The following is a 47,718-nucleotide window of genomic DNA, read 5'->3' on the forward strand; positions in this document are numbered from 1 at the left end:
TTGTTAGACAAAGCGACCCGATTTAAGGATGATAAGTCTGATTTTATCATACCTATATAGTAGTTGTGCCTAATACCAGAAAAAAAAACCGAATGGGAAGAAAAAAAATACACGATAAAGTACCAACTCACGATAAAATGATGATTCCAACTTTGGAAGCTCTAAAATTATTAGGTGGTTCAGGTTCTATAGATGAAATCAATGAAAAGGTTTATGAAGTTACTGGTTATGACGAAGAAATCTTGGAAATACCACACGATGAAAGTGGCGTCCAAACTAAAGTTGAATACAGATTAGCTTGGGCAAGAACATATTTGAAAAAATATGGCTTAATTGAAAATTCTTCTCGAGGCGTTTGGGCATTAATAGACAATGAAATTGATACTACAAAACTTGATTCTGACACAATTTTAAAAAAAGTTAGAGAAGAGACGAAAAAACCAAAATTAGATAGTAAACAAACTAACAAGGAAATTGAGTCCGAAATTGAAGAAGAAGTTGAAAACGAAATTGATTGGAAAGAGAACTTAATTTCCATTATTCAAAAAATTGAACCTTCAGCTTTTGAAAGACTTTGCCAAAGAATTTTGAGAGAAAGCGGATTTGTACAAGTAGAAGTTACTGGTAAATCTGGAGATGGAGGAATTGATGGAAAAGGAATAGTTAGACTTAATGGATTTTTAAGTTTTCACGTATTCTTCCAATCAAAAAGGTACAAAGGTTCTGTTGGTTCTGGCGACATTAGGGATTTCAGAGGTGCAATGCAAGGAAGAGCTGACAAAGGTCTTTTTATCACAACAGGCAATTTTACAAGAGAAGCAATTAAAGAAGCAACAAGAGATGGCGCTCCTCCAATTGACTTAATAGACGGAGAATTATTATGTGATAAATTAAAGGAATTTAATCTTGGAGTTAAAACTGAACTAATTGAAGAGGTTTCTGTAAATGCAGAATGGTTTTCGAAAATCTAGAAAGGTACTAGGCACAACAGTTAGGGTTTCGTTGCGTGCCCCGCTCCCGCACGAATCCTTTCGTGTGGCTGCTTACACAAGTAAAATTAATCAGAACCCCCGCTCCCGCACGAATCCTTTCGTGTGGCTGCTTACACAAGTAAAATTAATCAGAACCCGAGAGCGCGGATTTACAAACCGTGCCCCCGCTCCTGCACGAATCCTTTCGTGTGGCTACTTACACAAGTAAAATTAATCAGAACCCGATAGCGCAGATTTACAAACCGTGCCAACAATCACAAACAAATCCAATAATTGCCGACATAATAAAATAATCAATAAGGAATGAATTAGTTTTTTGGAGGTATTGCATTTACTCTAAATCCCCGCTCCCGCACGAATCCTTTCGTGTGGCTGCTTACACAAGTAAAATTAGTCAGAACCCGATAGCGCGGATTTACAAACCGTGCCCCTATAGCGCGGATTTGCAATCCGTGCCCACATACGAGCGCAAACAACAATCTACATAAATACCAAAATTACGAAATATAAGTGCAAGATTTAAAACCAAACTAACAGCGGTCTCAAAATGCAATTTTCCTCATTTGGATTGCTTTGGCAATGAATTGTATTTCATTAGTTTCCAGTCATTTTCAATATGATTTACTGAAAATGACCGAAAATGGAGGCGAAATTTCGGCAGAATCTGTAACTTCAAATGACAATCGGGAACAAGCCATTGGTATCATTCAAATTGTTGTTTTTATTTTATCTGCTATTACTTTTATTCAATGGTTTAGGCTTGCCTATTTTAATCTTCATTTGAGAGTGAATCGATTATCGTATTCAGACGGTTGGGCTGCAGGTTGCTGGTTTATGCCAATTGTAAACCTATTCAGACCTTATCAGATAATGAAAAAATTGTTTTAGGAAACCCGATTATTTTTAAAAAGAAATGAGGCGCACAAAAGCTAGCACCTTTCCTTACCTTCGTTGAGTTTATGGTGGACATTTTGGATTATAGATTGGTTTGTTGGACGATTTGCTTTTAAATATGCTATGAAAGCGGATACAATTGAGGAATTGACTACGAGTACAATTGCTCAACTCATCTCCAATGCTACTGGAATAGTAGTAGCAATCGTGACGATAAATGTCATTCAAGAATACAGTAGCCTTGAACGATCAATGCATAAAGTAAAAATAACGGAATGAAATTTAGGTTTACAAAGTGGCGCATACATACTACATACCGAAAAAAAAATTTTTTTGTTGTAAGAATATTTATTTTTGTTAAATAATACTATGAACTTGAAAAATAAATTTTACACAGTACTTTTTATCGCATTAGTTGCTTTTACAGCGAACGCGCAGTACAAAATAAGAGAATATGTTCCTGCTGATAAAATTCTTTATGACCAAATTGAATCAATGGATAAAGTATTTTTTGATGCCTACAATAGCTGCGATTTAAAAAAACAAGAATCAATTTATTCCGATACCATTGAATTTTTTCACGACAAAGCCGGATTAATAAATTCAAAGTCTGAAATTATTATAGGAACTAAAAATAATATTTGCGGTAAAGTAACTCGATATATAATTCCTGGAAGTATTGAAGTTTATCCTATACACAACTACGGTGCTGTAGAAATCGGATTTCATAGATTCTATAATAATCAAGAACCTGATGCAGAATCAAAACCAAGTAAATTTATTATCATTTGGAAAAAAGAAAATGAAAACTGGACAATTACAAAAGTTGTAAGTCTCCATTAACAAGAAGCCCGCTCCGTAAAGCCTCCGACTTTGAAGATCAGCTTTAAGAAGTCTCTCGACTTCGTACCAAAATAATAGGCAACTGTAACAAAAGCTAAAAGCATAAAATAAAGAATAAATTAAAACATTTTAATCATGAAAACAATACTAAAAACGATTCTAGTATTAGTACTAGTTACCACTCTGGGATGTTCACAAAACTAAACTATCCCAATTGATAAATCCAATAAATTAATAGGACATTGGATCAATCCTGTTTATACAGGAACAGACATTCACCTTACGAGAGCCAATTCCCTGAAATCGGATGAGTATGGAATGTCATTTTTAGCAGAAAGTCAATGTATAGAAAGAAGTTCAGGCTGGTGTGGCACTCCACCATTAACTTTTTCTGATTTAAAAGGCAGTTGGACAAAAACAGAAGCTGTTTTAATTGTTACCATCAATAACGGAATTGGACTGCAAAATATAAAATGGAAAATAAAAACACTTGACGACAAAACTCTACTAATGGAAAGAATGTGAAAAATTCCTTTCTCGCGCTATTCGCTTTAGATGAAAAACCAAGTCCTCTACGACAGTATACTGGCAAAATTTCGTACTGCAAACAAACCACAGTAGTCGTTATTTTTCAGCACTTTCGTACAAATTATGAATTTTTAAAATAACAACTCCAAAAACTATTGCTAAAATAATAAGAACAATATTGATTATTCCTTCAGTATTGAAGGATAGTTTTATCAAAATAGTTGAAATTATAAACCCAGAATTTCTAATTACACTATTGAATTTATCGGAATGTAAAAAAGAAAATAATAGTAAAAGAACATCGACTAGAATTAGTATCGTGAAAAAATCATCAAAAAATACTTTGTTTATATCTTTAATATCAGTCACAATTTTAGTCACAGAAAAGAAACTCTCATACAACCAATGTCCAAGACTATAAACAGATAGTGCTAAAAAAACAGGAACTAAAAAAGTGGCTATTGCCTTTTTTAAGGAAATAAATTTTATGATTTCAGGCTTAATGATTTCAGTTTCAATTTGACTATTACTTTTGATATCCCTGTAAAAAACATAGATTAAATAAAACATCAATAGGATTGCAACCAAATCAATGGTGAATAAAATATCGCTTTTTATTGAAAACCAGTTTGTAGAAAATTCTAAATTGGATAAATCTTTAAAAATTCGCCGTATTACAATCAACGAAATTATTTCATATTGTTTGCCAATATAGATCGAGGTCGATTTTGGTAAATAATACAATAACAAATACACCTCATAAATTAGAATAAACGAAAATGGAGTATATATTGCAGCGATAGGATTGCTCAATAATTTAGAGTGATGACTGATTGTAATAATATTCAGGTTTACCAATCCTATCAATAGCAAGTGCAAAAGAAAACTTGCAATCGAGACATAGATTATGATTTTTTCGCTTTTTTCTTTAACTTTTTCAGACAAAAAATAATCGTACATAGAGTTTTTCATATTATTGGGAGATTATATTTTTTGTTTAAGTAAAATAAAATAACTTTAAACAGTTGTAAATTAAAATAAATATGTAAATTTACAAAAAATAGTTAATCATATTGATTAACAACTGTTAAGAAATTATTTAAATAAAAAAAAATTATGTTTACAAAATTCAAAAAATCAGAACTTTTTACATTAATTGTTGTAGTTTGTTTAATTTTCATTTCTGAATACATCTATTTAGTTGAAGGAGATTTTAAAAAAGCAATATTTATTGGGTTATGGCCTCCAACAATTGTTGGATTACTAATTTTCTTTAACTTAAAATTAAAAAAGTAAATGAAAAATTTAGATATATTAATATTTACGAGTATTGTAGTAATCTGCTTCTTCAGTTTCATCGTATCCACCTTCCGGGAATTTGAAAGCCTTGCCAAAAAAGATGATTATTTGTCTAAAAAAAGAGGTGTTATTTCCAGAATTCTTGCTTATTTAGAAAGCTTGGTGTCGGATTAAAAAAGGCCTTTACGTATTTTCTAAAAGTAACATAACAAAAATGTGTTGTTTTTGTTTTGGACTAAAGTGCGATACACTAAAAGTACAAAACTCATTGTCATTAATCAGTTCATCTTTGAGCAGTTGTAAAAAATCATTTGCAACGCTAAATCAAGAAAAGATGAGTCACGAAAAATTTAAAGTATGTATTGATGCTTGCAACGACTCTGCTGCTGAGTGCGAACATTGTGCAACTGCATGTTTAAACGAATCCGATGCTGCAATGCAAGCCAAGTGTATTGAACTGGATCTTTATTGTGTAGATATGTGTCGAATGGCTGCAGCTTTTATGGCAAGGTCAGACGAACACACGATTGATTTTGTGAATAAATTTTGCGCCTTATGTGCAGAGATTTGTACCACTTGTGCGGATGAATGTGGAAAACACATACACATAAAACATTGTATAAAATGTGCAGAATCTTGTCGCAAATGTTCCGCCGAATGTCATAATATAAGTACAGTAAACAACTTACAAACTAACAGCTTGGATTATTTCCGAAACAAAGTGAACTAATCCCTGTCCATAAAAACAACCTATACAAATTTAAGTCAATCCAAAAAACCTCCTTTAAATTGTTTTAAAAAAAGGTTTTTATTTGATGTTTAAACGGTATTAATTCCTCCCTCCTCTCTTAAAATTATCATAAATATTCTTTCTAATATAGATATATCGGAAAAAGTCGATATATTTGCACTATGGATTATATAGAAATATTTAAGGCATTATCAAACAAGTCTCGATTACAAATGCTGGAATGGTTAAAAGAACCTGAAATCAATTTTCCAGAACAAATCAACTCGGGTTTTGAGCATGGTGTTTGCGTAGGACAAATTCAAGCCAAAGCGGGACTCACCCAATCAACAGTTTCCGAATATTTATCCATTCTACAGCGGGCGGGTTTTATCGAATCTAAACGTGTCGGACAATGGACATATTACAAACGCAACGAAGAAGCATTTACAGCATTAAGCAAAATAATTGAATCAAATTTATAAAATACTATGAGTACAAATAGCTTATTTACGCCTTTCAACTTGAAGACGCTAAATTTAAAAAACAGAATTGTAATGGCACCAATGACGCGTTCTTTTTCTCCAAATGGAGTTCCTACTGATGAAGTAGCCGCTTATTATCAAAAACGTGCCGAAGGAGAAGTAGGTTTACTATTATCCGAAGGAACCGTTATCAATAGACCATCCTCTTCCAATGATGCTAATGTTCCCCACTTCTACGGCGATCAAGCCTTAATAGGATGGAAAAGAGTAATTGATGAAGTGCATACCGCTGGCGGCAAAATGGGACCACAAATATGGCATATGGGAATTATGGACAATCACCAATCCGGTTGGATTCCACCCGTACCTTTTGAAGGACCATCAGGATTAAATAGACCAGGCTTCAGCAATGGAACTACAATGACCACAAAAGATATTGAAAACACAATACTAGCTTTTGGACAAGCAGCCGCCGATGCCAAAAGATTAGGTTTTGATTGTATTGAAATTCATGGCGCCCACGATTATCTAATTGATCAATTTTTTTGGGAGGCCACCAATCTTCGTACTGATAGTTATGGTGGAAAAACCCTTGCTGATCGTACCCGTTTTGCTGTGGAAGTTATCAAAGAAATTAGAAAACAAGTGGGCGAAGATTTTGCAATTATTATCCGTCTTTCTCAGTTTAAACCCTCGGATTACAACTTCAAATTAGCAAAAACACCACAAGAAATGGAAGCTTGGCTGAGCCCGTTGGTTGATGCAGGTGTAGATATTTTACATTGTTCTCAACGCCGTTTTTGGGAACCTGAATTTGAAGAAAACGATCTCAACTTTGCAGGCTGGGCTAAAAAAATAACAGGAAAACCAACTATTACTGTAGGTTCTGTAGGACTTTCTAGTGATTTCTTCGGAGCATTTGCAGGCGAAAGTTCACAACCAACTTCTTTGGATGAACTGACAAGACGTTTAGACCGTGGCGATTTTGACTTAGTAGCGGTAGGACGCCCTCTTCTATCCGACCCAAATTGGGTTACTAAAATAAAATCAGGAAAAATGGATCAGCTTGTTGGCTTTAGTAAAGAAGCCTTAGGCGAATTGGTATTAGTATAGTTCCCTAACAATAACAAACAAAACCTCCTTTAAATCAGCTTTAAAGGAGGTTTTGTTTTATATAAAAGTTACTATTGACTTCCATTCGCTAGATCTTTTAGATTGTGCTCTTTTTTAATACTGTCGGAAGTTTAGCCCGTATCAAATAGTATTTTAAAACAGACACAATCATTTCAAAAACAGTAAATTATACAATTGTTTCTATAATTATACAACATGAGTCTTGATTTTATTCCCGAAATTGGCCTTCTGATAAAAGTTAACCCTAAAAGTATATAATTATGTTGAATAACGGTAACGGAGAAATGCATATGGGAGATTATTCTTTCATGGGAATACACCCATTTTGGTTTGTTTTAATACTTGTACTGTTTCTTTTTATGTTGGTATTGGTCTGCCGATTTAGAAAAATAAAATAAGTAATCCACACTTAAGTATCCTAAAAATGAAAAAAATAATAACAGTTGCACTCCTTCTTGTTACATACTCTTTTGCGCAAGCACAGGACGCAAAAAGTATAGATACGAAGAAAAATGAAAATACTCAAAAGGCGCCATCCACAACATACACCTGCCCAATGCACCCAGAAATTCACGCAGACAAGCCAGGAAACTGTCCCAAATGCGGGATGACTTTAGTCAAGGAAAAACCGAAAGCAGTGAAAAAATCTGCCGTGAAGAAGCAGAATGAAAAGACAACATCCATAAAGAAGACTTCTGATCAAAAGGCGGACACAGAAATTAAAAAAGCGGATAGCAATGTTGTGACTAATACTCATAATATGGGTAATATGAATATGCCAAAAGCAAATTTAGACTCAATGAAGACCATTGTAAACAAAACTCCACCAAGAACAGTTCGTTATGATTTGTATGTGCGAGACACCATCGTAAATTTCACAGGTAAACCTACAAGAGCAATTGCAGTAAACGGACAAATACCCATGCCAACATTGACCTTTACCGAAGGTGATACCGCTGAAATTTATGTCCACAATGAATTAAATGAAGATACTTCCCTACATTGGCACGGATTGTTTTTACCCAACAAAGAAGATGGTGTGCCCAATCTAACCCAAATGCCCATCAAACCCCATACTACTCATTTATACACCTTTCCAATTATTCAACACGGAACGCATTGGTACCACAGTCATACTGGATTACAAGAACAAATTGGAATGTACGGTTCCTTTATTATGAACAAAAGAGAAGAACTTGCCATACCCACCGTTCCCCTGATTTTGAGTGAATGGACCGATATGAATCCCAACAATGTACATCGAATGCTGCACAATGCTTCCGATTGGTTCGCCATTCAAAAAGGATCAATCCAGAGTTATGCAGAAGCTTTAAGAAGGGGACATTTTAAAACGAAGCTTACTAATGAATGGAAGCGAATGAACGCTATGGATGTGAGTGATATATATTACGATAAATTTTTGATCAACGGAAAAAACGAAAGCCAATTATCACAATTTAAAGCGGGTGATAAAGTTCGTTTACGAATTGCAAATGGTGGTGCATCAACCTATTTTTGGTTAACGTATGCAGGAGGGAAAATAACTGTTGTGGCAAGTGATGGCAACGATGTAGAACCCGTTGAAGTAGACCGATTAATCATTGCAGTAGCCGAAACCTATGATGTCATTATAACTATTCCAAACGATAAAATTGCTTACGAATTTTTAGTGACCTCGGAAGACCGTACAAAATCTGCTTCTTTATTTTTAGGGGATGGCATTAAGAAATTTGCCACTCCTTTAGCCAAGTTAAAGTATTTTGAAGGGATGAAAATGATGAACTCTATGATGAAGATGAATGGAGATTTGGAGGATAGTGGAATGAAAATGAGCCTCAATAAAATGGACATGAATTCGGTGATGTATCCGGAAATTACAGGAAGTGATACCATGAAACCGGATGATAAAATGGGAACTATGAAAATGAACGAAGCACATCACGATAGTGCTAAATCCTCCAATATTACTACCCTAAATTATGCTTTATTGAAATCGCCTTCCAAAACAAATCTTCCAAAGCAATCGCCAGTAAAAGAATTAAAGTTTGAACTTACCGGAAATATGAATCGTTATGTTTGGAGTCTGGACAACAAAGTCATTTCTGAAAGCGATAAAATCCTGATTAAAAAAGGAGAAATCGTACGCATGATCATTTACAATAATTCGATGATGCGACACCCAATGCACTTGCATGGCCACGATTTTAGGGTTATCAACGGGCAAGGCGATTATTCACCTTTGAAGAATACCATTGATATTATGCCGATGGAAACCGACACTTTAGAATTTGCAGCTACTGAAAGCGGAGATTGGTTTTTTCATTGTCATATTTTGTATCACATGATGTCGGGTATGGGAAGAATTTTCTCTTATGAAAATTCTCCTGCCAATCCTGAGATTCCCAACCCGAAATTGGCGCAGCGAAAATTATTTGCAGAAGATAGAAAATTTCATTTCATGGCAGAAAATGATTTTGCCACAAACGGAAATGATGGTGAGGCGATGTTAGGAAACACTCGATGGAGTATTGGCACCGAATGGCGATTGGGTTACAATAATCACCACGGGTATGAAATAGAAACACACGTTGGACGATATATTGGCAAAATGCAGTGGCTGATGCCGTTCGTTGGTTTTGATTGACGATCTAGAAAAAATAATTTAGGAGAAATCGAAAATAATTTATTTAACCAAACCAATTCTAAAGACAATCGGGCTGTATTTAGTGCAGGTCTCGAATATACTTTGCCAATGCTGATTATAGCGCAAGCAGAAGTATTTACAGATGGAAATTTCAGAGTCCAATTTGAAAGAAAAGACATTCCAATTTCAACAAGAGTAAGAATGAGGCTAATGTGGAATACAGACAAAGAATATGCGGCTGGTTTAAAATATATTGTCAAAAGAAATTTTGGTATAACGACTCATTATGATAGCGATATGGGTATTGGTTTTGGATTTAATTTGAATTATTAAATCCAGTTTAAAAGTTTTAAAAAACGAACTTGTTCTATTTTAATTATTTTTAATGGGAATTTTGCAAATTAAGGATGTAATAGTGTAACTATCAAAAACTCCTTTTCATTTAATTTTACGAAACACAAATTTATATGTAATTTAAAAAAAATAGTATGAAAAATGTTAATGTAAGTATCGAAGCTTGTTTGGCCTGCATGGTAGAATGTGAAAAATGTGCAACTGATTGTTTAACGATGGAGGGACACAAAGCCTGTATCAAACTTTGCCGTGATTGCGCTGATATCTGTGCACTTTGCGCTCGTTTGTGTGCCAGAGGCTCAAAATTTGCTGATGAACTTTGTTCTTTATGTGTAAAATGTTGCGAAGAATGCGCCCTTGAATGCAGTAAACACGAAATGGAATGTTGCAAAAAATGTGCAAATGTGTGCAAGAAATGTGCAGAAGCCTGTAAAATGTAAAAAACTAAAATTAAAAAAAATGAAACATAAAATCTTGGCTACTGTAATAGTGGCAGCGCTAATAGTTTCTTGCAACCAGAAAAATAAAGAGGCTACAATTACTAATCAGCATATGATGGATAACGATTCCACAATGATGCACAATGACTCTACAATGATGGAAAATGATGCAAAAATGATGCAAACGAATACTAAAACGTACTCTTGTCCGATGCATCCTGAAGTGCAAGGTAATCTGAACGATAAATGTTCTAAATGTGGAATGAAGTTGACCGTTGCCGTGCCTCATACTTTAGACGATAATAAATAACTTCCCAAAAATCCGGGAAAAATGAGTTGGGAAAATTTTAAATTACATATTGATTTTTCTATAAAGTAAGATGCTGGTCGTCATAATAGTGCAATAGATTTCCAAAACAAATTTATGAGCTAAAATTTGCTAATCTGTGTTTGTTATAAAATAATGCGTAATAAAATAAAAAATCCGACACATTTGTACAGTGTCGGATTTCTTAAAAAATTTCTTTTCTTTTCTTAATGACTCACATTCACCACTTCCTCAGGATTGTGTTTGTGTTTAAACAATATTGCAAAAGCAATCGCTATTACCAAAGCATAACCTGCAAAACTCAACCAGATACTATGCCAATCTCTTTCGCCATTGTGGGTAAAGAATTTATCTATTGCCCAACCTGAAGTAAAACTCCCTAAAATAGCTCCCACTCCATTGGTCATCATCATAAATAAACCTTGAGCAGAAGATCGGTTTTTAGAATCAGTATTCGTCTCTACAAATAGTGAACCTGAAATATTAAAGAAATCGAATGCCATTCCGTAAACAATACACGACATAATAATCATCCATAAACTATCTGTTGGATTACCAAAAGCAAACAAACCAAAACGTAATACCCAAGCAAACATAGATATTAACATCACTTGTTTGATGCCAAATCGTTTCAAGAAAAAAGGAATGGCCAGGATAAACAGCGTTTCAGAAATTTGAGAAATAGACATTATTATGGTCGAGTATTTTACCACAAATGAATCTGCATATTCAGGAATATTTTTAAATTCATCCAAAAAAACATCACCATAGGCGTTTGTAAGTTGCAAAGCTCCTCCCAAAAACATAGAAAAAATAAAGAATAATGCCATTTTATAATTCGCAAAAAGCTTAAAAGATTCTAAACCTAATGTTTCCATTAACGAAGCGTTTTCTTTTGTCAACCTTTGGGGCTTACATTTAGGCAATGTAAAAGCGTAAATACCCAAAATAAGTGCCGCAATTCCGGCAATATAAAACTGATAAGCTGTTGCTTTATTTCCTGTTAAATTGGTAATCCACATAGCTACAATAAAACCAATAGTACCCCAAACACGAATGGGCGGATAATCTTTGATAACGTCTCTATTATTCAATTTGAGTGCAGTAAATGAAATAGAATTACTCAAAGCAATTGTTGGCATATAAAAACACATTGCCAACAGCATCACATAAATAAAATTGGTTGGAGTTGCAATTTGCGGCAAACAAAACAAAACAGCAGCATATAAAATATGTAAAATTCCATAGAGCTTTTCAGCATTCATCCATCTGTCGGCAACGATTCCAGTTAAAGTTGGCATAAATAATGATGCAATTCCCATTGTTCCGAAAACTAGACCAAATTGCGTTCCGTCCCAACTTTTAGTTCCTAACCAAAAATTTGCAATGGTAATCAGCCAAGCTCCCCAAACAAAAAACTGAAGAAAGCTCATCAATGTTAGCCTATTCTTAATATTCATAATAATGTTGTTTAATTTAAAAAGACCTAATCTATTGGGTAAATCTAAGAATAATTTGAGAGATTCAAATTAAAAACGAGAATTCTTTTACATAAAAAAAACAGCCTTTGGGGACAAGCTGTTTTTTTAACTAATTAACAACAAAAACTAAATTATTATTTTTTTATAAATAGTAGGTTAAGTTTTAAAGTAGATTGTGGGGCAAAAAGTTTTAATTCTTAATAACCTTGTTATATTGTTTTAATTTCTTGGTGTAAATATACGTCGATTATCGTTTAAAATACAAATAAAACCGATTAAATACACAATATATTTTAATAACTATGTAATTAACTTACAAATATGAATAGTTGTACTGATTTCTAAAACATAGAAAGAAGGAATTTCAAATTTGAATCTTAAGGTGCCAATCGATCTGTTTGCCAAGAATAATCATCTTGCAGCTGATACCGAATTCTGTCGTGAAGTCGATTGGGTCTACCTTGCCAAAATTCAACCGCTATAGGACGAATTAAAAAGCCGCCCCAATAATAAGGTCTTGGGATTTCTTTGCCTTCAAAATCGGTTTCCAATTGTTTTAAAGAATCTTCCAAAACGCTACGGGAGGCAATAATCTCACTTTGATTCGAAACTATAGCTCCCAATTTACTTCCCGTTGGTCGGGAATCAAAATAACCGTCAGAAAGATTTTCAGAAATCTTCTCAGCTACTCCTTTAATGATGACCTGGCGTTCGAGTGATGACCAGAAAAAAGAAAGACACACATTAGGATTATTGGCAATAGCCCTACCCTTTTCAGAATTATAATTGGTATAAAAAATAAATCCTTCATAAGTAAATTGCTTCAAAAGAACCACCCTCGACTTCGGAAAACCATCTAGTCCAAGGGTAGAAACCGTCATCGCATTGACTTCATCGACACCTCCAAAATCCTCGACTTCGTGAAACCATCTGTTGAATAAATTGATTGGATCTTCGGGAATATTAGTTTCCAAAAGTTCGCTTTTTTCATATGATTTCCTATAATTACTTAAGTCTTCCATTGTTTAATTTCTTTAGTTGCAAAAATAAGCAAACTTATTCTCATAAAAGAGTTTACAGCAAATGTATTATTCTTGTAATTTGTCACATTTGAAGTGCCTAAATTATTTAGCTCACTCTTGCGTTGACACCCTAACAGAGTGACAAATGGAGTGCTAACACAATTGGTCTTTTATTTTATCAAAACTCAAATGATTTTCCATCATCGGCTAATAGGATGTTCGGAAAAATGGTTTCGGCTTGTTCTTTAAAAAGTTCAATATTTTCATATCGAGTAGAATAATGCCCTAAAACCAATTGTTTAACCTTGGCTTTCAAAGCTATGGTCGCTGCTTCTTTTGCCGTACTGTGCATCGTTTTTCCAGCCAATGCTTCCTCAGAATCTAGAAATGTTGATTCGTGGTACAAAACATCGACTTCCTTTATATAAGGAATAATACTTTCGTCATAAGCCGTGTCAGAACAAAAAGCATAACTCAAAGGTGGAACGGGATCAAAAGTCAATTTATGGTTTTCGATTATGCGACCATCATCCAATGTGATGTCTTTTCCATTTTTGATATTTTGGTAATAACATTTGTCTATTTCATAGTTTTGAACGGCATCCAAATTCAATTTTCTCTCTCTAATTTTCTCTTGAAACAAAAACCCATTGGTATAAACTCGATGATTCAAAGGAATAGTTTTTACAATTACCTTATCATCTTCAAAAATGACTTCACTTTCTTTGGATTCTAATTCGTGGAAAAACAAACCGTATTTAGTCCAAGAATTAGACAAACGCAATTGTAAATTGATAATTTCCTTGATTCCTTTGGGGCCATAAACATGCAAATCAGTGGTTCTATTGAGCAACGCAAAAGTAGAAATCAAACCAATCAAACCAAAAAAGTGGTCGCCGTGTAAATGCGAAATAAATACCTGATTGATTTTAGAAAACTTGATTTTATTTTTGCGCAATTGCACTTGAGTTCCTTCGCCACAATCGATTAGAAATAACCGATTTCGGATTTCTAAGACTTGTGAAGTGGGATTGGTAAAAGTGCGTGGTGTGGCTGCATAACAACCGAGTATGGTTAGATTCAATTTAGTTTGTTTAAAATTGTTTGATATGGTTTAAAAGTTTAAGAGTTTAAACCTTTAAACCATCTTAAACTCTTAAAACCTTAAAAGCCCAAATCTCTCTCGATTTCTTCCATTTCGATAATATCGTGTGCTTCTTGCAAAGAGCGAACCACAGCTAGTTTATCTGAAACGACATTAAAGTCAGGTTCCGAAGTCACTACAACAAATGATTTTTTGGCTTTTCTATGTGTTTTGGATAGTGGCAAAAAGCTTTCAATTGCTTCCACTGATAGCGTTTTATACATTCTAATATCAATAACAATGTTGCTTTTTTGGAACGTTTTATATTGGTCGCTTAATTTCAAACGAAATGAATCCAAATCACCTTGTGTATCTTTTAGGATAACAGTATGTCCTTTTTGTTCTACCTTCATGACGCTAAAATTTATAATATGGCTAATTTACAAAGAAAATTTGTGCTTTGAAAACGGATGGAGAAATAATAATTATTGAATTTTTGATGCCAATAAATAAATTACAGCCATTCTGATAGCTACTCCATTTTCAACTTGGTTCAAAATTACCGATTGTTTGGAATCGGCAACATCCGATGTGATTTCTACCCCACGATTGATTGGACCGGGGTGCATAATTACGATTTCTTTATTCAATGAATCCAGTAAGGTTTTATCCAATCCGTATTGTTGAGCATATTCCCGTGTTGATGGAAAAAAATTAACATCCATTCTTTCGTTTTGCACGCGAAGCATATTAGCTACATCACACCATTCTAAGGCTTTACGCAAATCCGGTTCAACCGTAACTCCAAGCGATTCAATATGTCTCGGAATAAGTGTTTTGGGTCCGCAAACCTTCACTTCGGCACCTTGCATTTGCAAAGCATATATGTTAGAAAGTGCTACTCTGGAATGCAAAACATCACCCACAATTACTACTTTTTTTCCACCTACATCACCCAGTTTTTCACGAATTGAATAACTGTCTAATAAAGCTTGTGTAGGATGTTCGTGTGCGCCATCGCCAGCATTTACAATACTTGCTTTCACATTTTGAGATAAAAAATGAGCTGCTCCAGGACTGGAATGTCGCATCACCACCATATCGACTTTCATCGAAAGAATATTATTTACGGTATCAATCAAGGTTTCTCCTTTTTTTACAGAAGATTGTGCTGCCGAAAAGCTAATCACGTCTGCTGATAAACGTTTTTGGGCTAGTTCAAAGGAAAGTTTGGTTCGAGTACTGTTTTCGAAAAATATGTTGGCAATTGTAATGTCGCGAAGTGATGGCACTTTCTTTATGGGACGATTGATAACTTCTTTAAAATGATCGGCAGTTTCAAAAATGAGGTCAATATCTTTCTTGTTGATATATTTTATTCCCAATAAATGATTTACACTTAACTCGCTCATTTTCTATTATTTATTAATTAAATAAACGGCATCTTCACCGTCTTGTTCTTTCCAACACACCTGAACTTTCTCATCGTTGATAGCATCCACCTGACGACCCCGATAATCGGGCTGAATAGGCAAATGACGGCTAAAACGACGGTCAATAAGTACTAATAATTCAATTTCTGATGGCCGTCCAAAGGATTGAATAGCCGTCAATGCCGACCGAATGCTTCGACCAGTATATAATACATCGTCTATGAAAACGACTTTTTTGTTTTCGACGATAAAATCGATTTGAGTTTTGTTGGCTTCCAAAGGTTTATTGGTTCTGCGGAAATCATCTCTAAAGAAAGTGATGTCCAAATAACCCAAAGCAATTTTCGGAATTTGATATTCATTTACCAACATATCTTTTAATCGCTCCGCTAAGAAAGTACCACGTGGCTGAATACCAACTAAAATAGTATCCGAAAAATCAAGATGCTTTTCGACTAACTGACAGGCCAAACGATGCAGAATGATATTGACTTCTTTTGAAGTGAGCAATACTTTTTGACTCATAATGAAGGTTGTGTTTGCAATACAAATATAGGAATTCTGAGTTATTAATTATAAATTATAAGTTGAGATTTTTATAATTTTAAAATTTTCACCATTTCGATTGCAATAAAAGCTTTTAATGAATTGATATTGAATACTCTACTATTCAATATCATTTCATAAAACATAATTATGTAAGTTTTTCTGTGAATTATATAACAAAACCTTTTTGCTTTTAGGATAGTTTTACAAAACCAATTAAAATGTAAAACCAAGAAATTATGAAAGACAAAATTACAAGATTAGTACTGCTTCTAATAATATTAATATCGGTAACAAGTTGCTCTATAGTGAAAGGAATATTTGAAGCTGGTGTGGGAGTTGGAATTTTTATTATAGTTCTTTTATTAGCCATAATAGCCTATGTAATAAGCAAAATTATGGGAAATAAATAAAAAAATCCCGCTACATCATAGCGGGAAATTATATATTCAATATTGTAATTCGAATGTTTAAGAATACATCTTCGTTCTCAATTCCTGAACACCTTCGTTATCCAAATATTCATCGAAAGTCATATACCTATCGATAGCTCCATTTGGAGTTAATTCGACAACTCTATTAGCAACTGTCTGAGAAAACTCGTGATCATGAGTGGTAAAAATCACTGAACCTTTAAAGTTTTTTAACGAATTATTGAAAGCCGTAATCGACTCTAAATCCAAGTGATTCGTAGGCTCATCAAGCATTAAAACATTGGCACGCTGCATCATCATTCGAGACAACATACAACGCACTTTTTCTCCTCCAGACAAAACACGACAGGTTTTTAAGGCCTCTTCACCTGAGAAAATCATTTTTCCTAAGAAACTACGAATGTTTACTTCGTCACGTTCTTCTTCCGTTTTTACCCATTGACGCAACCAATCTACCAACGAATCATCACTTTCGAAAAATGAATGATTTTCTGCTGGCAAATACGCCTGAATTGTGGTAACACCCCAATCAAAAGTTCCTGAATCTGGCTTTTGATTTCCGTTTAATATTTCATAAAATGCCGTTGTGGCACGAGAATCTTTAGAGAAAAGCACTATTTTGTCGCCTTTGGCCATATTCAAATCAACGCCTTTAAACAACACATCGCTATCAACCGAAGCGCTAAGGTTTTGCACATTCAAAATTTGGTCACCCGCTTCACGTTCCTGATCAAAAATGATAGCAGGATAACGACGACTCGATGGTTTAATTTCTGAAATGTTCAATTTGGAAATCATCTTTTTACGAGAAGTAGCCTGCTTAGATTTGGCAACATTCGCAGAAAAACGACGAATAAATTCTTCTAATTCTTGTTTCTTTTCTTCGGCTTTTTTGTTTTGTTGCGCACGTTGTTTGGCTGCTAATTGACTGGATTCATACCAGAAAGTATAATTACCCGAATAATGATTGATTTTACTGAAATCAATATCCGAAATATGGGTACAAACGGCATCCAAAAAGTGACGGTCGTGAGAAACCACAATTACTGTATTTTCATAATTTGCCAAGAAATTCTCTAACCAAGCAATGGTTTCAAAATCTAAATCATTCGTAGGCTCATCCATAATCAACAAATCTGGATTTCCAAACAAGGCTTGCGCCAAAAGCACACGAACCTTAATTTTTCCTTCCAAATCTCCCATTAAAGTATAATGATAGTCTTCGGTAATTCCTAAATTGGATAACATTGAAGCCGCATCAGAATCGGCATTCCAACCGTTCATTTCTTCAAATTGCACTTGCAGCTCCCCTATTCTATCCGCGTTTTCATCGGAATAATCCAAATACAAGGCATCCATTTCGGTTTTAATTTTATACAAAACCTTGTTTCCCATCAGGACTGTTTCCAGAACCGTATGTTCGTCAAACATATTGTGGTTTTGATTCAAAACCGACATCCGTTTTCCTGGTTCTAAGTGAATGTTTCCTGCAGTAGGATCCATTTCGCCAGCAATTATTTTAAGAAAAGTAGATTTTCCAGCTCCGTTTGCACCGATAACGCCGTAAATATTTCCGTGGGTGAAAACCGTATTTACTTCGTCAAACAAAATTCTTTTGCCAAACTGAACTGATAAATTATTGATAGATAACATAAATTGTATTTTATAAAATTTTTGCAAAAATACAAAAAAATGTGCCAATTAAAATTCAAAAGTAACTAACAAATTGAATTGTTAAATTGAATTTCTAGAAAGGGAATTTAGATATGAAATTTCATGATTATTTAGAATCCCTAAAGCTAAAATTGCAGTATATTTAATAATTTCCTCCGTAGGTTTATTTTTCACAATTTTTGTCTCATTTAATTTTTTTTTCGTTCCCATTACCTTTACATTTACTGCTATTAAATAATTAACAAACCAATTAACTAAATAACTAATTTAATTATGAATTCAGAAAATTCACAAACCAAATGGGGGCAGTTTATTCCCCTCGTAACCGTATTCTTCTTTTGGGGATTTGTTGCTGCTAGTAACGATATTTTAATTCCTGTATTTAAAAAAGCATTTGATTTAACACAAAGCCAAAGCCAATTTGTATCTATAGCATTTTATATTTCTTACACCGTAGGTTCCTTAATATACATGGGGGTTTCTTTATTGATAGGAAAAGATTTAGTCAACAAAATTGGGTATAAAAACGGATTAGCACTAGGATTAGTAATTTCGGCATTGGGAACTTTATTATTTTACCCTGCGGCAAACACAGGTTCATATCCATTAATGCTTGCAGGTTTATTTACAGTTGGTTTAGGGTTTTCATTACAACAAACTGTAGCCAATCCATTAGCAATTGCATTAGGACCTATAAAAACTGGTTCGCAACGATTGACTTTGGCTGGAGGAATCAATAATTTTGGAACTACTATTGGTCCCCTAATCGTGAGTTTTGCCATTTTTGGTGCAGCTGCAACTGGAAATACAGATATGAGTATTGAGAGCGTTAAAATCCCTTATCTAATATTAGGATTAGCATTTTTATTAGTAGCTGTTTTATTAAAATTTTCATCTTTACCTGAACATCCTGAAACCATTGTAGAGTCTGCAGAAGATATAGTATCTGCAAAAAAATCTGCTTTACAATATCCACAATTAGTTATGGGTATGATTGCTATTTTTCTTTATGTAGGTGTAGAGGTTTCTACAGCTAGTAATTTACCAGCGTATATGGAAACCAAATTAGGATTTGCCATTGGCGATATAGCTCCTTATATTTCTTTGTATTGGGCGAGTTTGATGATTGGTCGTTGGACTGGAGCTGTTGAAGCTTTTACAGATAATATGTCTGTCCAAAAAATTCTTCGTTTTATTGCTCCTTATTTGGCGTTTGGCATTTTCTTGCTTGTTAATGCAATTGCAAAACACGATTTAACTCCATTCTATGTGTATGGATTAATTATTTTGGTTTTAATTGCTGCCGATATGGCCAGTAAAGGAAATCCTGCCAGAATGTTGTTGATTTTTTCTTCGTTAGGAATTGTCGCCTTATTTACAGGAATGGCAACAAGCGGAATGGTAAGTGTTTATGCTTTCACCAGTGTAGGTTTATTTTGTAGCACACTTTGGCCGTGTATCTTTACTTTAGCTGTAAGTGGATTAGGTAAAAACACCAGTCAAGGAAGTAGTTTTTTGATTATGATGATTATGGGGGGTGGAATAATAAGTTGGCTACAAGGTTACGTCTCTGACAGTATTGGAATTCAAAATAGCTATATAGTTGGTGTTTTATGTTTTGCTTATTTAGCATTTTATGCCTGGAAAGTAAGCGGGATTTTGAGAAATCAAGGTATTGATTTTGATAAAAAAATCAGTGGTGGACATTAAAAATCCCACTCATCAAGTCATAAAAAACCGATATACAGGATTAATAAAAAAGGTTTAATAGTCTTAATAGTTAGTAAAAAGCTGTAGGCACTATAATATTAAATTTTCTAAAAGTTTATTGAAATTCGATTGCTTCGCCAGTTCGGCTTTGCATCGATTCAATAAACTTTTTTTTTATAAAATACACAAAAAAAAGCGTTGTCCAAACTGTAAAAGTCTTCACACTACTTCTCAAAGCTTATTTTCTAAAATGCTACACAAGAGGCTAAATTTTAATAATTTAGGACTACCGAATAAATTTATTTATTCCAAGAGGAAACCTATTTAAATAATATTTGTTTTATTGGAGAAGGAAACTTTCATTTATAGTCAACGCAACTTTAATAAGATGACGAAATTCTTAATGCAGCAAATTCTTTAAACTTGCTTTATGTACATTAAAAAGGCAACTTAAATGTTCATTGAGGATTAAGAAACGGAAGGAATTTTGAAATGGTATTTGTATACTAAAAATCAAATTGAAACATAAGCTATTTAAAAACCAAAAAATGTATAAAAAAGGGCAGTTTAAATACTACCTTTTTTTATACATTTTTTTATGTCTATTAAATTTACTGCTGGTTAGTTACTAATCAGTAGAGACTATCTGCTCCTCAATTTGATTTAATATTTAATCCAAATATGAAAAATCAACAACTAATTTTAACAAAATTCCTAAAAACAATACTTATATTTTTGCAAAGATGTTGGTGTAATATTTTTTTCCTTCGGCACTTATTCTGATTGCAAGTCCAAAATGTGTAAAATTACCCTCGATATTAGCTTTATGAGATGGACTTTTTAGCCAAGCATCAACAGCCGCTTGAGGAGAATTATAATTGTAAGCAATATTTTCACCTACGTTTTTTGCTCCTAATACTTTCATAATATTTTCTGAACGGGAAACAAAATCATCGTGATTAACAACATTGTTTGTAATCATATAATGATCGTGTTCTTCTGATTTATAGGAAATATGATTGATTTCTTTTAGCGCATTTAAACCAATACTTACTCTATAAGCATTTATTATTGCCATAGTTTCAATTTCAGTTGGATTATAAGTATATGTCATTGCTTTCTGTGTTGAAGCACTAGAAGTATCTGTAGCTATTTCTGAACTATCAGATGAACAAGAATTCATTGTGAATACTATTGCAACTAGCAATAATACACGAAGTAATTTTGCTTTCATAATAAAAAGTAGATTAGGTTTAAAGTAGATTGTGGGGCAAACTCCTTTAGGATTATTTTTTCTTGATATTGTAAGAACTTGTTTAACTATAGTATAAATATAGTCATATAATCGTTTAAAACGCAAATAATATCGACGAAATACACAAAGTAATTTTATAATTATGTATTTTTCTTACATAAAGAATAGTAATTTAATTTTTGATTTGAAGGAAAAAATAATTTGAAATAAAATTATTTTATATATAAATAATAAGCCCCGCAGGATTGCGAGGCTCATATAAATTTTAAGGTTAATTATTCAACTAGAATTTGACCAATTTTAATACTTTTTCAAATTGTTCTTGCTTAGTAACATTAGAATTATCAAATTCGATAGCGTCTATTGCTTTAACAAGTGGAGAATCATCACGATGGGTATCAATATAATCTCGCTCTTCTACATTTTTTAAAACTTCATCAAAAGTCACTTTATCTCCTTTTTTTTGTAATTCCTTAAATCTTCTTTCGGCACGAGTCATTGGGCTTGCGGTCATAAATATTTTTAAATCGGCATCTGGAAAAACTATGGTACCAATATCTCTTCCGTCCATTACAATGTCTTTGTTTTTACCCATTTCTTGTTGCTGCTCGACAAGTTTAGAACGTACTTCTGAAATCTCGGCGACTAGGCTAACAAAATTAGAGACTTCGATTGTCCGAATTTCTTTTTCGATATTGATCCCATTCAAATACATTTCGGCAAAACCCAAATCTGAGTTAAATTTAAAAACTAATTTTATATTCGGCAAACTCTTAATAAGTGATTCTTTGTCGAAAAAATCTTTTCTAATAAATCCCTTTTGCATTGCAAAAAAAGCTACAGCACGATACATTGCTCCCGTATCAACATAGACATATCCTAGATGCATGGCTAATTCCTTGGCCAAAGTACTTTTCCCTGTAGATGAAAATCCATCAATTGCAATGGTAATTTTTTTATTCAAAATAATATTATTGAAAATTAATAGTCAAGCCAAACAAACTCGTATTACCTGCTAATGTATATCTAGAATAGGAATAATTGAATTTTAGTTTGTTAAATTTCATTCCAAAACCCACCGATATTCCAGAAAAATTTCGAATATCTTCTACTTTCAATTCTTCGGCTCGTCTGAAATTATATCCTAATCTCAAATTTACAGCTTTTTTTGGAAAAAGTTCTACACCAAATATAGCATGTCTCAAAGCATTTCCTAAAAAAGAGGTTTTCTTTTCCGTTGAACTACCATCAAGTGCGGTTTGAGCTTGATTAGGATTGGTAAATGAAATATTCCATTGCTGTAAATTATCTAAAGTTAAATGCCAGCGAATGGGTACATTTTCTAATTCTTGCGAAACTCCAAGCATTATTTCTAGTGGTAATTTTTCGTTTATACCATTATAAGTTGTGAATTGTGTTCCAATATTTCTAATTACAAACGCCCAGTTGACATCGTTGGCTTCATCAATATAAATCGCACCTAAATCGACAGCTCCGCCTATAGAACTATAAGTTTCTAATGTTGAAGAAATAAGTTTTCCATTCGCTCCTAAAAATAAATTTGAATTGGGAACATTAAAGGCATATCCAAAAGAAAGTGCTACTTCGCTACCAGTAAATTGAGAAGTTTCCTGACCATTTTCGTCATAACCTTCAAATTTACCATAATTTACATAATTTACTCCAACTTGAAAAGTTTGCAAATGACGATCATAAGTATAAGCATAAGAAGCCGTTCCATAAGTAACTTCGCCAAAATAACTCCCATAATTCAGCGCCAAATGATTATCCATTTCAGGGTTTATGGTGGCAGGATTATAATGCGCCTGATTGACATCCTCATCATAAATTGTAATCGTCTTTCCTCCCATGGCTGCTTGCCTAGGTGAAGTGACCAAGTTCAAAAACTGATAGGTGTACTTCCCTCCTATTTGTCCCTTTGAAACGGTACAAACTAAAAACAAAAGGAAAATTAAAAGTCTTTTTGGCATATTTGAAATAGCTATTCTGTATTGTAAAACGCAAATGCGAAGATAAAATTATAATGGTAAAAAATTCCCTTTTTTTATGAAGTTTCAATTCAAAATAAAAATTCCATCCCTATGAAACAGAATGGAATTATATTGGGTCGAAAAGCAACTGATTACAATACTTTTGCGTTTTTTACATCTTGATCGGTGATGGCTATTTTCAATACTTCGCTCATTTCCTTCACATAATGAAAAGTCAAGCCTTCTATATACTTAGGTTTTATCTCATCGATATCGCTTTTGTTTTCATAACACAAAATAATTTCTTTGATATTGGCTCTTTTGGCAGCCAAAATCTTTTCTTTTATTCCGCCCACAGGCAAAACTTTTCCACGCAAAGTAATTTCGCCAGTCATCGCCAATCCTTTTTTAATCTTTTTTTGCGTAAGCACAGAGACTAATGAAGTAAGCATTGCGATTCCAGCACTTGGTCCATCTTTTGGAGTTGCTCCTTCTGGAACGTGTAAATGGATGTTATATTTGGTCAATATCTCTGGTTTTAAACCTAAAAATTCGGCATTGGCTTTGATGTATTCTAAAGCTATTGTCGCCGATTCTTTCATCACATTTCCTAAATTTCCTGTAATAGTCATCGTTCCCTTTCCTGGGGAAATCAAGGATTCTATAAAAAGAATATCACCACCAACACTAGTCCAAGCTAGTCCAGTTACCACTCCAGCTACGTCATTACTTTCGTATTTGTCTCTTTCTAATCTAGGAATTCCAAGTACTTTTACAATATCTTCGTTGGTCACTTTCTTGTTGTATTCTTCTTCCATCGCAATGGATTTGGCTGCATTCCGAATCACTTGCGCAATTTTTGCTTCCAATCCACGAACGCCTGATTCACGGGTATAACCTTCTACTATTTTCTCTAATTGTTTGACACCAATAGACAAATCCTTGGTTGTCAATCCGTGTTCTTTCAATTGTCTTGGTAACAAATGCTGACGAGCAATTTCTACCTTTTCTTCAATCGTGTAACCCGACATTTTGATGATTTCCATGCGGTCTCGCAATGCAGGTTGAATTTCAGCCATATTGTTTGAAGTGGCAATAAACATCACTTTCGATAAATCGTAACCCATTTCTAGGAAATTATCATAAAACGAATTGTTTTGCTCTGGGTCTAAAACTTCTAACAAAGCTGATGATGGATCTCCTTGATGACTATTGGATAATTTATCGATTTCGTCTAAAACAAAAACTGGATTTGAGGTTCCTGCCTTTTTTAAACTTTGAATAATTCGTCCTGGCATAGCGCCAATGTAAGTTTTTCGGTGCCCACGAATTTCAGCTTCGTCACGTAAACCACCCAATGAAATCCTCACATATTCTCTTCCCAAAGCCTCGGCTACTGATTTACCAATAGAGGTTTTACCCACACCCGGAGGCCCTGTAAGACATATAATTGGGGACTTCATATCATTTCTCAATTTTAAAACTGCCAAATGTTCTATCATTCTTTTCTTGACATCTTCTAATCCAAAGTGGTCGCGGTCTAGAATTTTTTGAGCACGTTTTAAATCGAAATTATCTTTAGAATATTGGCCCCAAGGCAACTCTAAAAACAATTCCAAATAATTTCTTTGAATTCCAAAATCAGGAGCTTGTGGATTCATTCGACGCATTTTAGACAATTCTTTTTCGAAATGTTTTTGCGTTTTTTCGTCCCATTTTTTGGTTTTGGCTTTGGCACTCATTTCGTCCATTTCCTCTTCTTGCGAAACGCCACCCAATTCTTCCTGAATGGTTTTCATTTGCTGATGAAGGAAATATTCGCGTTGTTGTTGGTCTAAATCAAATCGAACTTTAGATTGAATATCATTTTTCAGTTCAAGTTTTTGCAACTCGGTATTCATATAACGAAGCGTTTCTAGCGCTCTGTCTTTCAAAGAATTTATCGACAAAAGATTTTGCTTTTCTTCAACAGACAAACTCATATTGGAAGTCACAAAATTGATTAAAAACGACTGACTTTCAATGTTTTTAATGGCAAATGTGGCTTCGCTTGGAATGTTTGGATTTTCTTTAATAATTTGGATTGCCAATTCTCTCACTGAATCTAAAATTGCTAAAAATTCAGTATCTTTTTTGGTTGGTCTTTTTTCAGCGACATCTTTAATATTAGCTGTAAAATAGGGCATTTCAGAAACAACCGAATCAATTTGGAAACGTTTTTTACCTTGAAGAATTACGGTAACATTGCCATCGGGCATTTTAAGCACACGCAAAATACGAGCTACAGTTCCTATTTGGTGAATGTCATTTTTGGTTGGATCTTCAACTTCTTCGTTCTTTTGGGCAACTACTCCAATAATTTTTCCTGCCGCATAAGCGTCATTGATTAAATTTATTGATTTATCGCGACCCGCTGTGATTGGGATAACAACTCCTGGAAATAAAACCATATTTCGCAAAGGCAAAATAGACAAAGTATCGGGCAAATCTTCGTTGTTCATTTCCTCCTCGTCTTCGGGAGTTAATAAGGGAATTAATTCGGTTTCGGCATCAAATTCTTGGAGTGACAGATTGTCAAGTGTGCGTATTTTATGGTTTGACATAGTATATTTTAAGTCTTTTTGTCATTAAATGATTTATTTGTCTCACAAATATAAGGCAACTGTACATTAAATTTTAATAAAACAGCAGTAAAACGCCCTAAACTTGGCTAACCTTAAAAAAGACAATCATTATGCCAAAATTAGGATTAAATCAATTCCAAAATAAAATATAAAAGATGTTTTATTCAATTATTGATGTTCTGAAGTTTCTATTTTCTTCATAAAACTAAGCACAATGTAACCCAGCAAAAAGAAAACTGCCAGAATAAAAATAGAATTCCGCATTGAATTAGTTATTGAACCCACAAAACCAAAAATAAAAGTTCCTAAAACGATAGATATTTTTTCAGTAACATCAAAGAAACTAAAGTAAGTGGTGTGATCTTCGGTTTCTGGTAATAATTTAGAATAGGTAGAACGCGACAAAGACTGAATTGCGCCAAATACCATTCCTATTGATGCCGCAATGGAATAAAATTGCAAATCAATATATTTATTATCCTTGTTTATTAAATACAAGGCAAAACAAATTAAACCCCATATTGCAATAATAAGTTTCAGAGTTTTAATGTTTCCCATTTTTTCGGAAATTCTTGAAAATAAATAGGCACCAAATATGGCAACTATCTGAACCACTAAAATAGTGATAATCAATTGACTCGTTTCAATCCCCAATTCAATTTTTCCATAAATTCCAGCAAATAAAATGATGGTTTGAACGCCAATACTGTAAAAGAAAAATGCCTTCAAAAATTGTTTCAATATAGGCTGGCTCTTGAGGCTTTTTAAAACTATCATTAATTCTTTGAATCCTTTGAATATAAAATCTTTTCTAGGTTTTTTATTGAATACATTAGACGGTAAAAAATGAAATGTGACTTGGGCAAAACCCATCCACCAAATCCCAACAGACAAAAACGAGAGTCTTGCCGGTAATGTAAGATCAGTGATTCCGTAAAATTCAGGTTTCATTACCATTGTCAAATTAAAAGCCAGCAAAATTACCGAACCGAAATAGCCGTACATAAATCCTTTGGCACTCACTCTATCGTGTTGTTCCAGAAAAGCAATTTCAGGTAAATAAGAATTATAAAAAACAACACTTCCCCAAAAGCCAATACTTGCCAAAATAGTTGAAACGATTCCAATCCATAATGTCTCTTGACCTTTAAAGAAAAACATCGCCATCACGGAAAGGGAACCCAAATAACAAAAGAACTTCATAAAACTCTTTTTGTTCCCAGAATAATCGGCAATTCCAGATAAAATTGGTGATAAAAAAGCAACAATCAAAAAGGAGAACGACAACGAATAGGATAATAAAGAACTGTTTAGAAATGAAGTTCCCAGAAAAGTTACCTTTCCATCATTTCCGCTTGTCACGGATTCATAGTAGATTGGAAATACTGCCGTGGAGATTACTAACGAATAGACTGAATTTGCCCAATCATAAAATGCCCAAGCATTGATAAGTTTGGGACTTCCTTTTGGTAAATTTTCCATTGGATTTTTTTTATTGCTTCAAATATAGTTAAAAAAAATTGCTCCAATGTTCTTTTTGATTTGCTATTATTAAGAAATTGCCAAGAATTTCAAATTAAATTATTGGCAATTTCTTACTTCTTGACGATATACAACTTATGCTTTTTGAATATTCAATTTACTATTTTTTCGGCTAAAACTAAAGTAAATCAAAAGACCTATTAGCAACCAAATAGTGAAATAAATCCAGTTCCAAACGCTAAGTTGCGCCATCATATACAAGCAGCAAATCAATCCCAATAAAGGAATTAGAGATAAATTTTCTTTGTAAGACCAAATCGTTAATCCCAACAAAACAATCAAGAAAATCCACATCGGAATTTTGTGTTTAAAAAGGTTAAAACCACTTTCGTATTTATGAGAATCTTCGATGGGTAAACCCTTTATTACTTGGGCATATTTGACATCATCCTGTTGATATTGACTCAACATCAGCTCTAAATCTGGGGTTTCGTTCAAGTTGTTCTTGGCATCCAAACTCACTAAATAATCAGATACTTTTGTGTAGTGTTCTTTATCTAAAGAAGTTACAATATCAGCCGAACTTATGATTTGAGTTTCATTAGTCAAAAAATCCATTGTTACTTTTTTGTTATATCCAAAAGAAAAAACTAGACCAATAACAATTAAAATAGGCATAATATATTTTGAATTCACATATGGTGTTTTAAATTTTCCACGAGGAATATCTTTTTTATTTTGCAAAACCAAAACTCCTGCACAAACTAAAACAAAAGCAAACAAAGTTCCAATACTACATAAATCGGTTACCATTGTTAGATTTAAAAACAATGCAGGTACAGCAACCACAAAACCTGTAACTATAGTTGCATATGAAGGTGTTTTGAACTTGGGATGCACTTTAGAAAAACGTTTTGGCAACAATCCGTCACGACTCATACTCATCCAAATACGTGGTTGTCCCATTTGAAAAACCAATAAAACGCTTGCCATTGCTACCACTGCACTCACGGCAATAATTCCCGACATCCATTTCAAATCTAATTTTTCGAATACAAAAGCAAGAGGATCACCTACATTTAATTCGGTATAACTCACCATTCCGGTTAAAACTAAGGCAATGGCAATGTATAAAATGGTACAAATAATAATGGCCCACATCATTCCCTTGGGTAAATCGCGCTGCGGATCTTTACATTCTTCAGCGGTAGTAGAAATAGCATCGAAACCTATATAGGCAAAGAAAACTGCCGAAACTCCTTTTAAAACTCCCCCAACTCCATTAGGTGCAAATGGATGCCAATTGGCAGTATCTACGTATTTAGATCCCACAATAATAACTAAAAGGACAATACAAACCTTAATTATAACCATCAAATTACTGGCGTTTCTGGATTCTTTCATGCCACGATACACTAAAGCTGTAATCAAAATAATAATTAATAAAGCAGGTAAATCGGCAACAAAATGGAAAGAACCAAGCACTGGCGATGTTGTCCAAGCAGTGTAGGAAGCTTGTAAGCCTGCACTTAAATTTTCGAAAGATTTTCCTCCTTGCATTAAAGCGGTGGCGTCTTTAAACCCATTCGAAGCCGTTAAATAATCCATTTGAACCCATTGCGGTAGATAAACTCCCCCACTTTCAAGCAAGCCTGTAAAATAATCGCTCCACGAAATGGCGACCGTTATATTTCCAATGGCATACTCCATTATCAATGCCCAACCAATAATCCAAGCGATAATTTCACCAAATGCAACATAAGAATACGTATAAGCACTTCCAGAAACAGGAACCATCGAAGCAAATTCGGCATAAGCAAAAGCAGCAAAACTACAGGCAATCGCAGTAAACAAGAAAAGAAAAATTACGGCTGGACCTCCATCGGCACTTGCTTTTCCGATGGTGCTAAAAATTCCTGCACCAACAATTGCTGCAATACCAAAAGCAGTTAAATCTCGGGCAGTCAGATGTTTTCCTAATGCGTTATGACCATCAGATTCGTTTTTTTCTACTTGTTTTAAAATATCTTGAACTGTTTTTTTTCTAAATAAACCTGAAAATGCCATTTTATGAATTTTATCGTTATTTGCAAAAATATTGTATATTATGCAACATTATTTTACTTATGATGCGAAATATTTTTAATATTCAAATATATAAAAGATTTTAGATTATACTGACTCCTAATACTATTTTTTCTAAAGTTTTAAAAAGACTTATAAATTTCACAGTATTTAATTAATAATACCGATTATGTACTGCTTCGCCTGTTCGCTATCGCTGGGGTCAATATAGTCCAATAAAAATTGGACTATTTTCATACTATATCGGCATTATACCAAATCTCTTTGGACTATTTTAAAAATGTGGTTGGTATAAAATGACTAAAATCTTTTAAATTTTTATTAATTGTTATTCGAAAGCAAAGTAAAAAATCTACTTTTGATTTTTTATTAAAATCTAAAATTATAATGACTTCAAATAAGGGCTTTTCAATTCTACATCTATGTTTCCTATTCACTTTTTGGACTGCTAATTCGCAATATAAAACCATTCATCCAAAAAACGAATTCAGAGCCGTTTGGATTGCTACTGTTGTCAATATCGATTGGCCAAAAACAGGTAGAGATTCTGTCGAAAAACAAAAGGCAGATTTTATTGAAATTTTAGACACCTACAAAAAATTAAATTACAATGCTGTAATTGTTCAGATAAGAAGTGTTGGTGATGCGTTTTACCCAACTCAATTAGCACCTTGGTCGCGCTATTTGACTGGAAAAGAAGGACAAGCACCACAACCTTATTATGATCCTCTGACTTGGATGATTGAACAAGCACATCAAAGAGGTTACGAATTTCACGCTTGGCTTAATCCGTATCGAGCAACTTTCGATACCAAAACTGAAACACTTAGTAAGGAACACGATTATTTTAAACATCGGGATTGGATGATAAAATATGGCGAAGCTGGAAAAGAAAAATATTACTACAATCCGGCATTGCCAGAAGTACAAACTCATTTGATAGCGGTGGTTGAAGAAATTGTGAGAAATTACGATGTAGATGCAATTCACTTTGACGATTACTTTTATCCTTATCGAGTAACTGGAAAAGTTTTTAATGATTCCGCTTCTTTCAAAAAATATGCCTACAAACAATCGCTTGCCGATTGGCGACGTGACAATGTAAACACTTTTGTGAAAGGTATTTATTATTCGATAAAAAAAATTAAGCCTTGGGTGCAATTTGGTATCAGTCCTTTTGGGGTTTGGCGCAATAAATCTGTTGATCCAAGGGGTTCAGATACACAAGCCGGACAAACCAATTACGACGATTTGTATGCCGATCCAATCGCTTGGATGGAAGGAAAATACATCGATTATATGTTGCCACAATTGTATTGGAGTATCGATCATAAAACAGCTTCTTATTCAAAATTACTTAAATGGTGGGCGGATAATTCATCAAATGTGAATGTTTACATCGGAAATGGAAGCTATAAAATAAAAAGCGATTCCGATAAAAAATGGTTTATTCCTGGCGAAATTCCCAATCAAATTGACTTAACTAGAACCTATCCAAACATTCAAGGAAATGCCTATTTTAGTGCTAAATCTTTTGTCAATAACAATAAAGATGTAGCTCAATTGCTTGAAAATAATCAATATAAATATCCTGCCATCCCTTTGCCTGTTCCCAGTTCGACAAAAACTGGACTCGAAAGACCTTTAATCAATGCTTTTACTAAAGAAGGAGATTCCTATCAATTTTCGTTCAAAAAAACACTATCCGACCAGATTCGATATATTATTGTTTACAGCGTCAATGATCATTCGAAATTAGACTGCAATGACCCTAGTCAAATTGTTGAAAAAGTTTTCATAGATGCCAAAAGTGAGTCTATAAAATGGACTATTTCCAGAGATAAATTAAATAATGCAAAAAAAGTAGCTTTCACATTTATCGACTTTTATGGCAATGAAAGCATTGCAGAAATTGTCAATATCAACACCGAAATAAAACCTAACAAAAATGACTAACTCGAAAACAAAAAATAAGCCTTGGTTTTGGATACCTTTATTAAATTTTGCTTCGGGTTTTCCGTATGTAATCATCATTTCGGTTTCGGTATTGATGTACAAAAACCTAGGAATCAGCAATGAAGATATCGGATTTTATACTAGTTGGTTGTATTTGCCCTGGGTAATCAAACCACTTTGGAGTCCGTTTATCGATTTACACGGAACCAAACGCAACTGGTTTTTGAGTATGCAATTATTCATTTCGATTGCGTTTCTAATTGTTGGTTTTATAATCCCAACGAGCAATTTCTTTATCTTGAGTTTAGCTATTTTTTGGGTAGCTGCGTTTGCTTCCGCTTCTAATGATGTGGCGAGTGATGGTTTTTATATGTTGGCTTTAGAAAAAGAACAACAATCTTTTTTTTTAGGAATTCGGAGTACTTTTTATAGAGCTTCAATGTTAACCGGAAACGGATTGATTATTTTATTAGCTGGTTATTTAGAACATCAATATGGCGATAACCAAAAAGCGTGGTCTTACACAATGATTTTTGTTGGATTAGTTATGATTTTTTTAACGATTTACAACTATTTTGCTACTCCAAAAACCGAATTACCCATTGCAGTAGGAGAAACCGAAGAGAAAAATTTTGCCACTGTTTTTGCTAGTTTTTTCAAAAAGAAACAAATTGGATTAATACTCGCTTTCATCCTTTTATTTCGTTTAGGCGAATCGCAATTACTTAAAATGCTAACGCCATTTTTAGTAGATAAAACGAATGTTGGCGGTTTAGGACTAGCCACCGAAGACGTTGGAATTATTTATGGAACCTTTGGATTAATTGCGCTAACTATTGGCGGAATTCTGGGTGGAATTGCGATTTCTAAACAGGGATTAACTAAATGGTTTTTACCAATGATTTTAATTATGCACATACCAATCATTGGATTTATTTTGTTGTCACATTTTCAACCTGAATATCTCATTTATATTCATTTAGACTTAAAGTACTTTGTTATAGATTATGCTTTTAATGCTTATGCCTGTGTCGTGGTTATAATTGAACAATTTGGTTACGGATTTGGTTTTGCTGCCTTTATGATGTACTTGATTTATGTTGCAGAAGGTGAATCTAAAACTTCGCATTACTCAATTGCGACAGGTTTTATGGCATTGGGAATGATGCTTCCGGGAATGTTGAGTGGCTATATTCAGCAGTATTTAGGTTATGGCAATTTCTTTATTTGGGTGTTTTTGGCCACTATTCCTGGTATTATTTTATCACGATTTTTAATTTTCCCAAAGGATTTTGGAAAAAAAGTCGACTAATTGTTTAGTCAAAAAATAACACAAAAAGAACAAAATATACATTATAAACTAACAATTTAATATCTATTATAAAATTGAAATTTAAAAAAATAACACTAAATTTAAACCTACAAAAAAGTAGTATGATGATACTCTTTTAATTGTAAATAATTGGATGAAAATCAGTTTAATCTGTGTACTATCAAAGCATAAATTTCTAAATCAATGACATTAGAACAAAAAATTGGTCAATTCTTTTTTCCAGCCGTTTTCATCAACGACACTGAAGAAAACATTCAAGAAACGGAACGTTTAATCAAGGAACACAACATTGGTGGATTGACATTTTTTCACAGTCGAGCCAGTGCAGCAACAAATTATGAGTCTAAGAAAAAAGTTGAACACAACGATAACAGTTTTGAAAAGTTAAAAAAACTTATCGTACGATTCCAAAAATGTGCCACTACTCCACTATTGATGAGTATTGATGCTGAATGGGGATTAGCGATGCGGGTCGAAAATACACCACAATATCCTTATGCTATTTCGCTTGGCGCTTTGCCTGAACGATACGAATATTTGGCTTATGAAGTAGGAAAACGAACAGGTTTAGATCTAAAGGCTGCGGGAATTCATTACAATTTAGCCCCTTTGGCAGACATCAATAATAACCCAAACAATCCCGTGATTGGCTATCGTTCCTTTGGTCAAGACAAAGTAAAAGTTTCGAGTTTTGCCACAGAATATTTACGAGGATTAAACGAAGTTGGCGTTTTAGGCTGCTTAAAACATTTTCCTGGACACGGAAATACCAGTGTAGATTCGCATTTAGGATTGCCCATTCTCGAAGAAACGCTTGAAGAATTGATGGAAAACGAATTAATTCCTTTCATCAAAGGAATTGAGAATAATGTCGATTCGATTATGATTGGCCATTTGGCAATTCCAGCTTTGAATGATGGAAAAAACATCTCGGCTACCTTGTCAAAAAATGTGATTGAAAACCTTTTGAGAAAAAAATTGGGCTACGATGGTTTGGTTATTTCCGACGCTTTGAATATGCACAGCGTTTCAAAATTATATGAAACCAAGGGTGAACTCGAATGGGAAGCGTTCAATGCAGGAAATGACGTTTTGTGTTTTCCAATAAATATTGCCGAAGGAATTCAGGAAATTTTGAAAAATGCATCACCTGAAAGAATTGAAGCGAGTTATAACCGTTTGTTGAAATGTAAACAAAAAGCAGGAATTTTAGACGGAAATTTTGCCCCAGAAGGTGTTTTTGATTTTGAATCAACTTCAATTTTAAATCGTCTAATTGCGGATAAAAGCACTACAAGAATCAAAGACAACAACAATAGTTTGCACTTATTTGAAGCTAAAAATAATGAAAAACTAGCAAAATTAAGTCTATATAATAATACTCACAATATATTTTTTAAATCATTATCTATAGTGCTACCATCGCCAAAATTTGATCTCGAATCGGGTGATACCGTTGCAATTGAAATACTGACAGAAAAGTTAAAAGATTTTGACACCCTACTAGTTTCACTTTTTGTTCCAAAAGCAAAACCTTTGAATAATTTTGATATGGACGCAACTACATTAGCTTTTTTGGGTGAATTATTTTCCAACAAGAAATGTATATTGTATGTTTTTGGCAATCCTTATGCTTTACAAGTAATCCCTAATTTAAAATCCACCGTAGGCATAATGCACGTATATCAGGATTTTCGGGAGTTTCAAGAAAGTGCTGCACGTCAATTACTAAGAAATTCTAAATGTAGAGGAAGCTTACCAGTTGCTATAAACAGCATATAAATAAGTACTATTGACATTAAAAAATGGCTAAAAAAATTTTACAAAAATGTTAAAAAGAAGTTTTGCTTTTATATAGAAAACATCTTTTTTACCAAAACTTAATAGATAGCGAATTCAAGAATTATTTAAACATAACTCCAAATTTTAAAGCTTCTGCTTTAGCTTCTGGAATTAACCTTCTTAAATTAGCAATTCTCGTAGCATCGGCTGGGTGAGTGCTAAGAAATTCAGGTGGTTTATTTCCGCTACTACTGGCAGACATTCTTTCCCAAAAGGATATTGCTAATTCAGGATTATACCCTGCAATAGCCATTAGGGTTAAACCGATTTTATCGGCTTCACTTTCGTGATTTCTACTAAAAGGAAGCATCACTCCCAATTCTGATCCAAGACCATAATATTGTTGCCACATTTGTTGCTGTTCGGTACTTTTACTTCCTGTGGCTACGGCTATTCCAACGGCTCCAAGTTGTTGCAATTGAGAAGCACTCATTCTTTGAGCACCGTGATTCGCCAATGCGTGCGAAACCTCGTGTCCCATTACAGTAGCTAATCCTGCATCATCTTTTGTTACAGGTAAAATCCCTGAATACACTACGATTTTACCACCGGGCATACACCAGGCATTGACTTCTTTATTTTCTATCAGTTTATATTCCCATTGATAACCGTTCAAATATTCGGCTTGTCCGTTTGCCTTTAACCAACGTTCTGCTGCTGCTTTGATTTTCATCCCTACAGTTTCTACTCGTCTCGCATCAGTGGTTCCGACAATGACTTTATTTTCTTTCAAAAAAGTCCCGTACTGTTGAAAAGACGATGGAAATAATTGGCTGTTAGACACAAAATTTAAACTTTGCTTTCCTGTGAATGGATTTGTTGCACAAGAAAAAAACAATCCAAATGCGCAAATTCCAATTAATAAATTATGCTTTCTCATAAATATGATATAAATATTTGAACAAAAATACTACTAATATCCAATCTTAAATTATAAAATAAAGAATAAAAGTATCAATATTTTTGTATCATTACTCGATAATAATTTGACTCTAATATCTATAAACAGTAACACTCAATGGTGGTAATAGCAATTCAATTGAATAATCTCTTCCGTCATAAGGGAATGCTTCGACAGCTAATTTAGTTGGACTTTTCACTCCACTTCCTCCATAAACGGTAGCATCACTATTGAAAATTTCTAACAGTTTTCCTTTTTTGGGCAAACCAATACGATAATTTTGACGAACCACTTGTGTGAAATTACAAACCACAATTACATCATCCTTTGGGTTGTTTCCTTTTCTAATAAAAGTCATCACCGCGTTTTGATGATCGGAATAATTGATCCATTCGAAACCTTCGGGACTAAATTGTTTTTCGTGCAATGCTGGTTGTGTTTTATACAAAGTATTCAAATCGGTAATGGCTTTTTTGACACCTTCATGAAAATCGTATTGCAATAAATGCCAATCTAAACTTGCTTCGAAATTCCATTCAGCACTTTGTCCAAATTCACTTCCCATAAACAATAATTTTGTTCCTGGGTGCATAAACATATAGCCGTAAAGCAATCTCAAATTAGCAAATTTCTGCCATTCGTCACCAGGCATTCTTCCTGCGATAGATTTTTTTCCATAAACCACTTCATCGTGAGAAAGGGGTAACATAAAATTTTCTGAAAATACATATGTCATTCCAAAAGTTAAATCGTTCTGATGGTATTTTCGATACACTGTTTCTTTTTGAAAATATTGCAACGTATCGTGCATCCAACCCATCATCCATTTCATTCCAAAACCTAAACCTCCTACAAATGTTGGACGAGAAACCATCGGGAAAGAAGTACTTTCTTCGGCAATAGTTTGTACACCTTCGAAGCTTGAATAAACGGCTTCATTAAATTCTTTTAAGAAACTTATGGTGTCTAGATTTTCTCTTCCACCAAAAATATTAGGCTCCCATTCTCCTTCTTCTCTGGAATAATCCAAATACAACATCGAAGCCACAGCATCAACCCGAAGTCCATCTACATGATAATGTTGCAACCAAAAAATAGCATTGCTAATCAAGAATGCCCGCACTTCATTTCGTCCGTAATTAAATACTAAACTTTTCCAATCTGGATGATAGCCTTTTTTACGATCAGGATGTTCGAATAGATTGGATCCATCAAAAAATCCTAGTCCGTGTGCATCTTCTGGGAAATGCGAAGGAACCCAATCCAAAATCACCCCAATGCCTGCTTCGTGCAATTTATCGACCAAAACCATAAAATCCTGCGGTGTTCCAAAACGGGAAGTAGGTGCAAAATATCCCACTAACTGATATCCCCAAGAAGGATCATACGGATATTCCATTATGGGCATAAACTCAACGTGGGTGAAACCCGTTTCTTTTATATAATTTACCAAGTCCACCGCCAATTCTAAATACGTCAAGAATTTGCCTTCGGCATTGCGTTTCCAAGAACCTAAATGAACTTCGTAAACCGAATAAGGTTTGTCTAAATCATTGTGTTCTTTACGGGTTTCCATCCATTTTTTATCCTTCCATTGGTAATCCAAATCCCAAACAACTGAGGCAGTATGAGGAGGATGTTCGCAATACAACGCAAATGGATCGGCTTTTTCAGTAATAATTCCACCATTGCTAGATTGAATTTTATACTTATAAGTGGTTCCTTTTTCGATTCCGGGAATAAATCCTTCCCAAATTCCAGAGGCATCCCAACGCACTTGCAACTGATGATCTCCCTGAATCCAATAATTGAAATCCCCAACCACAGAAACGGAACGAGCTGATGGTGCCCAAACGGCAAAATATACGCCTTTCACACCATCAACTTCTAGAAGATGCGCACCCAATTTTTCGTATAATCTGAAATGTTTTCCGGCTTTGAATAAATCAATATCGAAATCGGTAAAAAGAGAATAAGTTTGTACTTTGTTCATTTTAGTTTTTTTATGTTTTTGAACGCGGATGAAACGGATTTCAAGCGCAGATTGAATTATAAAAATAGTTTTAATCTGTTGTTGTTAAATAATTTAATTTATAAATAATAATTATAGCTAAAATTTCAATTGAATTAATTATAATGTAATTATGATATAATTTTTGAAAAATAAAATCCACACACAAAATTAATATGGCATAAAAACATAAATTAATACAAATCAACCAACCCCAACCTTCTGTACCTGGATATATAAAATTATAAATTGAAATAACTATAGCTAATAAAGAAACAATATTTCCAAATGTTGACCTGTATTTTTTTTCTGTGAAAATTATATTTTTCATCAATTACAATGTTATTTACCAAACTCCATAATACTAAAAATTCCAGTCAACGGAATCACAGCCCAGCGTGGTCGTGAATTGAGTTCGTATCCCAATTCGTAAATTGCTTTTTCGAGCAAACAATATTTCAGTAAAAAATCAATTTCTTTTCGGTAACCAATGTTCAAATTTTCGCCTTGAGCGACATCAGTATACGTTTGAAGAAACACACCTACGAAATATTTGAACATAATTTCTCCGGCATTGAACAGTTCTTCTTGTTCATAAGGATATTTTTCTTTGTTGTTGAAAATCGTGGCATAAATAGCGTAATGAAACGAGCGAAACATTCCAGCAACGTCCTTTAAAGGCGGTTGTTTTACTTTACGGTCGCGAATCGTACTTTCAGGTTCACCTTCAAAATCTAGAATACAAAAATCGTCACCATTGACTAGAACTTGTCCCAAATGATAATCACCGTGAATCCTAATTCTTTCGGATTTCATTTTTGTCCAATCGAAATCTAGAAATAATTTTCGAATTTCTTTCTTGTGATCCAAAAACTGATTGGCTAATTCTAGAGCTAATCCGTCTAGTTTATGAAGATTGTTTTCGAGAATATTCAATCTATTTTGGAACTGATATGTCAATCTGTTTTTGAGCCAAACCGAATAATCTCCATTATAAGTCGTTGGTGTAAAAGCAGTTTCGTGAACATCACTTCCTAAGGCAATGTGCATTTCGGCAGTTCGAGTTGCCAACTTTTGGATTCTCATAAAAATACTTAATCCAGCCCAATCGATGATTTCGTGAGGAACTTGATTGATTTTTAACCTTTTGAACAATTCAATATCTGGTAATTTATTGATATTGATTTTTTTATGCTTTAAATTATCAAAAATATGATCCACTTCGCCCAGCATAAATTGCCAAGCATCGCCTTGATTGGGAACTAATTCCTGCATTAATCCAAGAGTGATATTTCCATCTGTCAAAACCACACTGATGCTTCCCATATAGGCTGGTGAATTCTTAAAATCCATTCTTTCGGTAAGAAAACGACTGATTTCATAATCAGGATTCATACTGATATAAATTCTCCTAAAAATTTTTAAAACCAGCGTATTGTTATAAATTATGGAAGTATTGCTTTGTTCTACTCCCATAAATTTAGAACTTTTATATTCTTTTTCTTCTAGTTTTTGGCCTTTGTGAAATTTAACAATTGAATCGGATTTCTCTTTAGCATTGACAATTTTATCGAACAATAATTTTTTGAAATCCTCTTGGTGCAAAGCATCTACAAGAAATCCAGCTTGCCCGTTCATATTAACTGGAGCAATTATGGTGTTGGTATCCAACTTGTCTTCAGGCATAAAAGCAATTGGCATAAAATAATGCTGATAAAAAGCTTCCTTGAAGTTGACTTCGAGTAAAACACCAAAATAAGTAATCGTTTTTGAAGAAATTTTAAAAAAATCAACTACTTCAATATACTTTAAAGTGCTTGCTTTGCCGCCATACCAACGTTTATTAATGATATAATTCTCAAGAATATCCGAAGAAAAGACTTTTACAAATTCCTTGTCTTCAAAAGCATTTTCCCAATCTGTTTTAAAAACAAATGGATTTTGAAAATCATCGTCGTTCATCTTGATATCTATCATTAATTTGGTGCATAATTAAATTCACTTTTTTTTAACCACATAGAAATATTAGTTTTTGTAAAAAATTTTAGGCGTTTCACTTTTCATAGATTTCATAGTTTGAATCATAAAATTTATTCTTTAGGCAGTTTTTTATAATAATCATTAACAAATGTTTTTTGGCCTTCTTTGAAAATATTGTTGCAATTAAAATTAATTAAAATCCCTTTCGGAGATTTTATGAGGTTCATATAATTCAATAATTTAGCTTCATAAATTGGATGAATATTTAATGTAGATTTCAATTCTACTATTATAGCACTTTCAGCAAACAAATCGCATCTAAAATCAGATTCTAATTCTTTCTCTTTGTAAATTACTGGTATCTTCATTTCAGAAATAAAATTTATATTTCTTAACGTAAACTCTTCTTTCAAACATTGGTGATAGACACTTTCCAAAAGTCCTCTCCCCATTATTTTGTGTTCTTCAATAGCTGCACCAATTATAGAGTAAGTTAGATTGTCTATATATTTTTGAGTCCTGCTTCTCTTAATTAACTACACAAAAAATTGCTATGTGAGAATTTTATGCCTATGAAATTCTTTATTCTATTAATTTACAAATTTTACTATGTGGTTAAAAAAATTCTGTTATCGTTCAACTTTAAACAAATGGAAAGGTAAACCAGGTGAAATCTCCACAAAATTCCATTCTTTCTCCCAAATATAACTATTTCCAGTGACTAAATCGGTAATTTTTAGTGGAAGCTTACTCAATAACTCTTGAGGAAGAAGCACCATAGATTGTGCAGTATAATTAGAATCGAGACTTGCAACCATAAGTGTTTCATCTTGCTTTTCATCATCATATTTATAATAAGCCATTACCTTATCATTATTGGTAAGACAAAAAATAATATTATTAGTTTGTTGCAAGGAAGCATGTTCGTTTCTGATTTTGTTGATTCTACTTATAACAGTAGTAATTTTGTTCTGCTTATCCCAATCCCATTTAAAAAATTCATATTTTTCAGAATTCAAATATTCTTCTTTTCCTGGAGCCAATGGGGTTGAAATTTGATATTCGAAAACAGGTCCGTATATTCCAATACTAGAACTTAATGTTGCTGCCAAGAAATACCTTTGAAGATGAATAGATTCATTTCCGTGTTGCAAATGCCCGGGATTAATGTCGGGAGTATTGGGCCAAAAGTTGGGACGATAAAACTCTTTTTGATCCGATTTAGTTAATTCTTCGACATATTCTATTAATTCATTTTTAGAACTTCGCCAAGTAAAATAGGTGTAGGATTGAGTAAATCCCTGCTTCGCCAACTCATTCATAATTTTTGGACGGGTAAAAGCCTCAGCCAAAAACAATACATCGGGATGTTTTTTCTTGATTTCACTAATCAACCAACCCCAGAAATAGAAAGGTTTGGTATGCGGATTATCTACTCTATAAATTTTGACATCACATTCTTCTATCCAAAACAAAGCAACATCCAATAATTCTTTCCAAAGATTTTTCCAATCACTACTTTCGAAGTAAATGGGTTGAATATCTTGGTATTTTTTGGGTGGATTTTCGGCATATTGCACCGTTCCATCTGGACGCCATTTGAACCATTGTGGAAAATCTTTCACATAAGGATGATCAGGAGCGGCTTGCAAGGCATAATCCATTGCAACTTCAATTCCTAACTCTTTTGCTTTTTTGACCAAGGATTTGAAATCTTCAATACTTCCTAATTCTGGATGAGTGGATTTATGTCCACCATATTGTGAACCAATTCCCCAAGGTGAACCCACATCGCCAGATTCTGCATTGGTTGCATTATTTTTTCCTTTTCGATTTACTTCTCCAATGGGATGAATGGGTGGAAAATACAAAGTGTCAAAACCCATCGAAGCCACTCTTGGCAACAACCTTTCGCAATCTTTGAAAGTGCCGTGTTTCCCTTCTTCGGAAGATGCTGAACGAGGAAAAAACTCATACCAAGTGCTAAACAATGCCTTTTTTCTATCAACGTAAACTTTTAAATCTAAAGATTTGTTCACTAAAAGACGTTTTGGATGTTTCTTAAATAGGTAATTCAGATGTGGAGATGTAGCTTCTCGAATGGCATTTTCGTATTCGTTTTCAGTAGTAAAATAATGAATCAATGTATTCAAATAATCTTTTTCGTGCGAATCGACTACATCTAAAATGGCTCGAACATATTCAGCACCTTCTAATAATTCAGATTTTACATATTGCTTGTCTTGAATTTTGCGAAGGGTTCCGTGTTGCCAATTCAAGGCATAATCTACCCAACCTTCAACAAAGAAGGTGTAATATCCTTGTTTCTCGACCTTGAAACTGGCATTCCAACTATCATTTACCGTAGGTTCCATTCGGACTTCTTGCCATTTTTTGTCCTTTTCATTCTTGAATTTAACACAACATTCTATGATATCATGACCATCGGAAAAAATATCTGCTATTACATATACATTTTGGTTTATTATTCTTTTTATTGGATTGACGCCTCCATCAAGTTGCGGCATCACATTTTCGATAACTATTCGGGTTTGATTCTGCATTTTTTAATTTTAAAATTCTACTACATTTAGCGCATATAATTTGAAATACTGTTATAAAAATATTAGCAGTATTTCAAATTAATTTTACAAATAAATTACTTTATAGAGAAATTATCTGGAATAGTTACCCCTTTTTTGATAACAACAATTCCCTCTTTTATCATGTATAATTCATTGGATACATCTTCTAAATGCTTACCACCATTGATATAAACACCATTTCCAATTCTGCAATTTTTATCAACAATAGCATTGTTTATAAAACAGCCTTCCCCAATTCCTATCAATTGCTTGTTATTATTAGTATCGCTAATCATTTCATCTATACTTTGATAATAATCATTTCCCATTACATAAGTATTATGAATAATCGAATCTACACCTATTCGGGAACGATTTCCAATAACAGAACGAACGATTTCTTTGGCATTTACAATACAACCATCGGCCATTATAGATTTGTCAATACTTGTTTTTTTGAATTTTGTGGGTGGTAACAATCTTGGGCGAGTATATATTTTATTGTCGTCATCAAATAAATTAAAATGTGGTAAATCATCTGTCAATCCAATGTTAGCTTCAAAAAAGGAATCTATATTACCAATATCCGTCCAATACCCTTCATATTGAAAACTAAATATTTTTTTGTATCCAACAGCTTGAGGAATAATTTCTTTACCAAAATCTTTAGTGCTTGAATCTTCCATAACTTCCAACAAGAATTTTCTATTAAAAATGTAAATTCCCATAGATGCCAAATATAATTTACCTTCACTTTTCATTAGATCGCTCACGTCGGATTCCCATTCTGGCAAAAGTTCCTTAGCAGGTTTTTCGATAAAAGCTTCAATAAAACTATCAGAATTAGTTTTTAAAATTCCGAATTCAGGTGCATCTTTTGAGTTTACAGGCAAAGTAGCGATAGAAATATCAGCTTCGTTTTTAATATGCTCTTCAATCATTTCGTTCAAATCCATTTGATACAATTGATCTCCTGAAAGAATTAAAGCATAATCAAAATCATGATTCAGGAAATGAGGCATGCACTGTCTTACGGCATCAGCAGTACCTTGAAACCATCTTGGATTATCCGGTGTTTGCTCTGCAGCCAAAATATCGACAAAAGCATGACTAAAAATACTAAAATGGTAAGTATTTTTGATATGAGCATTCAACGAAGCCGAATTGAATTGTGTCAATACAAAAATTCTATAAATATCCGAATTCATACAATTCGAAATTGGAATATCGACCAATCGATATTTTCCTCCAATTGGCACAGCAGGTTTTGAACGAGTTTCTGTCAATGGATACAATCTAGAGCCTTGTCCTCCACCAAGAATAATTGCGATAACATTTTTCTTTTTTGGTTTCATTTTAGTAAGTTATTAAATGGTACATTTCTATATATTCTTGACACACTTTTTCCCAAGAGTGGTCAATATTCATTCCTATTTTTTGAATTTTTTTAAGGTTTTTCTTGTCTTTATACAACTTTACAGCCCTTTGAATCGAAGAACAAATATCTACAATGGATGCTTGGTAATGGCAAATTCCGTTTCCGTTATCTCCAATATCAATAACTGAATCTTTTAAACCTCCCGTCCTTCTCACAATTGGAATTGTTCCATATCTAAAGGAATACATCTGATTCAAACCACAAGGTTCAACTCTAGATGGCATTAATAAAAAATCAGAACCTGCATAAATTTGATGTGCCAATTCTTCGTTATAACCTATGAAAACATTATAATTTCCTTTGAAAGTAGCCAATAAATGACTCAATTGATTTTCTATTTCTGCATTTCCTGAACCTAAAATTAAAATATTAATTTCCAAAAAATTTTCAGACAAAGCCATTGCAGCGGCCTGTGGCAATAAATCGGCTCCTTTTTCTTCTAATAATCTTCCTATAAAACTAAAAAGCGGTTTTGTTGGATCTAAATCAAATTGACTACACAACTTTTCTTTATTTTTCTGTTTACCCTTATCTAAAGTTTTAATTGAATAATTGGCAAACAACATTTCATCCTTTAGTGGATTCCATACCTCAATATCAATTCCATTCAAGATCCCTCTGGATTTATGTCTAACTAGGTTGAATAAAGATTCTAATCCATAGCCAAAATTATTGATTTCATTCAGAAAATTAGGAGAAACTGTCGATACTGCCAAAGCACATTTGATGGCTGTTGCCAGTGAATTAATTCGATTATCCCACTCTAAAAAAGTTACTTTCGACAAATCGAAATCTGGTAAATAATACAATTTATCAAAACCAAATTGTCCTTGATAAATGGCATTATGTATTGTAATCACCGTTGGAATGTTTCTTAATTTCTCATATTTATTAGCATACAGCATCATAAAAGGGATCAATCCAGTATGATGATCGTGACAATTAATTACATCCGGAATATCATTTCTAGAATTAATCCAATCCAAAGTGGCTATTTGAAAAGACACAAAACGTTCTATATCATCTTCATATCCATACACTTCCTTCCTATCGAATAATTCTGGAATTTCAACCAAATACAATTCGAAACCTAAAATGCAAGTACTTTCTTTTTTAATATTGAAGGGGAAATTAAAATTTCCCAATTTCACAAAACCCGAATAGATACAATCAAATTCGTTTTCATTAATAAATATTGTATCATAATGAGGAATAACAACTTTTACAAGATGCCCAGCTTTACTTTGATATTTTGGTAGAGAACCCACAACATCTCCCAATCCACCTACTTTTGCCACTGGATAACATTCAGCTGCTATATGAAGTATTTCCATTCTAATTTATTTACAAATTCTAAAGTAGATAAATACTACCTAAAAAATTAATTATTGCTTTAAAAGTTCCAAAATTTAAATAAACTAATAAAATGGTTACTTTTATATTTCTAAATTTAGTAAAATAATTTATCAAATATCAAATCAAGTGAAAATTTATTAAAATGCCAAAAAAAACTCCAAATCATAAACAATCATTGAAAATTCCTAAACTTATACTGCTGTTTAGTAAAATTATTGCTTCAATTTCACCAAAATTATCAATACTGCTTTCGGCAAAATTATTCACAACACCCATAAAACATAGGACTCCTAAAAGGGAATTGGAAATGGAAAAGAAAAGCATTCAAAAATTAATTGAAATTCCTGTCATAAATAAAAAAGTAATGACTTATGAATACGGCAAAAGTGATAAGAAAATATTATTGTCTCACGGATGGTCTGGGCGAGGAACACAACTTTTTAAAATTGCCGAGGAATTATTAAAAGTTGGCTATTCTACAGTAAGTTTTGATGCTCCAGCACATGGAAAATCGGCAGGTAAAACTACTATAATGACGGAATTCATAGAAACAATATTAGAAGTAGAGAAAAAATATGGCCCATTTGAAGCCGCTGTTGGACATTCTTTAGGCGGTATGTCATTAATAAATGCCACAAAAAAAGGACTAGTAATTAATCGTTTAGTAATAATAGGAAGTGGCGATGTTGTTCAGGATATCTTAGACGATTTTGTGGCAAAATTGCAGTTACAACCGAGCACAAGTTTACAATTACGTTTGTATTTTGAAAAAAAATATGATGTCAAAATGGATGACTTTTCAGCATACAAATCAGCAATTGAAATAGCCATTCCAGTTTTGGTTATTCACGATATAATTGACATCGAAGTTCCCATAAGTGCAGCATTTCATATCCACAAACACCTAAAGAATGGAGAATTATTTGTAACCGAAGGATTAGGTCATCGCAAAATTCTAGGAAATTCTGAAGTAATTGATAAGGTAATTAATTTTTTACAAAACAAAAATTAACTACAAAAATGATTTTTTAAATGTTGGTTTTACCCTATGTTTAGAACCTTGTTCATAAGCATAAGCAATTCCCAATAATTTTGGTTCGCTATAACTTGTCCCGAAAAAAGATAAACCAACAGGTAAATCATAGACTTTTCCACAGGGAACTGTAATATGCGGATAACCACTGATTGCAGCAGGTGACGTCAAAGAATACCCCCAACGATCTCCATAAATCATATCAATACTACAAGCAGGACCCATCGTAATTCCACAAATTGCGTCGAGTTCATATTTCATAATAACAGAATCTAAAATCATTTTACTGCCGTTAAAGCTCTTGTTCAAAGCATCTCTATATTTTTTTTCATTGAGCCCAGATTTTAAGTTGGAAGATTCCAATATTTCCTGTTTAAAATAGGGCATTGCTTTATCTTCATTTGCCAAATTAAAATCAATTACATCCTTTAATGATTTAACTTTTGATTTTGCATTAGATAAATAATGGTTTAATCCATCTTTAAATTCAAATTGCAAAACTTCATATTCAGCTTCACCCAATGCGTCAATTTTGTTGATATAATCAATTTCAACAATTGTAGCTCCTTTTTGTTTTAATTGTCTCATTGCATTATCTAGAAGTGAATTAATAAATTGATTGTTGCCTTGTGGCTTTTTTTCAATTCCAATTCGTTTTCCTTTCAACGCATTCAAATCTAAAAATTGAGTATAATCAGAAAAACTTTTTCCTTTACTTTCAATTGTAATTGAATCAGTTTTATCAATCCCCGCAAGAACACCCAATAAAATTGCTGCATCTTTTACAGTTCTTGCCATAGGACCAGCCGTATCTTGAGTTTTTGATATTGGAATTATTCCAGATCTACTTATAAGTCCAACAGTCGGTTTAATTCCAACTACTCCATTTACAGAAGCAGGACAAACAATTGAACCATCGGTTTCTGTCCCTACAGCAACAACACAAAGGTTTGCTGCAACAGCAACGCCTGAACCCGCACTTGATCCACACGGATTATGATCGAGAATATAGGGGTTTTTAGTTTGACCACCTCTGCTACTCCATCCTGAACTTGATTGAGTAGAGCGAAAATTAGCCCATTCGCTTAGGTTAGTTTTACCAATAATTATGGCACCAGCATCACGTAATTTTTTTACAATAAAAGCATCATTAGTAGCAACGTTTCCAACCATAGCTAATGAACCAGCTGTAGTTTGCATTTTATCAGCTGTATCTATATTATCTTTTATAATAACAGGAATACCGTGCAATGAACCTCTTGATTTTCTATTTTTCCTTTCAGCATCCATTTCTTTTGCAATTGAAACAGCATCAGGATTAATTTCAATAATTGAATTTAACTTTAAACCGTTATTATCAATTTCTTCAATTCTTTTCAAATATAATTCTACTAATTGTTGGGAATTATATTGACCAGAGACTAACTTTTCTTGTAAACTACTGATTGTTTCTTCATCAAGTTCAAATACTACAGCTGTTTCTGAATCTAAAGACTTATCTCCAATATTTTTATTAGTATTGTTGCAGCCCTCAATAAAAAGAGTTGCTAATCCTACTGTTGCTAAAGTTGTACCTGTTAAAAAATTCCTTCTTTTCATATCTGTATTTTTATTAAAAATTAAAAAAAACATTACTTACAAATTTTTATAAATATATAACATTTTTTAATTTTCTGAATACTTCTAATATATGAATTGATTATGGGACTTTCGAACCGCGTACCTATAAAACAAAAAACCCCATTCCGATAGGAATAGGGTTTTTCAAAAGAAAGGCGACGACATACTCTCCCA

At 33.4% G+C, this 47,718-nt stretch carries 38 protein-coding genes and 1 pseudogene; 16 read left to right on the forward strand and 23 right to left on the reverse strand.

Annotated features, from left to right (window positions below):
- The first annotated feature begins 92 nt into the window (after positions 1–92).
- The 4 genes and pseudogenes from FNW17_RS13140 (at position 93) to FNW17_RS13160 (ending at position 3,254) form a co-directional block, all read left to right on the forward strand.
- Positions 93–971, forward strand: coding sequence for a restriction endonuclease (locus FNW17_RS13140; protein ID WP_144071868.1), 879 nt, complete (start codon positions 93–95; stop codon positions 969–971).
- Between the two features lie 651 nt (positions 972–1,622).
- Positions 1,623–2,165, forward strand: a pseudogene (locus FNW17_RS16575) (DUF4328 domain-containing protein).
- A gap of 90 nt (positions 2,166–2,255) precedes the next feature.
- Positions 2,256–2,729 (forward strand): nuclear transport factor 2 family protein, encoded by a 474-nt coding sequence (locus tag FNW17_RS13155; RefSeq protein WP_235893278.1) that lies wholly within the window; start codon positions 2,256–2,258, stop codon positions 2,727–2,729.
- A gap of 318 nt (positions 2,730–3,047) precedes the next feature.
- Positions 3,048–3,254 carry a hypothetical protein gene (locus FNW17_RS13160; protein ID WP_144071871.1) on the forward strand — a complete coding sequence of 69 codons (207 nt, stop codon included), beginning with the start codon at positions 3,048–3,050 and terminating at the stop codon, positions 3,252–3,254.
- Between the two features lie 99 nt (positions 3,255–3,353).
- Here FNW17_RS13160 and FNW17_RS13165 read toward each other — a convergent pair whose 3' ends face one another.
- Entirely contained in the window at positions 3,354–4,229 is an 876-nt protein-coding gene (locus tag FNW17_RS13165; protein ID WP_144071872.1) for a hypothetical protein, read from the reverse strand.
- A gap of 829 nt (positions 4,230–5,058) precedes the next feature.
- Here FNW17_RS13165 and FNW17_RS13175 point away from each other — a divergent pair.
- From FNW17_RS13175 to FNW17_RS13200, 6 genes are all read left to right on the forward strand, one after another.
- Positions 5,059–5,286, forward strand: coding sequence for a four-helix bundle copper-binding protein (locus FNW17_RS13175; protein WP_235893281.1), 228 nt, complete (start codon positions 5,059–5,061; stop codon positions 5,284–5,286).
- Between the two features lie 182 nt (positions 5,287–5,468).
- On the forward strand, positions 5,469–5,768 hold the full coding sequence (locus FNW17_RS13180) for an ArsR/SmtB family transcription factor (RefSeq protein ID WP_126563255.1): 300 nt from the start codon (positions 5,469–5,471) through the stop codon (positions 5,766–5,768).
- 6 nt (positions 5,769–5,774) lie between these two features.
- Positions 5,775–6,881 carry an NADH:flavin oxidoreductase gene (locus FNW17_RS13185; RefSeq protein WP_143391780.1) on the forward strand — a complete coding sequence of 369 codons (1,107 nt, stop codon included), beginning with the start codon at positions 5,775–5,777 and terminating at the stop codon, positions 6,879–6,881.
- Positions 6,882–7,326: 445 nt separating this feature from the next.
- Entirely contained in the window at positions 7,327–9,546 is a 2,220-nt protein-coding gene (locus tag FNW17_RS13190) for a multicopper oxidase domain-containing protein (protein ID WP_394344377.1), read from the forward strand.
- A 108-nt stretch (positions 9,547–9,654) separates the two neighbouring features.
- Positions 9,655–9,879, forward strand: a complete 225-nt coding sequence (locus tag FNW17_RS16805; RefSeq protein WP_394344378.1) for a hypothetical protein — start codon at positions 9,655–9,657, stop codon at positions 9,877–9,879.
- A gap of 480 nt (positions 9,880–10,359) precedes the next feature.
- Positions 10,360–10,650, forward strand: a complete 291-nt coding sequence (locus FNW17_RS13200; RefSeq protein ID WP_144071874.1) for a heavy metal-binding domain-containing protein — start codon at positions 10,360–10,362, stop codon at positions 10,648–10,650.
- Between the two features lie 224 nt (positions 10,651–10,874).
- Here the strand turns inward: FNW17_RS13200 and FNW17_RS13205 are convergent, their stop codons facing one another.
- From FNW17_RS13205 to pyrR, 6 genes are all read right to left on the reverse strand, one after another.
- Complete coding sequence (locus FNW17_RS13205) at positions 10,875–12,128, reverse strand: nucleoside permease (protein ID WP_144071875.1); 1,254 nt, start codon at positions 12,126–12,128, stop codon at positions 10,875–10,877.
- Positions 12,129–12,526: 398 nt separating this feature from the next.
- Positions 12,527–13,171: a pyridoxamine 5'-phosphate oxidase gene (gene pdxH, locus FNW17_RS13210; RefSeq protein WP_143391785.1), complete on the reverse strand. Its 645-nt coding sequence runs from the start codon at positions 13,169–13,171 to the stop codon at positions 12,527–12,529.
- A 178-nt stretch (positions 13,172–13,349) separates the two neighbouring features.
- Positions 13,350–14,255, reverse strand: a complete 906-nt coding sequence (locus FNW17_RS13215; protein ID WP_144071876.1) for a ribonuclease Z — start codon at positions 14,253–14,255, stop codon at positions 13,350–13,352.
- 80 nt (positions 14,256–14,335) lie between these two features.
- Positions 14,336–14,668 carry a ribonuclease Z gene (locus FNW17_RS13220; protein WP_144071877.1) on the reverse strand — a complete coding sequence of 111 codons (333 nt, stop codon included), beginning with the start codon at positions 14,666–14,668 and terminating at the stop codon, positions 14,336–14,338.
- Between the two features lie 72 nt (positions 14,669–14,740).
- On the reverse strand, positions 14,741–15,667 hold the full coding sequence (locus FNW17_RS13225; protein ID WP_143391788.1) for an aspartate carbamoyltransferase catalytic subunit: 927 nt from the start codon (positions 15,665–15,667) through the stop codon (positions 14,741–14,743).
- Positions 15,668–15,673: 6 nt separating this feature from the next.
- A complete protein-coding gene (gene pyrR, locus FNW17_RS13230) occupies positions 15,674–16,213 on the reverse strand; it encodes a bifunctional pyr operon transcriptional regulator/uracil phosphoribosyltransferase PyrR (RefSeq protein ID WP_143391789.1) in 540 nt (179 codons plus the stop codon).
- Between the two features lie 260 nt (positions 16,214–16,473).
- Here pyrR and FNW17_RS16380 point away from each other — a divergent pair, with 260 nt between their 5' ends.
- On the forward strand, positions 16,474–16,647 hold the full coding sequence (locus FNW17_RS16380; protein WP_185964852.1) for a hypothetical protein: 174 nt from the start codon (positions 16,474–16,476) through the stop codon (positions 16,645–16,647).
- A 57-nt stretch (positions 16,648–16,704) separates the two neighbouring features.
- On the opposite strand, the gene FNW17_RS13235 is transcribed toward FNW17_RS16380, so the two are convergent.
- On the reverse strand, positions 16,705–18,321 hold the full coding sequence (locus FNW17_RS13235) for an ABC-F family ATP-binding cassette domain-containing protein (protein WP_143391790.1): 1,617 nt from the start codon (positions 18,319–18,321) through the stop codon (positions 16,705–16,707).
- A gap of 294 nt (positions 18,322–18,615) precedes the next feature.
- Between FNW17_RS13235 and FNW17_RS13240 the strand changes: the two genes are divergently transcribed.
- Complete coding sequence (locus tag FNW17_RS13240) at positions 18,616–20,052, forward strand: MFS transporter (RefSeq protein ID WP_143391791.1); 1,437 nt, start codon at positions 18,616–18,618, stop codon at positions 20,050–20,052.
- A 727-nt stretch (positions 20,053–20,779) separates the two neighbouring features.
- Here the strand turns inward: FNW17_RS13240 and FNW17_RS13245 are convergent.
- The 6 genes from FNW17_RS13245 to FNW17_RS13270 form a co-directional block, all read right to left on the reverse strand.
- Positions 20,780–21,286 (reverse strand): CAP domain-containing protein, encoded by a 507-nt coding sequence (locus FNW17_RS13245; RefSeq protein WP_143391792.1) that lies wholly within the window; start codon positions 21,284–21,286, stop codon positions 20,780–20,782.
- A gap of 304 nt (positions 21,287–21,590) precedes the next feature.
- The gene (gene cmk / locus FNW17_RS13250) at positions 21,591–22,271 is read right to left on the reverse strand and encodes a (d)CMP kinase (RefSeq protein ID WP_144071878.1); all 681 of its coding nucleotides are present in this window, start codon (positions 22,269–22,271) and stop codon (positions 21,591–21,593) included.
- A gap of 7 nt (positions 22,272–22,278) precedes the next feature.
- Entirely contained in the window at positions 22,279–23,298 is a 1,020-nt protein-coding gene (gene porQ / locus FNW17_RS13255; protein ID WP_143391794.1) for a type IX secretion system protein PorQ, read from the reverse strand.
- Between the two features lie 152 nt (positions 23,299–23,450).
- On the reverse strand, positions 23,451–25,901 hold the full coding sequence (gene lon, locus FNW17_RS13260; protein ID WP_143391795.1) for an endopeptidase La: 2,451 nt from the start codon (positions 25,899–25,901) through the stop codon (positions 23,451–23,453).
- 189 nt (positions 25,902–26,090) lie between these two features.
- Entirely contained in the window at positions 26,091–27,404 is a 1,314-nt protein-coding gene (locus FNW17_RS13265; protein WP_144071879.1) for an MFS transporter, read from the reverse strand.
- A 135-nt stretch (positions 27,405–27,539) separates the two neighbouring features.
- A complete protein-coding gene (locus tag FNW17_RS13270) occupies positions 27,540–29,471 on the reverse strand; it encodes an amino acid permease (protein ID WP_144071880.1) in 1,932 nt (643 codons plus the stop codon).
- Positions 29,472–29,876: 405 nt separating this feature from the next.
- On the opposite strand from FNW17_RS13270, the gene FNW17_RS13275 reads away from it, so the two are divergent.
- The 3 genes from FNW17_RS13275 (at position 29,877) to FNW17_RS13285 (ending at position 34,560) form a co-directional block, all read left to right on the forward strand.
- Entirely contained in the window at positions 29,877–31,445 is a 1,569-nt protein-coding gene (locus FNW17_RS13275; RefSeq protein WP_144071881.1) for a glycoside hydrolase family 10 protein, read from the forward strand.
- Positions 31,438–32,757 carry an MFS transporter gene (locus tag FNW17_RS13280; RefSeq protein WP_144071882.1) on the forward strand — a complete coding sequence of 440 codons (1,320 nt, stop codon included), beginning with the start codon at positions 31,438–31,440 and terminating at the stop codon, positions 32,755–32,757. The genes FNW17_RS13275 and FNW17_RS13280 overlap by 8 nt, the downstream gene beginning before the upstream one ends.
- A gap of 204 nt (positions 32,758–32,961) precedes the next feature.
- Complete coding sequence (locus tag FNW17_RS13285) at positions 32,962–34,560, forward strand: glycoside hydrolase family 3 protein (RefSeq protein WP_144071883.1); 1,599 nt, start codon at positions 32,962–32,964, stop codon at positions 34,558–34,560.
- Between the two features lie 121 nt (positions 34,561–34,681).
- On the opposite strand, the gene FNW17_RS13290 is transcribed toward FNW17_RS13285, so the two are convergent.
- The 8 genes from FNW17_RS13290 to FNW17_RS13325 all read right to left on the reverse strand — a co-directional run bounded on the left by FNW17_RS13290 (position 34,682) and on the right by FNW17_RS13325 (position 44,869).
- On the reverse strand, positions 34,682–35,500 hold the full coding sequence (locus FNW17_RS13290) for a M48 family metallopeptidase (RefSeq protein ID WP_143391801.1): 819 nt from the start codon (positions 35,498–35,500) through the stop codon (positions 34,682–34,684).
- Positions 35,501–35,612: 112 nt separating this feature from the next.
- Positions 35,613–37,514, reverse strand: a complete 1,902-nt coding sequence (gene glgB, locus FNW17_RS13295) for a 1,4-alpha-glucan branching protein GlgB (protein ID WP_143391802.1) — start codon at positions 37,512–37,514, stop codon at positions 35,613–35,615.
- 70 nt (positions 37,515–37,584) lie between these two features.
- Positions 37,585–37,863: a hypothetical protein gene (locus FNW17_RS13300; protein ID WP_143391803.1), complete on the reverse strand. Its 279-nt coding sequence runs from the start codon at positions 37,861–37,863 to the stop codon at positions 37,585–37,587.
- A gap of 11 nt (positions 37,864–37,874) precedes the next feature.
- Positions 37,875–39,509, reverse strand: coding sequence for a trehalose synthase (locus FNW17_RS13305; RefSeq protein WP_235893279.1), 1,635 nt, complete (start codon positions 39,507–39,509; stop codon positions 37,875–37,877).
- 113 nt (positions 39,510–39,622) lie between these two features.
- On the reverse strand, positions 39,623–40,045 hold the full coding sequence (locus tag FNW17_RS13310; RefSeq protein ID WP_144071884.1) for a GxxExxY protein: 423 nt from the start codon (positions 40,043–40,045) through the stop codon (positions 39,623–39,625).
- A gap of 96 nt (positions 40,046–40,141) precedes the next feature.
- A complete protein-coding gene (locus tag FNW17_RS13315; protein WP_143391804.1) occupies positions 40,142–42,076 on the reverse strand; it encodes an alpha-1,4-glucan--maltose-1-phosphate maltosyltransferase in 1,935 nt (644 codons plus the stop codon).
- Positions 42,077–42,171: 95 nt separating this feature from the next.
- On the reverse strand, positions 42,172–43,452 hold the full coding sequence (locus FNW17_RS13320) for a glucose-1-phosphate adenylyltransferase (protein WP_144071885.1): 1,281 nt from the start codon (positions 43,450–43,452) through the stop codon (positions 42,172–42,174).
- 1 nt (position 43,453) lies between these two features.
- Positions 43,454–44,869 carry a glycogen synthase gene (locus FNW17_RS13325; protein ID WP_144071886.1) on the reverse strand — a complete coding sequence of 472 codons (1,416 nt, stop codon included), beginning with the start codon at positions 44,867–44,869 and terminating at the stop codon, positions 43,454–43,456.
- Between the two features lie 164 nt (positions 44,870–45,033).
- Here FNW17_RS13325 and FNW17_RS13330 point away from each other — a divergent pair, with 164 nt between their 5' ends.
- Positions 45,034–45,903, forward strand: coding sequence for an alpha/beta fold hydrolase (locus tag FNW17_RS13330; RefSeq protein WP_144071887.1), 870 nt, complete (start codon positions 45,034–45,036; stop codon positions 45,901–45,903).
- Here FNW17_RS13330 and FNW17_RS13335 read toward each other — a convergent pair whose 3' ends face one another.
- Positions 45,904–47,556: an amidase gene (locus tag FNW17_RS13335; RefSeq protein WP_235893015.1), complete on the reverse strand. Its 1,653-nt coding sequence runs from the start codon at positions 47,554–47,556 to the stop codon at positions 45,904–45,906. It lies immediately after the preceding gene.
- Between the last annotated feature and the right edge of the window lie 162 nt (positions 47,557–47,718).

The organism is Flavobacterium franklandianum (assembly GCF_007097365.1).
GTDB classification, from domain to species: Bacteria; Bacteroidota; Bacteroidia; order Flavobacteriales; family Flavobacteriaceae; genus Flavobacterium; species Flavobacterium franklandianum.

What these genes read in the sequence shown, in the direction of transcription:
- FNW17_RS13185 (WP_143391780.1), top strand. Translation starts at nt 5,775, where the DNA reads ATGAGTACAAATAGCTTATTTACGCCTTTCAACTTGAAGACGCTAAAT.
- glgB (WP_143391802.1), bottom strand. Translation starts at nt 37,514, where the DNA reads ATGAACAAAGTACAAACTTATTCTCTTTTTACCGATTTCGATATTGAT.
- FNW17_RS13240 (WP_143391791.1), top strand. Translation starts at nt 18,616, where the DNA reads ATGAATTCAGAAAATTCACAAACCAAATGGGGGCAGTTTATTCCCCTC.
- FNW17_RS13280 (WP_144071882.1), top strand. Translation starts at nt 31,438, where the DNA reads ATGACTAACTCGAAAACAAAAAATAAGCCTTGGTTTTGGATACCTTTA.
- FNW17_RS13200 (WP_144071874.1), top strand. Translation starts at nt 10,360, where the DNA reads ATGAAACATAAAATCTTGGCTACTGTAATAGTGGCAGCGCTAATAGTT.
- FNW17_RS13235 (WP_143391790.1), bottom strand. Translation starts at nt 18,321, where the DNA reads ATGTTATCTATCAATAATTTATCAGTTCAGTTTGGCAAAAGAATTTTG.
- FNW17_RS13205 (WP_144071875.1), bottom strand. Translation starts at nt 12,128, where the DNA reads ATGAATATTAAGAATAGGCTAACATTGATGAGCTTTCTTCAGTTTTTT.
- FNW17_RS13190 (WP_394344377.1), top strand. Translation starts at nt 7,327, where the DNA reads ATGAAAAAAATAATAACAGTTGCACTCCTTCTTGTTACATACTCTTTT.
- FNW17_RS13290 (WP_143391801.1), bottom strand. Translation starts at nt 35,500, where the DNA reads ATGAGAAAGCATAATTTATTAATTGGAATTTGCGCATTTGGATTGTTT.
- FNW17_RS16380 (WP_185964852.1), top strand. Translation starts at nt 16,474, where the DNA reads ATGAAAGACAAAATTACAAGATTAGTACTGCTTCTAATAATATTAATA.
- FNW17_RS13315 (WP_143391804.1), bottom strand. Translation starts at nt 42,076, where the DNA reads ATGCAGAATCAAACCCGAATAGTTATCGAAAATGTGATGCCGCAACTT.
- FNW17_RS13300 (WP_143391803.1), bottom strand. Translation starts at nt 37,863, where the DNA reads ATGAAAAATATAATTTTCACAGAAAAAAAATACAGGTCAACATTTGGA.
- porQ (WP_143391794.1), bottom strand. Translation starts at nt 23,298, where the DNA reads ATGCCAAAAAGACTTTTAATTTTCCTTTTGTTTTTAGTTTGTACCGTT.
- pyrR (WP_143391789.1), bottom strand. Translation starts at nt 16,213, where the DNA reads ATGAGTCAAAAAGTATTGCTCACTTCAAAAGAAGTCAATATCATTCTG.
- FNW17_RS13285 (WP_144071883.1), top strand. Translation starts at nt 32,962, where the DNA reads ATGACATTAGAACAAAAAATTGGTCAATTCTTTTTTCCAGCCGTTTTC.
- FNW17_RS13140 (WP_144071868.1), top strand. Translation starts at nt 93, where the DNA reads ATGGGAAGAAAAAAAATACACGATAAAGTACCAACTCACGATAAAATG.
- FNW17_RS13265 (WP_144071879.1), bottom strand. Translation starts at nt 27,404, where the DNA reads ATGGAAAATTTACCAAAAGGAAGTCCCAAACTTATCAATGCTTGGGCA.
- FNW17_RS13160 (WP_144071871.1), top strand. Translation starts at nt 3,048, where the DNA reads ATGTCATTTTTAGCAGAAAGTCAATGTATAGAAAGAAGTTCAGGCTGG.
- FNW17_RS13325 (WP_144071886.1), bottom strand. Translation starts at nt 44,869, where the DNA reads ATGGAAATACTTCATATAGCAGCTGAATGTTATCCAGTGGCAAAAGTA.
- FNW17_RS13175 (WP_235893281.1), top strand. Translation starts at nt 5,059, where the DNA reads ATGGCAAGGTCAGACGAACACACGATTGATTTTGTGAATAAATTTTGC.
- FNW17_RS13270 (WP_144071880.1), bottom strand. Translation starts at nt 29,471, where the DNA reads ATGGCATTTTCAGGTTTATTTAGAAAAAAAACAGTTCAAGATATTTTA.
- FNW17_RS13225 (WP_143391788.1), bottom strand. Translation starts at nt 15,667, where the DNA reads ATGAGCGAGTTAAGTGTAAATCATTTATTGGGAATAAAATATATCAAC.
- FNW17_RS13320 (WP_144071885.1), bottom strand. Translation starts at nt 43,452, where the DNA reads ATGAAACCAAAAAAGAAAAATGTTATCGCAATTATTCTTGGTGGAGGA.
- FNW17_RS13220 (WP_144071877.1), bottom strand. Translation starts at nt 14,668, where the DNA reads ATGAAGGTAGAACAAAAAGGACATACTGTTATCCTAAAAGATACACAA.
- lon (WP_143391795.1), bottom strand. Translation starts at nt 25,901, where the DNA reads ATGTCAAACCATAAAATACGCACACTTGACAATCTGTCACTCCAAGAA.
- FNW17_RS13155 (WP_235893278.1), top strand. Translation starts at nt 2,256, where the DNA reads ATGAACTTGAAAAATAAATTTTACACAGTACTTTTTATCGCATTAGTT.
- FNW17_RS16805 (WP_394344378.1), top strand. Translation starts at nt 9,655, where the DNA reads ATGCTGATTATAGCGCAAGCAGAAGTATTTACAGATGGAAATTTCAGA.
- FNW17_RS13305 (WP_235893279.1), bottom strand. Translation starts at nt 39,509, where the DNA reads ATGATAGATATCAAGATGAACGACGATGATTTTCAAAATCCATTTGTT.
- FNW17_RS13275 (WP_144071881.1), top strand. Translation starts at nt 29,877, where the DNA reads ATGACTTCAAATAAGGGCTTTTCAATTCTACATCTATGTTTCCTATTC.
- FNW17_RS13165 (WP_144071872.1), bottom strand. Translation starts at nt 4,229, where the DNA reads ATGAAAAACTCTATGTACGATTATTTTTTGTCTGAAAAAGTTAAAGAA.
- FNW17_RS13335 (WP_235893015.1), bottom strand. Translation starts at nt 47,556, where the DNA reads ATGTTTTTTTTAATTTTTAATAAAAATACAGATATGAAAAGAAGGAAT.
- FNW17_RS13330 (WP_144071887.1), top strand. Translation starts at nt 45,034, where the DNA reads ATGCCAAAAAAAACTCCAAATCATAAACAATCATTGAAAATTCCTAAA.
- FNW17_RS13180 (WP_126563255.1), top strand. Translation starts at nt 5,469, where the DNA reads ATGGATTATATAGAAATATTTAAGGCATTATCAAACAAGTCTCGATTA.
- FNW17_RS13245 (WP_143391792.1), bottom strand. Translation starts at nt 21,286, where the DNA reads ATGAAAGCAAAATTACTTCGTGTATTATTGCTAGTTGCAATAGTATTC.
- pdxH (WP_143391785.1), bottom strand. Translation starts at nt 13,171, where the DNA reads ATGGAAGACTTAAGTAATTATAGGAAATCATATGAAAAAAGCGAACTT.